At 72.7% G+C, this 56,366-nt stretch carries 50 protein-coding genes and 1 pseudogene (1 of these 51 cut by a window edge); 25 read left to right on the top strand and 26 right to left on the bottom strand.

The window, feature by feature from the left end:
* Positions 1–1,420, top strand: partial view of a discoidin domain-containing protein gene (locus ASE15_RS09770; RefSeq protein ID WP_056763082.1) — the 3' portion only. Its footprint begins 818 nt before the window's first position; 1,420 of the gene's 2,238 nt are visible here — the last part of the coding sequence; the start codon falls outside the window, past its left edge; it ends in the stop codon at positions 1,418–1,420.
* Between the two features lie 122 nt (positions 1,421–1,542).
* Entirely contained in the window at positions 1,543–2,973 is a 1,431-nt protein-coding gene (locus ASE15_RS09765; RefSeq protein WP_082618349.1) for a DUF1996 domain-containing protein, read from the top strand.
* 124 nt (positions 2,974–3,097) lie between these two features.
* On the opposite strand, the gene ASE15_RS09760 is transcribed toward ASE15_RS09765, so the two are convergent.
* Positions 3,098–5,374, bottom strand: coding sequence for an LLM class flavin-dependent oxidoreductase (locus ASE15_RS09760; protein ID WP_056763080.1), 2,277 nt, complete (start codon positions 5,372–5,374; stop codon positions 3,098–3,100).
* 116 nt (positions 5,375–5,490) lie between these two features.
* Here ASE15_RS09760 and ASE15_RS09755 point away from each other — a divergent pair, with 116 nt between their 5' ends.
* The gene (locus ASE15_RS09755; protein ID WP_056649560.1) at positions 5,491–6,009 is read left to right on the top strand and encodes a MarR family winged helix-turn-helix transcriptional regulator; all 519 of its coding nucleotides are present in this window, start codon (positions 5,491–5,493) and stop codon (positions 6,007–6,009) included.
* A 5-nt stretch (positions 6,010–6,014) separates the two neighbouring features.
* Here ASE15_RS09755 and ASE15_RS09750 read toward each other — a convergent pair whose 3' ends face one another.
* Positions 6,015–6,665 (bottom strand): YrhK family protein, encoded by a 651-nt coding sequence (locus ASE15_RS09750; RefSeq protein ID WP_056763078.1) that lies wholly within the window; start codon positions 6,663–6,665, stop codon positions 6,015–6,017.
* Positions 6,666–6,782: 117 nt separating this feature from the next.
* Entirely contained in the window at positions 6,783–7,805 is a 1,023-nt protein-coding gene (locus ASE15_RS09745; protein ID WP_056649554.1) for a beta-ketoacyl-ACP synthase III, read from the bottom strand.
* Positions 7,806–8,057: 252 nt separating this feature from the next.
* Here ASE15_RS09745 and bsh point away from each other — a divergent pair, with 252 nt between their 5' ends.
* Positions 8,058–9,005, top strand: a complete 948-nt coding sequence (gene bsh, locus ASE15_RS09740; RefSeq protein WP_056649551.1) for a choloylglycine hydrolase — start codon at positions 8,058–8,060, stop codon at positions 9,003–9,005.
* A gap of 98 nt (positions 9,006–9,103) precedes the next feature.
* On the opposite strand, the gene ASE15_RS09735 is transcribed toward bsh, so the two are convergent.
* A complete protein-coding gene (locus ASE15_RS09735; RefSeq protein ID WP_056763076.1) occupies positions 9,104–10,033 on the bottom strand; it encodes an alpha/beta fold hydrolase in 930 nt (309 codons plus the stop codon).
* Between the two features lie 38 nt (positions 10,034–10,071).
* Positions 10,072–11,541 carry a carboxylesterase/lipase family protein gene (locus ASE15_RS09730; RefSeq protein WP_056763074.1) on the bottom strand — a complete coding sequence of 490 codons (1,470 nt, stop codon included), beginning with the start codon at positions 11,539–11,541 and terminating at the stop codon, positions 10,072–10,074.
* Between the two features lie 142 nt (positions 11,542–11,683).
* On the opposite strand from ASE15_RS09730, the gene ASE15_RS09725 reads away from it, so the two are divergent.
* The 4 genes from ASE15_RS09725 to ASE15_RS09710 all read left to right on the top strand — a co-directional run bounded on the left by ASE15_RS09725 (position 11,684) and on the right by ASE15_RS09710 (position 16,269).
* Complete coding sequence (locus tag ASE15_RS09725; RefSeq protein WP_056763072.1) at positions 11,684–12,079, top strand: hypothetical protein; 396 nt, start codon at positions 11,684–11,686, stop codon at positions 12,077–12,079.
* Positions 12,080–12,137: 58 nt separating this feature from the next.
* Positions 12,138–12,809 carry an AIM24 family protein gene (locus tag ASE15_RS09720; protein WP_056649968.1) on the top strand — a complete coding sequence of 224 codons (672 nt, stop codon included), beginning with the start codon at positions 12,138–12,140 and terminating at the stop codon, positions 12,807–12,809.
* A gap of 94 nt (positions 12,810–12,903) precedes the next feature.
* The gene (locus ASE15_RS09715) at positions 12,904–14,496 is read left to right on the top strand and encodes a Na+/H+ antiporter (RefSeq protein ID WP_056763068.1); all 1,593 of its coding nucleotides are present in this window, start codon (positions 12,904–12,906) and stop codon (positions 14,494–14,496) included.
* Between the two features lie 135 nt (positions 14,497–14,631).
* Positions 14,632–16,269, top strand: a complete 1,638-nt coding sequence (locus ASE15_RS09710; RefSeq protein ID WP_056763067.1) for a peptide chain release factor 3 — start codon at positions 14,632–14,634, stop codon at positions 16,267–16,269.
* A 98-nt stretch (positions 16,270–16,367) separates the two neighbouring features.
* On the opposite strand, the gene ASE15_RS09705 is transcribed toward ASE15_RS09710, so the two are convergent.
* From ASE15_RS09705 to ASE15_RS09690, 4 genes are all read right to left on the bottom strand, one after another.
* A complete protein-coding gene (locus ASE15_RS09705; RefSeq protein ID WP_056763066.1) occupies positions 16,368–17,957 on the bottom strand; it encodes an MDR family MFS transporter in 1,590 nt (529 codons plus the stop codon).
* A gap of 313 nt (positions 17,958–18,270) precedes the next feature.
* On the bottom strand, positions 18,271–19,212 hold the full coding sequence (locus ASE15_RS09700) for a serine/threonine dehydratase (RefSeq protein ID WP_235534336.1): 942 nt from the start codon (positions 19,210–19,212) through the stop codon (positions 18,271–18,273).
* A 243-nt stretch (positions 19,213–19,455) separates the two neighbouring features.
* Positions 19,456–20,142, bottom strand: a complete 687-nt coding sequence (locus ASE15_RS09695) for a FadR/GntR family transcriptional regulator (RefSeq protein WP_056763063.1) — start codon at positions 20,140–20,142, stop codon at positions 19,456–19,458.
* Positions 20,143–20,237: 95 nt separating this feature from the next.
* Entirely contained in the window at positions 20,238–21,728 is a 1,491-nt protein-coding gene (locus tag ASE15_RS09690) for a hypothetical protein (protein ID WP_056763062.1), read from the bottom strand.
* Between the two features lie 364 nt (positions 21,729–22,092).
* On the opposite strand from ASE15_RS09690, the pseudogene ASE15_RS09685 reads away from it, so the two are divergent.
* From ASE15_RS09685 to ASE15_RS09675, 3 genes and pseudogenes are all read left to right on the top strand, one after another.
* Positions 22,093–22,842, top strand: a pseudogene (locus ASE15_RS09685) ((Fe-S)-binding protein); the annotation flags it as partial.
* Between the two features lie 212 nt (positions 22,843–23,054).
* Positions 23,055–24,659: a LutB/LldF family L-lactate oxidation iron-sulfur protein gene (locus ASE15_RS09680; RefSeq protein WP_082618347.1), complete on the top strand. Its 1,605-nt coding sequence runs from the start codon at positions 23,055–23,057 to the stop codon at positions 24,657–24,659.
* On the top strand, positions 24,656–25,321 hold the full coding sequence (locus tag ASE15_RS09675) for an LUD domain-containing protein (RefSeq protein ID WP_056763060.1): 666 nt from the start codon (positions 24,656–24,658) through the stop codon (positions 25,319–25,321). Before ASE15_RS09680 ends, ASE15_RS09675 begins: the two co-directional genes overlap by 4 nt.
* Positions 25,322–25,382: 61 nt before the next feature.
* Here ASE15_RS09675 and ASE15_RS09670 read toward each other — a convergent pair whose 3' ends face one another.
* The 4 genes from ASE15_RS09670 to ASE15_RS09655 form a co-directional block, all read right to left on the bottom strand.
* Positions 25,383–25,955, bottom strand: a complete 573-nt coding sequence (locus ASE15_RS09670; RefSeq protein WP_056763059.1) for a TetR/AcrR family transcriptional regulator — start codon at positions 25,953–25,955, stop codon at positions 25,383–25,385.
* A complete protein-coding gene (locus tag ASE15_RS09665; protein WP_200960539.1) occupies positions 25,952–26,611 on the bottom strand; it encodes a sugar O-acetyltransferase in 660 nt (219 codons plus the stop codon). The genes ASE15_RS09670 and ASE15_RS09665 overlap by 4 nt, the downstream gene beginning before the upstream one ends.
* 35 nt (positions 26,612–26,646) lie before the next feature.
* Complete coding sequence (locus tag ASE15_RS09660) at positions 26,647–27,231, bottom strand: NUDIX hydrolase (protein WP_056763057.1); 585 nt, start codon at positions 27,229–27,231, stop codon at positions 26,647–26,649.
* Between the two features lie 117 nt (positions 27,232–27,348).
* A complete protein-coding gene (locus tag ASE15_RS09655) occupies positions 27,349–29,886 on the bottom strand; it encodes a glycosyl hydrolase family 18 protein (RefSeq protein ID WP_200960538.1) in 2,538 nt (845 codons plus the stop codon).
* A 275-nt stretch (positions 29,887–30,161) separates the two neighbouring features.
* On the opposite strand from ASE15_RS09655, the gene ASE15_RS09650 reads away from it, so the two are divergent.
* Positions 30,162–30,788: a uridine kinase gene (locus ASE15_RS09650; RefSeq protein WP_056649507.1), complete on the top strand. Its 627-nt coding sequence runs from the start codon at positions 30,162–30,164 to the stop codon at positions 30,786–30,788.
* A 204-nt stretch (positions 30,789–30,992) separates the two neighbouring features.
* Here ASE15_RS09650 and ASE15_RS09645 read toward each other — a convergent pair whose 3' ends face one another.
* Complete coding sequence (locus ASE15_RS09645; protein WP_082618346.1) at positions 30,993–32,528, bottom strand: MFS transporter; 1,536 nt, start codon at positions 32,526–32,528, stop codon at positions 30,993–30,995.
* Between the two features lie 218 nt (positions 32,529–32,746).
* Positions 32,747–33,256 (bottom strand): hypothetical protein, encoded by a 510-nt coding sequence (locus tag ASE15_RS09640; protein ID WP_056763054.1) that lies wholly within the window; start codon positions 33,254–33,256, stop codon positions 32,747–32,749.
* A gap of 178 nt (positions 33,257–33,434) precedes the next feature.
* Between ASE15_RS09640 and ASE15_RS09635 the strand changes: the two genes are divergently transcribed.
* The 5 genes from ASE15_RS09635 to ASE15_RS09615 all read left to right on the top strand — a co-directional run bounded on the left by ASE15_RS09635 (position 33,435) and on the right by ASE15_RS09615 (position 38,577).
* Positions 33,435–34,130, top strand: a complete 696-nt coding sequence (locus tag ASE15_RS09635) for a DUF998 domain-containing protein (protein WP_082618345.1) — start codon at positions 33,435–33,437, stop codon at positions 34,128–34,130.
* A 45-nt stretch (positions 34,131–34,175) separates the two neighbouring features.
* Entirely contained in the window at positions 34,176–34,547 is a 372-nt protein-coding gene (locus ASE15_RS09630) for a YciI family protein (protein ID WP_056649501.1), read from the top strand.
* Positions 34,548–34,552: 5 nt separating this feature from the next.
* On the top strand, positions 34,553–35,836 hold the full coding sequence (locus ASE15_RS09625; protein WP_056763052.1) for an RNA polymerase sigma factor: 1,284 nt from the start codon (positions 34,553–34,555) through the stop codon (positions 35,834–35,836).
* Positions 35,837–36,068: 232 nt separating this feature from the next.
* The gene (locus tag ASE15_RS09620) at positions 36,069–37,256 is read left to right on the top strand and encodes an aminotransferase class I/II-fold pyridoxal phosphate-dependent enzyme (protein WP_056763049.1); all 1,188 of its coding nucleotides are present in this window, start codon (positions 36,069–36,071) and stop codon (positions 37,254–37,256) included.
* Between the two features lie 106 nt (positions 37,257–37,362).
* Positions 37,363–38,577, top strand: coding sequence for a glycosyltransferase (locus tag ASE15_RS09615; RefSeq protein ID WP_056763047.1), 1,215 nt, complete (start codon positions 37,363–37,365; stop codon positions 38,575–38,577).
* 13 nt (positions 38,578–38,590) lie between these two features.
* Here ASE15_RS09615 and ASE15_RS09610 read toward each other — a convergent pair whose 3' ends face one another.
* On the bottom strand, positions 38,591–39,085 hold the full coding sequence (locus tag ASE15_RS09610) for a nuclear transport factor 2 family protein (RefSeq protein ID WP_056763045.1): 495 nt from the start codon (positions 39,083–39,085) through the stop codon (positions 38,591–38,593).
* 113 nt (positions 39,086–39,198) lie between these two features.
* Here ASE15_RS09610 and ASE15_RS09605 point away from each other — a divergent pair, with 113 nt between their 5' ends.
* On the top strand, positions 39,199–39,645 hold the full coding sequence (locus ASE15_RS09605) for a MarR family winged helix-turn-helix transcriptional regulator (protein ID WP_056763043.1): 447 nt from the start codon (positions 39,199–39,201) through the stop codon (positions 39,643–39,645).
* A 130-nt stretch (positions 39,646–39,775) separates the two neighbouring features.
* On the top strand, positions 39,776–40,189 hold the full coding sequence (locus ASE15_RS09600) for an SRPBCC domain-containing protein (protein WP_056649485.1): 414 nt from the start codon (positions 39,776–39,778) through the stop codon (positions 40,187–40,189).
* A gap of 149 nt (positions 40,190–40,338) precedes the next feature.
* Here the strand turns inward: ASE15_RS09600 and ASE15_RS09595 are convergent, their stop codons facing one another.
* Both ASE15_RS09595 and ASE15_RS09590 read right to left on the bottom strand, forming a co-directional pair.
* On the bottom strand, positions 40,339–42,906 hold the full coding sequence (locus ASE15_RS09595) for an ATP-dependent Clp protease ATP-binding subunit (RefSeq protein WP_056649482.1): 2,568 nt from the start codon (positions 42,904–42,906) through the stop codon (positions 40,339–40,341).
* 245 nt (positions 42,907–43,151) lie between these two features.
* The gene (locus tag ASE15_RS09590; protein ID WP_082618344.1) at positions 43,152–44,027 is read right to left on the bottom strand and encodes a YwiC-like family protein; all 876 of its coding nucleotides are present in this window, start codon (positions 44,025–44,027) and stop codon (positions 43,152–43,154) included.
* 184 nt (positions 44,028–44,211) lie between these two features.
* Here ASE15_RS09590 and ASE15_RS09585 point away from each other — a divergent pair, with 184 nt between their 5' ends.
* Together ASE15_RS09585 and ASE15_RS09580 are read left to right on the top strand one after the other, a co-directional pair.
* The gene (locus tag ASE15_RS09585) at positions 44,212–44,835 is read left to right on the top strand and encodes a hypothetical protein (protein WP_056649477.1); all 624 of its coding nucleotides are present in this window, start codon (positions 44,212–44,214) and stop codon (positions 44,833–44,835) included.
* A gap of 153 nt (positions 44,836–44,988) precedes the next feature.
* Positions 44,989–45,888 carry a universal stress protein gene (locus tag ASE15_RS09580; protein WP_056763216.1) on the top strand — a complete coding sequence of 300 codons (900 nt, stop codon included), beginning with the start codon at positions 44,989–44,991 and terminating at the stop codon, positions 45,886–45,888.
* 6 nt (positions 45,889–45,894) lie between these two features.
* Here the strand turns inward: ASE15_RS09580 and ASE15_RS09575 are convergent, their stop codons facing one another.
* From ASE15_RS09575 to ASE15_RS09555, 5 genes are all read right to left on the bottom strand, one after another.
* Positions 45,895–47,829 (bottom strand): sigma-70 family RNA polymerase sigma factor, encoded by a 1,935-nt coding sequence (locus ASE15_RS09575; RefSeq protein ID WP_056763040.1) that lies wholly within the window; start codon positions 47,827–47,829, stop codon positions 45,895–45,897.
* Between the two features lie 164 nt (positions 47,830–47,993).
* Positions 47,994–48,614 (bottom strand): pentapeptide repeat-containing protein, encoded by a 621-nt coding sequence (locus ASE15_RS09570; protein ID WP_056649471.1) that lies wholly within the window; start codon positions 48,612–48,614, stop codon positions 47,994–47,996.
* Positions 48,615–48,766: 152 nt separating this feature from the next.
* Positions 48,767–49,027 carry a hypothetical protein gene (locus ASE15_RS09565; protein WP_139107801.1) on the bottom strand — a complete coding sequence of 87 codons (261 nt, stop codon included), beginning with the start codon at positions 49,025–49,027 and terminating at the stop codon, positions 48,767–48,769.
* A 151-nt stretch (positions 49,028–49,178) separates the two neighbouring features.
* Positions 49,179–50,108 (bottom strand): ribonuclease Z, encoded by a 930-nt coding sequence (locus ASE15_RS09560; RefSeq protein ID WP_056763038.1) that lies wholly within the window; start codon positions 50,106–50,108, stop codon positions 49,179–49,181.
* 77 nt (positions 50,109–50,185) lie between these two features.
* Entirely contained in the window at positions 50,186–52,282 is a 2,097-nt protein-coding gene (locus tag ASE15_RS09555) for an AarF/ABC1/UbiB kinase family protein (RefSeq protein ID WP_056763037.1), read from the bottom strand.
* Between ASE15_RS09555 and ASE15_RS20805 the strand changes: the two genes are divergently transcribed.
* Positions 52,281–52,631, top strand: coding sequence for a hypothetical protein (locus tag ASE15_RS20805; RefSeq protein WP_157277194.1), 351 nt, complete (start codon positions 52,281–52,283; stop codon positions 52,629–52,631). The two genes, ASE15_RS09555 and ASE15_RS20805, sit on opposite strands and share 2 nt — an antisense overlap.
* Positions 52,632–52,840: 209 nt before the next feature.
* Here the strand turns inward: ASE15_RS20805 and ASE15_RS09545 are convergent, their stop codons facing one another.
* Positions 52,841–53,080: a hypothetical protein gene (locus ASE15_RS09545; RefSeq protein WP_056649455.1), complete on the bottom strand. Its 240-nt coding sequence runs from the start codon at positions 53,078–53,080 to the stop codon at positions 52,841–52,843.
* Between the two features lie 230 nt (positions 53,081–53,310).
* Between ASE15_RS09545 and ASE15_RS09540 the strand changes: the two genes are divergently transcribed.
* Positions 53,311–53,643 carry a hypothetical protein gene (locus tag ASE15_RS09540; protein WP_056649451.1) on the top strand — a complete coding sequence of 111 codons (333 nt, stop codon included), beginning with the start codon at positions 53,311–53,313 and terminating at the stop codon, positions 53,641–53,643.
* Between the two features lie 89 nt (positions 53,644–53,732).
* Here the strand turns inward: ASE15_RS09540 and ASE15_RS09535 are convergent, their stop codons facing one another.
* Together ASE15_RS09535 and ASE15_RS09530 are read right to left on the bottom strand one after the other, a co-directional pair.
* Complete coding sequence (locus ASE15_RS09535; protein WP_200960537.1) at positions 53,733–54,092, bottom strand: BlaI/MecI/CopY family transcriptional regulator; 360 nt, start codon at positions 54,090–54,092, stop codon at positions 53,733–53,735.
* Positions 54,085–54,633, bottom strand: coding sequence for a hypothetical protein (locus ASE15_RS09530; RefSeq protein ID WP_056763211.1), 549 nt, complete (start codon positions 54,631–54,633; stop codon positions 54,085–54,087). Before ASE15_RS09530 ends, ASE15_RS09535 begins: the two co-directional genes overlap by 8 nt.
* A 99-nt stretch (positions 54,634–54,732) precedes the next feature.
* Between ASE15_RS09530 and ASE15_RS09525 the strand changes: the two genes are divergently transcribed.
* Positions 54,733–55,458 (top strand): thioredoxin domain-containing protein, encoded by a 726-nt coding sequence (locus ASE15_RS09525; protein ID WP_056763033.1) that lies wholly within the window; start codon positions 54,733–54,735, stop codon positions 55,456–55,458.
* Between the two features lie 3 nt (positions 55,459–55,461).
* The gene (locus ASE15_RS09520) at positions 55,462–56,349 is read left to right on the top strand and encodes a cytochrome c biogenesis CcdA family protein (RefSeq protein WP_056763031.1); all 888 of its coding nucleotides are present in this window, start codon (positions 55,462–55,464) and stop codon (positions 56,347–56,349) included.
* The last annotated feature ends 17 nt before the right edge of the window (positions 56,350–56,366 follow it).

Genomic DNA, 56,366 nt, shown 5'->3' with positions numbered 1-56,366 from the left:
CGTGGTCATGGGCTTCTGGCTCCTGCCGGGCGGCGGACCGGGCTCGGGCGGGTGCATCAGCTACACGACCGACGCCGGCTACAAGTCGACGACCAAGGCCGACATCCTCCGCTGGGTCGAGACCTACAAGAACCACCCGGGCGTCCTGATGTGGAACATCGGCAACGAGGCGATCCTGGGCCTGCAGAACTGCTTCTCGGGCGCGGTCCTCGAGGCCGAGCGCAACGCGTACGCCGCGTTCGTCAACGAGGTCAGCGTCGCGATCCACCAGATCGACCCGAACCACCCCACGACCAACACCGACGCCTGGGCCGGCGCCTGGCCGTACCTCAAGGCCAACGCCCCGGACCTCGACCTGCTCTCGATCAACGCCTACGGCGACGTGTGCAACATCCGCGAGAACTGGGAGGCTGGCGGCTACGACAAGCCCTACCTGCTGACCGAGGGCGGCGCGGCCGGCGAGTGGGAGGTGCCGGACGACGTCAACGGCGTGCCCGACGAGCCGACCGACATCGAGAAGGGCGCGGCGTACGTCTCGTCCTGGAAGTGCCTCATGGAGCACGAGGGCAAGGCGCTCGGCGCGACGTTCTTCCACTACGGCACCGAGGGCGACTTCGGCGGTGTCTGGTTCAACGTGATCCCGGGCGACAACAAGCGCCTCGGCTACTACTCGATCGCCAAGGCGTGGGGCGTCGACACGTCCGCCATGAACACCCCGCCCCGCATCCAGAGCATGGACGTGCCGGGCTCGACGAGCATCGTCGCCGGGTCCTCCGTGAACCTGAACCTGACCGCGACGGACCCCGACGGTGACCCGATCAACTACGTCGCCTTCTTCAACAGCAAGTACATCGACGGGGCGGGCGGGCTCGCCTGGACCGCGCTCACGCAGACCGCTCCCGGGAAGTTCACGGTCACCGCGCCCGAGCGCCTCGGCGTGTGGAAGGTCTACGTGTTCGCCGAGGACGGCCAGGGCAACGTGGGCGTCGAGACCAGGTCGCTGCGCGTGGTCCCGCCCCCGGTCCAGGGCACCAACCTCGCGCTGGGCAAGCCCGCCACCGCGTCGAGCTTCGACCCGTGGAACGGCGACTACTCGGCCGCCCGCGCGGTCGACGGCGACCTGGGGACGCGCTGGGCCAGCCAGTGGGGCCCGACGGCCTGGTTCCAGGTCGACCTGGGCTCGGTCCGGTCGTTCGACCACCTCCAGCTCGTGTGGGAGGCGGCCTACGGGAAGTCGTACGAGGTCCAGACCTCGGACGACGGCTCGACGTGGTCGACCCTCAAGACCGTCACGGGCGGCAACGGCGGCGTCGACGACATCGACGTCGCGGGGTCCGGGCGCTACGTGCGACTGAACCTCACGGAGCGCGGCACCGAGTGGGGCTACTCGCTCTTCGAGCTCGGCGTCTACGCGCGCTGACGAGACCCCGGGTGGGAGCGGCGCCCCGCTCCCACCCGGACCCGCGCCCGGGGGCCACCGCTCGGTGGTGGGCGCGTCGCGCTCCGGCGCGACCTCCCGACGACGACGTCACAGGAGGAAGCATGCACCGCACCACTCTCACGTCCCGCCGAGCGCCCGGGGACGCCCCGCAGCGCCACGGCAGGCCGCGTGCTCGACGACGGACCCGCGCCCTGGTGGGTTCGCTCTCGGTCGCAGCGTTGGTCACCTCGTCCGCGATCGCGATCGGCGCGGCCGGAGCAGCGAGCGCCGCACCGGGCACCCTGCTCTCGCAAGGAGCGCTGACCGAGGCCTCGAGCTCGGAGTCCGGCGGGCTCGGCCCGCGCTTCGCGGTCGACGGCGACCGGTCCACCCGGTGGGCCAGCTCCCCGGGCGACGACCAGTGGTTCCGCGTGGACCTGGGCGACTCGTTCGCGCTCGACACGGTGGTCCTCGACTGGGAGGCCGCGTACGGCAAGGCGTTCACGATCCAGGTGTCCGACGACGCCGCGACCTGGACCACCGCGGCGACCGTCACGGCCGGCACGGGCGGGCGCCAGACGCTCGACGTCGACGCGACGGGTCGCTACGTCCAGCTCGTCGGGACCCAGCGAGCCACGGGCTACGGCTACTCGTTGTACGAGCTCGAGGTCTTCGGGGACGGCACGCCCGTCGAGGTGCCCGAGACCCCGGGGTTCGACGACGAGGTCACGCACCACGAGTTCCAGGCGAACTGCTCGTTCTCGCACTTCGAGAAGGACGACCCGATCGTCTTCCCGGGCCAGCCCGGCGCCTCGCACCTGCACACGTTCGTCGGCAACCGGTCGACCGACACCTTCACGACGCCCGAGTCGCTCTTCGCGAGCACGGACTCGACGTGCACCGTGCCGCAGGACCACTCGTCGTACTGGTTCCCCGCGCTCTACCGCGGGGACACCCCGATCGCGCCGGACATCCCCATGACGATCTACTACAAGTCCGGGATCGACGACTACACCAAGGTCGTCCCGTTCCCCGCTGGCCTGGAGTTCGTGGCGGGCGACATGATGGCGACCGTCGACTCGTTCCGTACGGCTCCGGGAGCGGTCGAGGGCTGGGAGTGCGGCGAGATCTCCAAGAGCTGGTCGATCCCGGACAGCTGTGCCCCCGGCAGCCAGCTCAACCTGCGCTACCAGTCGCCGAGCTGCTGGGACGGCAAGCACCTGACGCCCGGTGCCGCCTCGCACATGGGGCACGGCACGCACATGGCCTACCCCGTCGCGGGGCAGTGCCCCATGACCCACCCGGTCGCGGTGCCCATGCTCGAGTTCAAGATCGCCTGGCCCGTGAGCGGTGACATGTCGGACGTGCGGCTGGCCAGCGGCTCGGACCAGTCGTGGCACTACGACTTCATCAACGCCTGGGAGCCGGACGTCCTGGCTGCGCTCGTCAAGCAGTGCATCAACGGCGGCCTGCAGTGCAACCCGCGCGGCTACGACCTCTACAAGCCGCACCGGGGGACGGTCCTCGACGAGGACTTCAACCTGGTCGGCTGACCCGAGCTCGACCCCGCGGCGTCCCACCAGGTCGGGGCGGGGTCGGGGACGTCGGCCGACGACGCAGGGCCCCGCGCCGTCAGGGGGCGGCTCGGGGCCCTGCGTCGTCCGCCGCGGGGAGCGGTCAGGCGTCGGCCGGCGGGATCGGGAAGTTCGCCGAGAACAGGTTGGTCGGGTCCACCTGGCGCTTGACCTGGCGCAGACGCGTCAGCGTGGGCTCGGGGAACGCCTCGAGCAGCCGCTCGGGGCGCGCGTCGGTCTCGAACGACAGGTAGAGCCCGTCGGTGTGCGGGTGCACCAGGTCGTCCCACACGCCGTCGATCCCCGCTGCGCCTCCCCGCGACCCGAACGCGGCGACCGAGAAGTTCTGGGTGCGGTGCGCATAGGCCGTCGCGTCGGCCGCGACGTCGTTGACCGCGCCGCCGACCGCGCGGAGCTGGAGGAGCTGCGCCGCGCCGCTCCCGAGGAAGCGGGCGAGGTCGCGGGCCGTGGCCTGGTCGACGTGCTCGAGCAGCCCCGAGCGCGATCCCGGTTCCCCGCCGCCCGAGTGCTGGGCGTCGGCCCGGCGCACGATCCCCGAGTACGGGGTGAGCACCGCCTGGTGGTCGAGCAGCGGCGCCGAGTCGGCGAGGCTCTCGAGCGCGCGGATCGCGGCGTCGGTGTCGTCGTCGGCCCACACGGTCATGAGCTGGGCCATGGGCCCGCGTCCGCCCCGGCCCGCGCTCATGTGCAGGAAGCTCGTGAGCTCGCGCGGCGCGGCCTCGACCGTCGCGGCCCAGCGCTCGAGCAGGCCGGCGGTGTCCGAGGCGTCGAGCACCATGATCGAGTAGACGAGGTCCGTCACGGGCGTCGCCTCGACGTCGACCCAGGTCACGACGCCCATGTTGCCGCCCGCCCCGCGCAGCGCCCAGAAGAGCTCGGGCTCGTTCCGGGCGTCCACGACGCGCACCCGCCCGTCCGCCGTGACGACCTCGGCCGCGACGACGTGGTCGATCGTCAGGCCGTGCTTGCGGCCCATGAGGCCGATCCCGCCCGTCGTGGCCAGCCCTCCGACCCCCACACCCCCGGAGTCCCCCGAGCTGATCGCGAGCCCGTGGGGCGAGAGGACCTCGGCGACCTGACCCCAGGTCCCACCGGCGCCCAGCCGCACGCGGCGCGACCCGTCGTCGGGCACGACGACCTGGTCCAGGGCGCCGACGTCGAGCAGGACCCCTCCGTCGTTGGTCGAGCGCCCGCTGATGCCGTGGCCGGCCGACCGCACCGCGAGCGGAACGTCCTGCTCACGTGCCCAGACGACGGCCTCGGCGACCTCCTCCGCGCTGCGCGGCCGGAGCACGACGCCCGGGGCCCCCGAGCGCATGTAGGTGTGCCGCACCGCGTCGTACGCACGGTCCCCGGGCTCGACCGCGCGCTCGCCCAGGGCGGCGGGGAGCGAGTCGTAGTCGATGCCCTCGCGTCGTGCGGCGAGGGCAGCGGCCCCGCGGCGACGTGCGGCGGGCGCCGTGCCGGCGGACCGGCGCGCGGTCGCGACGAGCTCGCGCAGCGCGGGCGCGACCTCCTCGCCGAAGACCTGGATCTCGCGCGGGTCGTCGGTCGCGAGGACGAACCCCGAGACGCCGTCCTCGAGCGCGAGCGCGCCGAGCTCCTCGACCCACTGCTCGGGCGGACCCTGGAGGTAGCCGAGCCGGCTCGTGGAGAACTTGCCGTTGACGTTGAGCATGCGGCGCACCGCGCTCGGGTCGCGGCCCGCGGCGAGCGCGGCCTCGTCGATCACGGCGTTGCCCTTGGCCAGGTCGCCGGGCTGGAGGTAGGACAGCGAGGGCAGCCAGCCGTCACCCTTGCGGCCGATGAGCCGCTGCATGCGGGGCTTGACCGCCCCGATCCACAGCGGGACGTCGTGCGCCGGGGCGGGGCCGCGCTTGGCGCCGTCGACCTGGTGGTGCGTGCCGTGCACGCGCAGGGGCGTGCGGTCGCTCGTGTCCCAGATGCCTCGGATGATGTCGATGGCCTCCTCGAGCGCCGTGACGGCCTCGCCCGGCGCGAGGCGCGGCGTGCCCATGGCCTCGATGGCGTCCCAGAACGCGCCGGCTCCCAGGCCCATGGCGAACCGGCCGCCCGAGAGCAGGTCGAGGCTCGCCCCGGCACGGGCCAGCACGGCCGGCGGGCGCAGCGGCAGGTTGAGGACGTTGCCCGCGACCTGCACGCGCTCGGTCGACGCGGCGACCCACGTCATGAGGGTCCAGGCGTCGAGGAAGGCCGGCTGGTAGGGGTGGTCCTGGAAGGTCACGAGGTCCAGGCCCGCGTTCTCGGCGAGCTGCGCGAGACGCACGGGCGCCTGCGGGTCGCGGTTCTGCGGGGTGTGGAAGGTACCGAGGATGAGGTCGTGGCCGTAGTCCGTCATGCGTGCGCGCTCCGTGTGCCGCGAGAGCGGCGGTCGTCTCCAAGATCGTCTGAGTTACAGACGATATCACCAGCAACTCATCTTCTCTCTAGATCATTCCGTTGTATCCTGGGGGCGTGACCCTCGCGACGCCGGACACCTCCCGCTCCCCCAGCCCTCTCGGCTGGTCGCTCACCGCGCTCCTGCGCGAGTGGAGCGCTCGCGTCGACGCGCTCGCCCAGGACCTGCCCGACGGGACGCGCGGCTACCAGGTGCTCTCCGCCGTCGTGCACGACACCCCGCCCAGCCAGGCCGCGCTCGCGGCGCGGCTCGGGATCGACCGGACCGTCATGACCTACCTGATCGACAAGTACGTCGACTGCGACCTCGTCGAGCGCCAGGCCGACCCCACCGACCGCCGGACCCGGCGCATCGTCGCGACCGGCAAGGGGCGCACGGTCCTCGCCGACCTCGACGCGCGCGTCGCGGCGGCCGAGGAGGACCTGCTCGCGGGGCTCGACCCCGCGGACCGCGCGACCCTGCGGCGCCTCCTCGAGCGCGCCGCCGACGGCGCGGCGCACGACGAGGACCGGTGCGCCGTCGTCGTGCAGGGCATGGACGCCGTGACCGCGCCGCGCGTCCGCACCGCGCGGTAGCCGGCTCACGACGCGGCGGGCGGCACGTCCTCGCCGATCGTGCGGCGCGACAGCAGCGCCGCGACCAGGAAGCACACCGCGCCGAGCAGCGTGCCGAGGTTGGCCCAGAACGCGCTCACGAGCGAGTCCGTCTGCGGCACCACGTACGCGCCCACGGCCGAGGCGCCGAACGCGACCGAGCCCACCAGGTTGAGCCACGTCCCGTGCCACGTGCGCGCGTCCGCGTCCCACAGGTGACCGCGGTCCCGGGTCGCGACGACCGCGAACGCGCTCGAGACCAGGAACGCGACCGACCCGTAGGCGTCGGGCCGCCAGCCCGCGCCCAGGCGCGTGGGGTCGGCGATCGCCGCGCCCAGCGCGGCCGCCGTGCTGATGTTGAAGAAGAGGGTCCCGGCGAGCTGGACGGCCGCGGCCCACCAGTCCCAGCGGTCGGCCGGGAGGGTCCCCCTGCGGGGCACCCGGCGTCCGCTCAGGCTCAGCTGGATCGCCGCGGCGAGCGTGAAGAAGACCGAGCCGACGCAGAACGTCACGCCCACCGCGACGGGTCCTACGGCCTGGGCGTAGAACGGCACCGCGCCGACCAGGAAGCACGCCGACCCGACGACGAACCCCCACGCCTCGCGGCGCAGGCGGCGCACGCGCACGTCACGAGCCATGCGCCCAGCGTGGCACGCCGTCGTCCGGTCGTCTCGGCGGGACCCGCCCCACGGGCCGGTCCGGCCGTCTCGGCGGGCAGCGGGCAGCCCGCGGTCCACCGGTCGACGGCGGGCGGATCAGCGCGAGGGCGTCTCCACGACCTGCCCGGCCCACGCGAAGCCTCCGCCGAAGCCGATGAGCAGCGCGGGCACGCCCGCGGGGATCTTGCCCGAGTGCCACCACTTCGACAGGCCCAGCGGGATGCTCGCGGCCGAGGTGTTGCCCGACTCGGTGATGTCCGTGACCACGACCTTGTCCTCGAGGCCCAGCGCCTTGGCGAGCGGCTCGATGATCCGCAGGTTCGCCTGGTGCGCGACGAGCACCTCGATGTCGTCGAGCGTCAGGCCAGACTTCTCGACCGCGGCACGCGCCCGGTCCGCCGCGCGCGTGATGGCCCAGCGGAAGACCGCGCGCCCGTCCTGCACGAACTTCTCGTCCGGGGCCTCGATGAGCACGGCCGGGGTCAGCTCGGGCTCCGAGCCCCACGCGACCGGCCCGATCCCCGGGGTGTCGGTGCCCTGCACCACGAACGCCCCCGCGCCGTCGGCCGTGAGGATGCACGTCACGCGGTCGGTCCAGTCGGTGAAGTCGGTCAGCTTCTCGGCGCCGATCACGAGGGCCGTGGTCGCGGCTCCCGTGCGGATCGCCTGGTCCGCGAGGCCCAGGGCGTGCGCGAAGCCCGAGCACGCGACGTTGACGTCCAGGATCACAGGCCCGACGACGCCGCGCAGGTCGGGTGCGTCCTCCTCCTCGGGCGTGGACTGGCCGGGCATGACACCCGTGCGCAGGTTGTACGCCACCCGGCCCGCGGTGTTGGGCGAGCGGTCGCGCGCCGTGGCCGTCGCGACGATGACCATGTCGACCGCGCTCGCCGCGATGCCGGCGTCCTCGAGCGCGTGGCGCGCCGCCGCGGTCGCCATGTCGGCCACGGTCTCGTCCTCGGCCGCGACGTGACGCGTCACGATCCCGGTGCGCGAACGGATCCACTCGTCGTTGGTCTCCACCAGCTGAGCGATGTCGTCGTTGGTGAGCGTCCGCTCGGGCTGGTGGTGGCCGATCCCGACGATGCGCGAGCCGGCGGCTCCGGTGAGGGTGAGCATGGGTCGATCATTCCCCCGGGTGGGCGGATCGACCAAGTCGCCGGTCCGTGCGCCCGACCTCTTGCGGGACCTGGACGACCTCGTGGGACGAGGCGCGCGGGGGCGTGGCCCCGGCCCTGGAGCGCTCGATGCTCGCGGTCTCGCTGAGCGCGACCGTCGATCAGAGACGACCATGGAAGGACGGGGGCACGACGCGGGGCACGGCGGACCGCGTCCGCCTCGCCTTGCATCGACGACGACAGGGGTACAGCTATGTGCACGGGAATCAGGTTCTCGGACGGGCAGGGAAACGTCTACCTCGCACGGAACCTCGACTGGACGAGCGGGTACGGGGAGCAGGTGGTGGTCACCCCCACGGGGTACGCACCGAGGTCACCGTTCGGCGCGGTGCCCAGCATCGAGCACGCTGTCATCGGCATGGGCATCGTCGAGGAGGACACCCCGCTCTACTTCGACTGCGGCAACGACGCGGGCCTGGCCGTCGCGGGGCTCAACTTCCCGGGGTACGCGGAGTACGCCACCGGCCCCGTCGACGGCGCGGTCAACGTCGCCGCCTACGAGTTCCCGCTGTGGGTGGCGTCGCAGTTCGCGAGCGTGGACGAGGTCGAGGCTGCGCTCAAGGACGTGGCGATCGTCGACAAGCCGATCAACGACAAGTACCCGAGCTCGCTGCTCCACTGGATCATCGCCGACGCGGAGCGCGCGATCGTCGTGGAGTACACGAGCGACGGCATGCAGGTCTTCCACGACGACGTCGACGTCCTGACGAACCAGCCCGGGTTCTCCTGGCACCACGAGAACCTGCGCAACTACCTCAACACCTCGCCCGAGTTCCCCCAGGACACCGTGCTCGGCAGCGCGCACCTCACTCCGTTCGGCTCGGGCTCGCACATGCGGGGGATCCCCGGGGACTACTACTCGCCCTCCCGGTTCGTCCGCGCCGCGTACGTCAACAACCACTACCGGGCCAAGGAGACCGAGGAGGAGAACGTCAGCCGAGCGTTCCACACGCTGCAGCAGGTCGCGATGGTCGACGGGTGCGCCGCGATGGGGTCGGGCGAGTTCGAGATCACGATCTACACCGGGCTCTTCTCCTCCCGGACCACGACCTACTACTGGAACACCTACGAGGACCCGGCGGTCCGCAGCGTCGCGCTCGCCGACCACCCGACGGACGGCGACAAGCTCGTCCTCGCGTAGACGTCCGCCGGCTGCGCCGGCGCGCGACCGGGCCCCGGAGGGTGTGCGGGGCCCGGTCGGTGCGGGGCCGGACGAGCACCGAGCGACCGAGGTCCCGCTCACCCCCCGATCATCGAGCCCTCGACCTCGGCCAGCAGCTCGTCGACCAGGCTCAGGAACACCGACGGGTCGTCGCGCCGCACGCAGTGCCCCGCCCCGGCGACCCGCACGACCCGGCCCCTGCCCGCGAGGACCTGCTCGGCTCGGCACGCGTCGTCGTCGGGCACGAGCGAGTAGCTCGACACCTCGCCCGCCGCGACCACGACCGGCACCCGCCCGCCGAACGCGACGGGCCAGTCGCGCGCGGTCCACTCGTGCGGGACCTCCAGCAGGCGCTGCGAGACCGCTCGCTGGGCGCGGGCCCAGGGCTCCGACTCCTCGGGCGACCACTGCGGGAAGCGCGCGCGGAAGTCCGCCGCGAGCTCCGCCGTCGGGCGTCCGCGGGCCGCCTCGATGCCCGGCGCGAGGAAGAGCGGCCGCCCGCCCTCGTCGTGCTCGGCGTCGAGCACGCCCCACGCCGGGTCCTCCAGGACCAGGCCCAGGACCAGGTCGGGGTGGCGCAGCGCGAGCTCCTGCGCCGTCAGGCCACCCATCGAGTGCCCGACGACGACCACCGGGCGCCCGAGCACGTCCCGGACCGCGCGGGCCGCGTCGTCCGCGAGCGCCGCGAGCGTGAACGGCTCGTCGGGCAGCTCGGAACCTCCGTGGCCGCGCGCGTCGAGCGTCAGGACGTCGCGCGTGCGGACGAGGTGTCGGACCGTGCCGGGCCAGCACTCCCCCGAGTCGGTCACGCCGTGCAGGAGCAGCACGGGCGGGGGCTGCGGGCCGGGCGCGGCGGCGCCGTCCCCGGTGGGACCCGTGGCCCGGTAGAGCCTCCAGGCGTTGGGGCCGGTCCGGCCGGTGAGCGGGTCCGCGGTGGAGGACGGTCGGGCGGGCGGTACGGAGGACGAGGCGTCGAGGACGTCGGTGTCGGGGCGGCTGCTGTGCACGGGAAGATCTTCGCCCCGCGCGACCTCTCCTGAAAATCTCAGGGCGCGTCGAGCGCGGCCCGTTCGTCGTCGCGCGGCGCGAGGACCACGGGGTCGCCCTCGCCGTCGAAGACCCGCACGGGCCGGGTCTCGTCCCAGCGCTGCCAGCCCGGGTCGCCCGAGGTCGCGAACGCGACCCACGCGCCGTGCATCGCGGTCGCGAGCGACTGCGGGGCGTCGGGGCCCGCGAGCGCGACGGAGTCGGGCGTCGCGAGACCGTCGAACACGAACCCGAGCTCGACCGCGTGCGCGGCACCGAGGTCCTGGACCGGGCTGCGCCACGCGAACTCGTACACGAACGTCTCCGCGCCGGCGGACCGGCGCGCGTCGGCGACCTGCTGGAGCGGGACGCGCAGCAGGACGTCGGTCGCGAGCGCCCCGAGGAGCTCCCCCGCGGTCGCCCCGGGGCGGTTGCGCCGGAACAGGCGAACGGCCCGGGCCGAGATGCCGACCTTGCGCCGCGCCACGGCCAGGTGCCACCACCGGAACCGGCTCAGCAGCCCCGTGGGCACGAACCAGAGGCGGTACTCCTCGGTCGTGGCCCCGATCAGCAGCGGGATCGTGCTCCCGGCGCCCGCGACGAGCGCGTCCTGGGGCGTGCGGGGCACCAGGTCGTCGTCGAGGACGAGCGCGAACCCGGGCCCTCCCGTGAGCGGCGTGGCCCCCGCGGTCACGCGGTCCTGCGAGGCGACGAGCGCCTCGGGCAGGACGGTCGCGAAGCCTGCACGCGTCGTCGGGACCCCCAGGTCCTTGCCCATGGCGCGCGTGATGCGCCCCGCCCTCGCGGACGGCTGGGCGGACAGGGGGCCGCTCTGGACGATCGCCCGGGCGACCAGGTCGGGGGCCGAGGGGTGCGCGAGGATCGCCGAGACCGTGTTGCCCCCGGCCGACTGGCCCGCGAGCGTCACCCGGCGCGGGTCGCCACCGAACGCCGCGACCTCGTCCTGGACCCAGCGCAGCGCGGCGAGCTGGTCGGCCAGGCCGAGGTTGCGGGGAGCGCCGTCGAGCACCGAGAACCCCTCGGCCCCGAGCCGGTAGTTGACGCCGACGAGCACGACGCCGTCCTGGGCGAACCGCGTGCCGTCGTAGCCCGCGAGCGCGTTGGACCCGTGCGCGAGCGAGCCGCCGTGCACCCACACCACGACGGGGAGCAGGTCGGCGCCTCGGTCTGCCGGGGTGAAGACGTTGACGTGGAGCACGTCGTCCCCCGCGACCGTCACGGTCGGCAGCAGGGCCCCGAGCGCCCCGGGGTAGGGCGACTGGGGCGCCGTGGCCCCGTGACGCGTCGCGTCCCGGACGCCGTCCCACGGCTCGACCGGACGGGGAGGCGCGAAGCGGCGCGCGCCGAACGGCGGAGCCGCGTACGGGACGCCGAGGAACCGCTCGACGCCGTAGGCGACGGTCCCCTCGACCGCGCCATGGCTCGTCTCGACCTGCACCCGACCGACGGTCTCGCTCTGCGCGCTCATCGGGCCATCGTCTCCCCGGGAACCTGTGGGCAGCGGCGGCGCGCCGGTGGGCGCGCTGCGAGCCGTGGTCGGGCGCGGCCGGGTCCGGGTCGGCGAGCCGGCGGGGCTGGCGGAAAGGCGCGGTAGTAGCCAGACTGCTGCGATGCCCGACGACGAGGTCGCGACGAGCCCCCACGAGGCCGGGCACCCGCGTGCTCCGGTCCACCCGGTCCGGCGTGCCGTGCTGCTGGCCGCCGCTGCGCTGGTGGTGCTCGTGTGGAGCGCGACGCTCGAGGTCGTGTGCGCCGCGGCGGGGAGCGGGACGGACGGCTCCTTGGACATGCTGCCCCCCTGCCCGGCGCAGAGCACCCGGACGGCGGCCGCCGTGGTCGCTGCGGCCGTCGTCCTCGCAGGGCTGGTCGGGCTGCTGGTCCTCCGGCGCAGGACGTGGGTCCGTCCGGCACGGGCGGAGCGAGCCCTGTTCGTGACCTTCGTGGTCCTGGCGGTCGTGGCCGTCGTCAGGGCGATGGGTGCGACCGGGTTCGACCCGACGATCTAGGTCGTGACCGGTGTCCTCGCGAGTGCAGCGGCTCCCCGTGTGCCGGATGATCGGTGCCATGCGCAGCACACTCATGAACCACACCGAACAGCCCGGCGAGCCGGGGAGCTTCCAGCTGCAGAACGACCGCATGCTCAAGGTCGACCTCGCGGGCACGGGCGGCTTCTTCTACGCCCGGCAGGGCTCCATGGTCGCGTACCAGGGCGACGTCGACTTCGCGTACGAGGGCTCGGGCGGTGTCGCCAAGATGTTCAAGAAGGCCTTCACGGGTGAGGGCATGTCCCTCATGAAGGTCTCGGGCAGCGGCGACGTGTTCCTCGCCCAGGACGCGGACCAGGTGTTCGTCCTGCACCTGGAGGGCGAGTCCGTCACGGTCAACGGCTCGAACGTCCTCGCGTTCGAGAGCACCCTGACGTGGGACATCAACCGCGTCGAGGGTGCGTCCATGATGAGCGGCGGACTCTTCAACACCACGTTCACGGGCACGGGTGCGCTCGCCGTGACGGCGTACGGGACGCCCGTGGTCCTCGACGTCGACGAGCCCACGTACGTCGACATGCAGGCCGCGGTCCTGTGGTCGAGCTCGCTCACGTCCACAATCCGCAAGACCGCGAAGCTCTCGGCCGCGATCGGCCGCGGGTCGGGCGAGGCGTACCAGCTCGGTCTCACGGGTCGCGGCATCGTCGTCGTGCAGGCCTCCGAGGGGCACCCGATCCCGACGGCGAAGTAGCTGCGAGCGGTGCTGGGCCCGCGCCACGGGCCCGGCACCCTGACCACCGGCCGCCCAGGCGTGCCGGGCGCACGAGACCCCCCAGGAGGCAGCGGTGATCGGCCTCGAGCTCGTCGTGGTCCTCGGCGTGGTCATCGTGGTGTGCGGGATCCTCGCTCGCCGCACGCGGGTCGCCGACCCGATCCTGCTGCTCGTCGCGGGGATCGTCCTCGGGTTCGTGCCCGCCCTGCGGCAGGTGCACCTGCCTCCCGAGCTCATGCTGCTCGTCTTCCTCCCCGTGCTCCTCTACTGGGAGGCCATCACCATCTCGTTGCGCGAGATCCGCGCGACCCTGCGCGGGATCGTCCTGACGAGCACGCTGCTCGTGGTCGTCACCGCGGCGGCCGTCGCGACCGCCGCCCACGCGCTGGGTCTGCCGTGGGGTCCCGCGTGGGTCCTGGGCGCGGCGGTCGCCCCGACCGACGCGACCGCCGTCGGCGTCCTCGCACGCGCCCTGCCCCGGCGCACGGTCACGGTCCTGCGGGCCGAGAGCCTCGTCAACGACGGCACCGCGCTCGTCCTCTACGGCGTCGCGGTGGGCGTGACCGTGGGCGAGGAGACGCTCGGCGCCGGGCACGTGACGTGGCTGTTCGTGCTCGCGTACGGCGGAGGGATCGCGGTGGGCCTGCTCGTCGCGTGGCTCGCGGTCCTCGCCCGGCGCCGCATCGACGACCCGCTGCTCGGCAACGTGGTCGTCCTGCTCATCCCGTTCACGGCGTTCCTGCTCGCCGAGCTGATCGAGGCGTCCGGCGTGCTGGCCGTGGTCGTGTGCGGTCTCGTCATGAGCCAGGTCGGGCCGCGCATCGGGCGCGCGGCCACGCGGCAGCAGACCGTCGCGTTCTGGTCGGTCTCGACCTACCTCATCAACGCGTCGCTGTTCGTGCTCGTAGGGCTCGAGGCACAGTCCGCGGTGCGCAACCTGGTGTCCGAGGACCTCGTCACGGCGATCGTCGGCGTCGCGGTCGTGTGCGTGGTCATCCTCGTGGTGCGGTTCGCGTTCCTCGTGCTCTCGGCCTACACGATCCGGCTCGTCGACCGGCGGCCGTCCCAGCGCGGGCGGCGCGTCACGAACCGGGCGCGCGCGGTCAGCACGGTCGCGGGCTTCCGGGGCGCGGTGTCGTTGGCCGCGGCGCTCGCGGTGCCCACGCACCTGAGCTCGGGCGCGCCCTTCCCCGACCGCGACCTCATCGTCTTCATCACGTGCGGCGTGGTCGCGACGACTCTCGTCGTCCAGGGGCTCCTGCTGGCCCCGACGATCCGGTGGGCGCGCCTGCCCGACGACGACGGGCTGGCTCGCGAACGTCGGCTCGCCGACGAGACCGCCGCGCAGGAGGCCCTCGACGCGCTCCCGGACGTCGCAGCGGCGCTCGGCACCGACCCGTCGGTCGTCGACCGGCTGCGTGGCGAGTACGAGGAGCACCTCACGCTGCTCCGCGCCCGGGACGGCGAGGGGGACGACCCCGACCCCGCGGTGCTCCTCGACGACGAGTACACCGAGCTGCGCCTCGCGCTGCTCGCTCGCAAGCGCGAGACGGTCGTGCGCCTGCGCGACCAGCGGGCGATCGACGACACCGTCCTGCGGCAGGTGCAGGCCCGGCTCGACCTCGAGGAGATCCGGCTGAGCCGCGGTGATCCCGCCCCGGAGTGAGCCGTCGCCGCCGTGGTCACGGCCGGCTCGATCTCGCGGGAGAATGGAGAGCTGGGTGCTGCGTCCCGCGCGGATGCGCCCCGCCCCCTTGCCCTCGATCGCGCAGGAAACTGCAGGAAGCCACAGGACGTTCCAGTGCCCTCAGCGGACCAGCCCACCACGCCCTCCAGCACCACCACCCCGGCCAGCCCGGCGAAGGAGCAGGCGACCGTCCTCGCGGAGGCCTCGCGCCGCCGCTCGTTCGCGGTCATCAGCCACCCCGACGCCGGCAAGTCGACGCTCACCGAGGCGCTCGCGCTGCACGCCAACGCGATCCGCGAGGCGGGCCGCGCCGACGGCAAGGCGGGCCGGCGCACGGTGTCCGACTGGATGGACATGGAGCAGGACCGTGGCATCTCGATCACGTCCGCGGCCCTCCAGTTCACCTACCGCGACGCGATGATCAACCTGGTCGACACCCCGGGGCACGCGGACTTCTCCGAGGACACGTACCGCGTGCTGTCCGCGGTCGACGCCGCGGTCATGCTGGTCGACGCCGCCAAGGGCCTCGAGGTCCAGACCATGAAGCTCTTCGCGGTCTGCAAGCACCGCGGCATCCCGCTCATCACGGTCATCAACAAGTGGGACCGTCCGGGCAAGGACGCGCTCGAGCTCATGGACGAGATCCAGGAGCGCACGGGTCTGGTCCCCACGCCCCTCACGTGGCCCGTGGGCGTCGGCGGCGACTTCCGGGGCGTGCTGGACCGCCGCACGGGTCAGTACGTGCACTACACGCGCACGGCCGGCGGCACCACGATCGCGCCCGAGGAGGTCATGGACCCGGACGCGGCCGTGGCGCGCGAGGGCGATGCCTGGACCACCGCGGTCGAGGAGGCCGAGCTGCTCGCCGACTCCAACGGCGACCACGACCAGGAGACGTTCCTGGCCGGGCAGACGACGCCCGTCCTGTTCGGGTCCGCCGTGCAGAACTTCGGCGTCCACGCGCTGCTCGACGTCCTGGTCGACGTCGCGCCCTCGCCGTCGCCCCGCGTCACGGTCACCGAGGACACCCGCCCGGTCGAGGCGCCCTTCAGCGCGTTCGTCTTCAAGATGCAGGCCGGCATGGACACCGCGCACCGCGACCGGCTCGCGTTCGCGCGCATCTGCTCGGGCGTGTTCGAGCGCGGCATGGTCGTGAGCTCGGCCCGCACGGGCAAGCCGTTCGCGACCAAGTACGCGCAGCAGGTCTTCGGTCGCGAGCGCACCATCGTCGACACGGCCTACCCGGGCGACGTCGTGGGGCTGGTCAACGCGGCGGGCCTGCGCGTGGGCGACACGCTCTACCTGGACAAGAAGGTCGAGTTCCCGCCCCTGCCGACGTTCGCCCCCGAGCACTTCGCGGTCATGCGCGCCAAGGACGTCTCGCGCTACAAGCAGTTCCAGCGCGGCGTCATGCAGCTCGGCGCCGAGGGCGTGGTCCAGGTCCTGCGCTCCGACCTGCGCGGTGACCAGGCCCCGGTCCTGGCCGTGGTGGGCCCCATGCAGTTCGAGGTCGCCGAGCACCGCATGGCGACGGAGTTCAACGCGCCCGTGTCGCTCGACCGCCTGGGCTACTCCATGGCGCTGCGGACCACGAAGGACTGGGTCGCGCAGCTCAACGAGCAGCCCGGCGTCGAGGTCCTCCAGCGCGAGGACGGCGAGTACCTGGCGCTCTTCCCGGACCGCTGGCGTGTGACGTCGGTGCGCAACCGCCTCGAGGGCGTGGTCCTGCTCGAGGACGAGATCTTCGGCTGACCCTCCTGCCCTGATGCCCGACGGCGGAGCGCACCCACGTACCTGGGTGCGCTCCGCCGTCGGGCATCAGGGGGTGCCGGACCGGTGACCGGCGGGCCTCACTTCGCGACCGCTGCGCCCCTCGCGACCAGACCCGCCTGGTCGGAGAGCTTGAGCTCCTTCATGAAGAACGCGATGACGAAGCCCAGCACCCCGAGCGGGACCAGGTACCAGAAGGCCGGCGCGAGCGCGTCGGTGTAGGCGTTGACGACGAGGTCGTGCAGCGCCGCCGGCAGCTCCTTGACGGCATCCGGCGTGAGAGCGTCCGGACCGAAGTCCTTGGGCATCTCGCTCGCCGGCAGCTCCTTGGTCGCGTCGGCCAGGTTGGACGTCAGCTTCGAGGTGAACACGGTCGAGAACACGCTGGTGCCGACCGCGGCCCCGATCTCGCGCAGGAAGTTGTTGGTGGACGTCGCCACTCCCACCATCTCGGGGGCGACCGAGTTCTGCACCGCGATCACGATGGTCTGCAGCACGAGGCCCAGCCCGAACCCGAGCACGAAGATCATCGCGCCGAACGTCAGCATCGAGATGTCGGCCGTGAGCTGCGTGAGCAGGACCAGCCCCACCGTCGCGATCCCCATCCCGAGGATCGGGTAGATCTTGTACCTCCCGCTGCGCGCGATGAGCAGACCCGAGCCGATCGCCGTGATCATCAGGCCCACCGTCATGGGCAGCATGAGCAGCCCCGACTCGGTCGCGCCGTAGCCGTGGGCCATCTGCAGGAAGGTCGGCAGGAACGACAGCGCCGCGAACATCGTCATCCCGAGGATCAGGGCGATCGAGACCGAGACCGAGAACGTCCGGCTCCGGAACAGGTGGAGCGGGATGAGGGGGTCGGCCACGCGGGTCTCGACGACCAGGAAGGCGATCAGCGTGAGCACCGTCACGACCAGCACCGTGAGCAGGGCCGGGCTGCTCCAGTCGTACTTCTTCGCGCTCGTGATCGAGCTCCAGCTCGTGAGGAGCACGATGCCCGCGGTCGTGACTGCCATCAGGAGCGCGCCCCCGACGTCGAACCGCTTGCTCGGCGTGCGCGACGGGAGCCGGAGCTTGAACCAGGCGATCCCGAACGCGATCAGGCCGATCGGGACGTTGAGCCAGAAGCACCAGCGCCACCCCGGCCCGTCCGTGAACCAGCCGCCCAGCAGCGGTCCCGCGACCGTGGCGATCCCGAACACCGCCCCCATGGGACCCATGTACCGGCCGCGGTCCCGGGCCGAGACGATGTCGGCGATGATCGCCTGGCTCAGGATGACCAGGCCCCCGGCCCCGAGCCCCTGGACCGAGCGCCACACCACGAGGTCCACGAACGACGACGACAGCGCCGAACCCGTCGAGCCGACCACGAAGATCGCGATCGCGACGAGGAACGGCAGACGACGCCCCCGCAGGTCGCCGATCTTGCCGTAGATCGGCATCACGATCGCGATCGCGAGGAGGTAGGCCGTGATGATCCACCCCTCGTCCTGGGCCGCACCGAGGTCCCCCACGATCGTGGGCAGCGCCGTGCCCACCACGGACTGGTCCAGCGCGGACAGGAACATCGCAGCCAGCAGGGCGCTGAAGATCACGTAGACCGTGCCCTTGGACAGCACCAGCTCGGGTTCGCCCGGGGCCTGGGTCGTGGGTCGCGCGGTGTCGCTCATCGCAGGGTCCTTCCTGGCGGCCGGTGGGCGCTGGGGACCGTCGGGCGCTGGCGTCCGACGATCGGCGGGACGTGACCTGAACGCGCGAGAACCGCCCCGGTTCCTGGGGGAACGTCGGCGGGCGGCCGCCCGGACGGGGTGCGTCCGGGCGGCACCTCGCGCCCCTCCAGGGTGGGACGGGGCCCCTCGGGGCGCAACAGGGGCGCCGCGGTCGGGCGCGCTCGCCAGGGGCGCGTGAGCGAGGGGGCACGCCCGGAACGGAACAGGGCGGGCCTGCGGACGGCGGCCCGACGGAAGGCAGGCCGGGCAGCGATCAGCGCACGAGGTCCGAGGGGTCCGTGTTCGCCCCGCACAGCACGACCGCGACGGTCTCGCCCGGCTCGGGCACGTAGGCGCGCGACTCGAGCGCGGCGAGCGCCGCAGCGGCACCGTGCTCGACGACGAGCCGCCGCTCGTCCCACAGGTGCCGGCGCGCGGCGACGATCGCCTCGTCGGTGACCAGGACCGAGCGCACGCCGTCGCTCTGCGCGAGCGACAGTGCCATCTCGGAGGTGCGGCGGGCGCCGAGCGAGTCGGCCGCGACCGACGCGACGGGGACGTCGACGACCTCGCCCGCCGCGAGCGCGGCGTGCAGGGCCTGGGCCCCGCGGGGTTCGACCGCCACGACCCTGATCCCGTGCGGGTGCGCCGCAGCGGCCACGCCGCTGAACAACCCGCCGCCTCCGACCGCGACGACCACGGTGTCGACATCGATCCGCGCCGCGACGATCTCCTCGATCAGCGTGCCCGCCCCCGCCGCGATCAGCGGGTTGTCGTAGGCGTGCGACGCCAGGGCTCCCGTCTCGGCCGCGAAGCGCTGCGCGGCGTCGAGCGCCTCGGCGTACTCGGACCCCACCTGGTGGACCTCGGCGCCGAGCGTGCGCAGGCGCGCGACCTTGACCGCCGGCGCGGACTCGGGCACGAACACGGTCGCCCGGACCCCGTGGGCCCGCGCTGCCCACGCGTTCGCCATGCCAGCGTTCCCGCCCGACGCGATCACGATCCCGGCCTCGGGCAGCGTGCCCGCATCCAGGTGCGCACCCACGAAGTTCAGGGCACCCCGGGCCTTGAACGAGCCCGTGTGCTGCATGAGCTCGAGCGCGAAGACGCCCGTCGCGGCACCGAGGGCACCAGGGTCCATGGGCGCGAGCGCGACCGGCCGCACCTGCCCCGCGATGCGCTGGGCCGCGGCGAGGACGTCCAGGTGGTCGATGATCATGGGTCCTCCAGGACTGGTGGTGCGGCAAGAGGTCGAGCGCCGTCCACCGGGCAGGGCGAGCGAGCGCAGCCGGTGGGCTCAGGGGAACCCTACGTCGGGGGCTCCCCGGGCGGGGCGTCGTCGAGGTGGAGGGTCGTCACCGAGGTAGAGGGTCGGCGTCGAGACAGAGGGCCCCAGCCCTCTACCTCGACGGCAACCCTCTACCTCGCTGCCTGTGGGCCGCGGGCCGTGGGGCGCAGCTCACAACCCCGCCTCGCGGTAGAAGCCCTCGATGTGCTCGCGCACCGCGTCCGCAGCCCCGGCACCGTCGCCGCGCGCGACCGCGTCGAGGACCGCGCGGTGCTCGGCGCGCAGGCGCACCGCGGTGCGTGGCCAGTCCTCCAACCGCTCCGTGCCAGCCTCGACGTAGGACTCGATCGCGCCGCGCAGGCCCGTCATGACGGCCTCCACCAGGACGTTGCCCGCGAGCCGGACGAGGGCCACGTGGAACGCAGCGTCGAGCTCGCGGAAGCGGGCCGGGTCGAGCGAGGGATCGTCCATGGTGTCGAGCAGCGCGACGGCCTCGGACAGTCCCGCGCCGCCGGCGGTCGTGGCGGCCTGCCCGACCGCCCAGGTCTCCAGGAGCACCCGGGTCTCCACGACGTCGCGGACCACGAGCGTCCCGGACGCGACGTGCAGACGCACGGCCGCCCCCAGGCCCGCGGCGGGCCGGTCGATGACGGTGGCTCCGGCGTCGGGCCCTGAACCGACCGCGGTGCGGACGATGCCCATGGCCTCCAGGACGCGCAGCGCCTCACGGACCGAGGGGCGCGAGACGCCGAGCTCCTCGGCGAGCGCACGCTCGGCCGGGAGCCGTTCGCCGAGGCCCCAGCGGCCTGCGGCCAGGTCGGCCTCGATGCGGGCGAGGACGATCTCGTGGGTGCGCACGAGGTCAGCGTAGTGCCGTGGGGCGTCGGCAGGACGAGCACGGCAGCTCGGTCACGCTCGTCCTGACGACGCCCTGCGGGAGACCGGCTGGGGCGTCAGTTGGCGTCAGTCGGTGTCAGGCGCCCGCGCCGCAGGAGCAGGACGACCGTTCCGCCGACGACGAGCAGCGCCGCCGCGCCGACCGCCGTTCCGAGCGCGGTTCCCGTCGTGGCGAGCCGGTCGGGCTTCTGCGACTTCCGGGCCCCGTCGGTGGACGACGGGACCGACGCCGTGGAGGGCGCGCCGTCCGTCGTCGCGCCGGACGTCGAGGTGCCCGTCGACGAGCCAGTGCTCGACCCGTCGCCCGGTGCGTCGGCGGTCGGCTCGTCAGTCGGCTCGTCAGTCGGCTCGTCAGTCGGCTCGTCGGCCGGAGGCTCCGACGGCTCCGACGGCTCCGACGGCTCCGACGAGACCGTGACCGTCTCGCTGTCCTTGAACGGCGCCAGCTCCCACGTCGCGTAGATCTGGCAGTCCTCGCCGAGGGGAGTGCTCGTGACGTCGCTCTGATGGTAGGACGTGCCGTCCCCACCGCCGCGCGCCGTCAGCATGACGGATCCCTCGTCAGCGACGGCGTCGGCACACAGCCTGACCTCTGCGGGGTAGGTGGGGGCGTCGTGAATGACGAGGACGCCGTCCGTCGTGAGCTCCGCGTGCCCGGCGGACTCCTCGCACACCCGGACGGGCACGTCCGAGCTGATGGCGATGGGGCTCCCGAAGGCAGTGGTCCTGAGGTCCCACGAGATCTCCTGCCCGGCCAAGACCGTCGGGTTCGTCGCGGTCACGTCGACCCACTCGCGGCCCATGTCCGCGAGCCAGGCGATCTCCGCGTGGTCCAGTCCGAACATGTCGCAGTTGATCCCGTCGGTGACGCACCAGATCATCGACTGGAGCACGAGCCGCTCCGACACCGCCCCGTCAGCTCGGCCGACGAGGCCCAGGGGGGACGTGTAGCCGTCGCGGATCATCGTGTCGACAGCGGCGAGCTGCTGCTCGTTCAGACGTTGCGGTCTGGCCAGGGTGGGGAACGGGATCGGGACGTCCCCTTCCGCGAGCACACCACCCGGCAGCAGGTTGTTGCACGTGTTCAGCAGGGCGTCGGTGCAGAACGCCCACTCGGAGACCGGGCCGCCGGTCGCGGCGTCGTACCGGACGGCGCACAGCGGCGGGTGCGAGTCGGCGTCGGCCGTCCCGTCGACGTCGTAGAGCGGGACGAGCTGTCCCGCGTTGTACGCCTCCAGCCGCTCGCCGGAGACGAGCGTGAGGTCGGTGTAGTAGTCGGGCCCGGACCACCTCGGGTCGTGGTGCGTGGCGCCAGGGCACATGGCGGCAGAGAACTCGCCCACGGGGGACGCCGGAGCGTCGACCGTGGCGACCGGTGCGGTCGCCGCGAGCCCGTCGTCGGTAGTGGTGGCAGTGGTGGATGCCGCGGTGGCGACCGGTGCGGTCGCCGCGAGCCCTCCGGTCGCGGCGACGAGTGCGGTCAGTGCAGCGACGGCGCCGACGACGAGCCTCCGAGAACGCGGGGGTGTCGGTGTCGGGACAGGCATGACGAGATGAACCTCCAGCAACGAGAAGAGCGCGAGCCCGAGGATGGCGGGCTCGTCGACTCAGCCCACGGCGGGCCGGCAGTCCGCAGGATAAGAGGCCTTCCTGTGTGACGGAGGCCACGTGGCAGCATGCTCGGCTCCGCCCCGGCGTTCGGGGGGCCAGCCGCGTTCTGACACGCCGTCCGCATGTGGTCTGACCACATGCCCGCGATGGTCTACAGTGGCTCGGACATCGTGTGGTCAGACCACAGCCTGCTCGGCGCCGAGCAGGGGCCGGGAGGGCCGCGCGGTACCTCCGACGGGCACTCGCCGCCCGCCGGGACCAGACTGAATCCCACCGCCCCCTGCCCGGCTGGAGTCCCCAGTGCGCATCGCCCTCGCCGCCACCTGCATCGCCGACGCGATGTTCCCCCAGGCCCCCCGGGCCACCGTCCAGCTCCTCGAACGCCTCGGCCACGAGGTGTACTTCCCCGAGCAGCAGACGTGCTGCGGACAGATGCACGTCAACACGGGCTACTTCGACGAGGCGGTGCCCGTCATCAGGAACCACGTCGAGACCTTCGCTCCCGCGCTCGACGGCGAGTGGGACGCGATCGTCGTGCCGTCGGGCTCGTGCACCGGCTCGATCCGCCACCAGCAGGCCATGGTGTGCCGCCGCGCGGGGCAGGAGAAGCTGGGCGCGACTGCCGAGGCCCTCGCCGCCAAGACCTACGAGCTGTCCGAGCTGCTGGTCGACGTGCTCGGCGTGACCGACGTCGGCGCACACTTCCCGCACCGCGTCACCTACCACCCCACGTGCCACTCACTGCGCATGATCCGCGTGGGCGACAAGCCGCTCCAGCTCCTGCGGGCGGTCGACGGGATCGACCTCGTCGAGCTGCCCGGTGCCGAGAGCTGCTGCGGGTTCGGGGGGACGTTCGCGCTCAAGAACTCCGAGACGTCGACCGCGATGCTCAGCGACAAGATGTCGAACGTGAAGTCGACGGGCGCGGAGGTCGTCACGGCGGGCGACTACTCGTGCCTCATGCACATCGGCGGCGGGCTCTCGAAGCTGCGCTCCGGGGTCCGCACCATGCACCTCGCGGAGATCCTCGCCTCGACGCAGTCGGCTCCCACGCTCGTGGACCCCGATGCCGCGACGCCCGCGTCCTCGTCGCGGGGCGCCTCCGCCGAGGCCCCTGATCGGGGCGTGGATCCGTTGTCAGAAGCACACCGGGGTATCCCCCGGCCCAGCTCTGACAACTCGTCAGAGACAGATCCGTTGTCAGAAGCACACCGGGATATCCATCGCCCCAGCTCTGACAACTCGTCGGCGGGGGCCGCGCGATGAGCACCTTCCTCGGCTTCCCCACCCGGCGCGGCGCCAAGGCCCTGCCCGACGGCGGCACGCACCACGGCGCGCCCGGCACCAGCGCGGAGCCCGGCTGGGCCGACGACGTGCCCCACCCCGACGCCCCGCTGCGCTGGGGCGCGACGTTCCCCGAGGCCGCCAAGCAGGCGCTGGGCAACACTCAGTTGCGGCGCAACCTGGCCCACGCGACCTCGACCATCCGTGCCAAGCGAGCGGCGGTCGTCGGCGAGGTGCCCGACTGGGAGGAGCTGCGCGACGCGGGCTCGACCATCAAGGCCCACGTCATGAGCGACCTCCCGCACCTCCTCGAAGAGCTCGAGCGCAACGTGACCGCGCGCGGGGGCGTCGTGCACTGGGCCCGGGACGCCGCCGAGGCCAACCGGATCGTGACGGACCTGGTCAAGGCCACGGGCGAGACCGAGGTCGTCAAGGTCAAGTCGATGGTCACGCAGGAGATCGGCCTCAACGAGGCGCTCGCCGAGGAGGGCATCGCGGCGTTCGAGACCGACCTCGCCGAGCTCATCGTGCAGCTCGCGGACGACATGCCGTCCCACATCCTGGTGCCCGCGATCCACCGCAACCGCTCGGAGATCCGCGAGATCTTCCTCGAGCGCATGGGCGACGCACCGCCCGACCTGACCGACGCGCCGCGCGAGCTCGCCATGGCGGCCCGCGCGCACCTGCGCCGCAAGTTCCTCTCCGCGAAGGTCGCGATCAGCGGCGCGAACTTCGCCGTCGCGGACACGGGCACCCTCGCGGTCGTCGAGTCCGAGGGCAACGGCCGCATGTGCCTCACGCTCCCCGAGACCCTCATCACCGTCATGGGCATCGAGAAGCTCATCCCCACGTACCAGGACCTCGAGGTCTTCATGGCGCTCCTGCCCCGGTCCTCGACGGGCGAGCGCATGAACCCGTACACGTCGCTGTGGACGGGCGTCACACCGGGCGACGGCCCGCAGGAGTTCCACCTGGTCCTGCTCGACAACGGTCGCAGCAAGGCCCTGGCCGACGACGTGGGCCGCGCTGCCCTGCACTGCATCCGCTGCTCGGCGTGCCTCAACGTGTGCCCGGTCTACGAGCGCGTGGGCGGGCACGCGTACGGCTCGGTCTACCCGGGCCCGATCGGCGCGGTCCTCACGCCCCAGCTCACAGGGTCGACGGGGAGGTCCGACCCCAACAACTCGCTGCCGTACGCCTCGACGCTGTGCGGCGCGTGCTACGACGTGTGCCCCGTGAAGATCGACATCCCGTCGCTGCTCGTGCACCTGCGGGCGCGCGAGGTCGACCAGGACCGGGGCCGACCCACGGCCTGGGGCGCCGCCATGAAGGCCGCGTCGTTCGTCATGGCCACGCCCGGGCGGTTCGAGCTCGCCGAGAAGGCCGGCGGCGTGACCCGCGTCCTGGGCGGCAGCAAGGGCCGCATCACGTCGCTGCCGTTCCCGGGCTCGAAGTGGACCGACGCGCGCGACCTGCCCGTGCTCCCCCGGCAGAGCTTCCGCGAGTGGTGGGCTGACGAGCACGTCACCCCGGAGGCGCCGCCCTCCCCCGCTTCCCCCGAGACCACCGGAGACGTCCGATGAGCGCTCGCGACGACATCCTCGCCCGCGTGCGCGCGGCCGTCATCAACGACGGCGCGCACCTCGGTGACGCCGTGGCCGAGCAGGCGCCCGTCTCGCGCGGGTACCGGACCACGGGCGAGCACTCCCCCGGGTCCCCCGCAGCCATCGAGGTCCTCGTCGACCGGCTCGTCGACTACCGGGCGATCGTGCACCGGGCCGCGACCGAGGGGGACCTGGCCCGCACCGTGGGCGAGCTGCTCGCGGACGCTCGCTCCGTCGTCGTGCCCCCCGCGCTGCCCCCGGGCTGGACCGGCGGGCTCGGGGACGCGACCGCCGTCGTGCAGGACTCGCGCGAGGACCGCCGGACCGCGGCCGAGCTCGACCAGGTCGACGCCGTCCTGACCGCGTCCCGGCTGGCCGTCGCGGACACCGGGACGATCGTCCTGGACGGCGAGGACGACCAGGGGCGCCGGGCGATCACCCTGGTCCCCGACCTGCACGTGTGCGTGGTGCGGACCGAGCACGTCGTGCACTCGCTGCCCGAGGCCGTGACGATCCTCGCCGCGCACCCCACGCGCCCGCAGACGTGGATCTCGGGGCCGAGCGCCACGAGCGACATCGAGCTCTCGCGCGTCGAGGGCGTGCACGGGCCGCGCACGCTGCACGTGATCCTGCTGGGCTGAGCACACGCTCGCTACCGAGCATGCGGTCGGCCACCGCATGCTCGGCACCAGCGGCCGGCGCTCAGCCCACCTGGCGCCGCACCGCGCGGAGCACGCGCTCGGGGTCGAGCGGCCGGTCGAGCGGTCGGCCGTCGGGCCCCGTCGAGAGCGCCGCATGCAGCACGAGCCCTTCGAGGAGCGCGTCGACGTCGGGCGCGACCTCCGCGTCGACATGCCGCCGCAGGGCGGCCCGGCTCGCGGCCATCCACCGCTGGGTGACGGTGCGGAAGGCGGGCTTGCGTGCCGCGAGCACGTAGAGCTCGAGCGCGACGAGCAGGTCCCGTCGGTAGTTCCCCGACTCGTCGCACACGAGCCCGACGATCGCCTCGACCGGGTCCCCGCCCTCGGGGACGGTCGCCATGGCGGCCTCGAAGCGCGCAGCCGCCTGGACCGCGTGCCGTTCGAACGCGAGCCGCAGCAGCTCGTCGAGGTTCTCGAAGTGGTACGTCATGGATCCGAGCGGCACGTCGGCGGCCGCCGCGACCACGCGGTGCGTGGTGCCCGCGACACCGTGCTCGGCGATGACGTCGAGGGCCGCGTCGACGATCCGGGCCTTGCGGTCTGGATCGACGCGGCGCGGCGACGTCGAGGTCACGCGGGGTCGCGGCCGGAAGCGGCACCGGCGGTGCCGTCGGCCCCCTGGGTGCTCGCGGCGCTCTCGGCACCCTCGGCGTCGATGTGCCGCAGGACCCGCGCGGGGTTACCCACGGCCACGACGTTCGCGGGCAGGTCGCGCGTCACGACGGACCCGGCGCCCACCACGGTGTTCTCGCCGATCGTCACGCCCGGGCACACGGTCACGCCGCCGCCGAGCCACACGTTGTCGCCGATCGTGATGGGCTGGGCCCCTTCCCACTTGTCGCGGCGCGGGCCCGGCTCGATCGGGTGCGTGGGCGTCAGGAGCTGGACGCCCGGGCCGATCAGCACGTCGTCACCGATCGTGACGGGCGCGACGTCGAGGCACACGAGCCCGAAGTTCACGAACGTCCGCGCGCCGATCGTCGTCTGGTAGCCCAGGTCGCAGCGGAAGGGCGGGCGGATGTCGCTGTCCTCGCCGAACGCGCCGAGCAGCTCGGTCAGGACCTCGCGACGGGCTGCGCCCTCGGTGGGGTCCAGGGAGTTGAAACGGTGGCTGAGTGACATGGCGCGCTCGGAGTCGGCGGCGATCTGCGGGTCGTCGGCGAGGTAGAGGTCGCCGGCGAGCATGCGCTCGCGCATGGGGCGCTGGTCGGAAGGGTCCGGGAAGGTCATGTGTACAAGCGTACACATGGGCGCGGGGCGCCCCGTCAGGCGGAGGCCCGACGGCGGTGCGTCATCTCCTCGAGGACCGTCCGGAGCCGCACGGGGAAGTCCTCGGGCGTGTCGGGCGGGAGCCGGTCCACCCGGAACCACGCGACAGCCTCGCTCTCGTCGCTCACGACGGGCAGCGCCTCGAGGTCCGCGAACGCGACGTAGCCCACGTCCCAGTGGACCAGGCACGTACCGAAGCGGGAGGACAGCGCGTGCCGGTGCAGGTCCACGGGGGCGCCGTCGGGCTCGAAGGGCTCGAGGGACTCGATGCCGCTCTCCTCACGGGCCTCACGGAACGCCCCTGCCGCGAGGCTCCCGTCACCTGGCTCGACGTGCCCACCGACCTGGACCCAGAACTGCCCCTTGCGGTGGAAGCACAGCAGCACGTGCAGCAGGTCCGGGGTCAGCACGAAGCAGCTCCCGGTCAGGTGCTCGGCGCCACCGCGGAAGATCACGTCCCCCTGGCCCTGCTCGACGAACGCCACGTACTCCTCGCGCAGCGCGGCCTGCGCAGGGCTGAGCGGCGCCCAGGACCGGATCGAGTCGAGGGCGGTGGCGGCGAGGGCTTCGGCGGAGGTCACCCCGGAAGCCTACGACCGCCGGGACGCGCCGCGAGGTAGAGGGGTGCCGTCGAGGTAGAGGGCTCCAGCCCTCTACCTCGACGCAAACCCTCTACCTTCGACGCAGGCGTCAGGGGGTCAGCAGGCCCCCTCGTCCTTCCACGGGCCCCAGTCGCTGACCACGGGAGCGTTGCCCTGCGTCCAGTACCGGGCAGACCACCTGTGGCCCGCGTGCGTGACCTGCGCGCCACCGTTGTAGGCCGTCCCGGCGAGCCACGCGGCGGCCGAGCAACCTGCGCCACCGGTCGTCCCTCCCGTGCTCCCCCCGGGCGTCCCACCCGTCGTCCCGCCAGAGACCACGGGGTTCACGACCATGACGCCGCGCGGGTGGTCGTAGGTCGTGGCGTACGTGGTGGCCCCGATCGTCACGCGGACGTTCGAGATCTGCGCCATGGGCAGGCGCCACGACAGCTTGGTGGACGCCGAGCCGCCCGCCGGGATGCCCCCGGACGGGACCTTGAGCGTCGCCGAGTGCAGGTCCCCCTCGAGCCCGCCCACGTTGTTGCCGGTGTGGCCCGCGACCGTCGTGATGCCCCAGCCGTTCTGCTCGCCGATCGTCGCGGACGTGGTCGTCGCGAAGTCGAACGAGATCGTGGCTCCGGCCGGGATCGCGACCGAGGACCTGTTGGCGAACGTCACCCGCGGGTTGATCGGGTAGTTGTTGTCGCCGAGCGCGAACTCCGAGAACGACACCCCCAGGTCGATCGCCTCGGCGGGCGTCGCGGTCTTCGACTTGGCGGCGCCGTACGGTGCCGCGGTCGCGAACGTCGAGTGCATCCGCGTCACGAGGCTGTCACCCATGCCGTACTCGCCGCTCGCCGCGTCCAGGCCGTAGTCCCCGGCCAGCTCCCAGATCATCAGGCCGCCGTAGCCGCCCGCGACCACGTAGTCGGCCTTGGCCTGGATCGCCTGGTCGGAGTCTCCCGAGATGAACGACTTCGTCTGCGCGTTCCACCACCACTCGGTCTTGGTGACCGGGTCGAAGTGATGCTGGTAGGTCCCGGTCAGCGGACCGGTCGGCGCGCCGTACGCAGCCGCGTACGATCCCACCTTGCCGTTCTGCAGGTTGAGCATGTGCCAGATCGGGTTCCCTCCTGCGGGGATCTTCGCCCCGGCCTTGTCGACGTCGTACCAGACGTTGTCGATCCCGCCCGCCCCGTTGCCGCACTTGGACGTGCCGCCCAGCGAGGGCCCGGTGCCGGGCGGGCACTTGGTCTGGTCGGGCAGCGCGGCTTTGCCCCACAGTCCGTTGGTCCCACCCTGCACGTTGGTCCAGCCGCGCGTGTAGAACGGGACGCCGATGTTGATGCGCCCGGCCTGCACGGCTCCGCGGAAGTAGTGCGCGGCCCAGTCGGCGTTGAGGTACCCGATCCCGTCGTAGGCCCCGTACACCCCGGCGGCCGCGAGCTCGCCGTCCTTGCCGTCGTCGAACAGGGCACCGTTGCCGCCCACGAAGTCGTTCCACGTCCCGTGCAGGTCGTACGACATCACGTTGACGTAGTCGAGGTACGGCATGATCTGGAAGACCTCCATGCCCCGCAGGAGCCACCCCGAGGCGGGGGCCGCGATCGTCAGCATGTAGTACTCGCCGTCCTGCGCCGCGGCCTTGTCGAGGGCCTCGCGCGTGGTCTTCATGAGCTGCTCGTAGTTCTTCCAGAGCTGTCCGCGTCGGGCGTCGGCGATCGCGAAGTCGTCCGGGTTCCCGGCCTTGACGTTCGAGGTCGGGTACTCGTAGTCGATGTCGATCCCGTCGAACCCGTAGGTCCGCACCATCGCGACCGCGGAGGCCGCGAACGCGTCGTACTCGGCTTGGGTGTCCAGGGTGTAGAAGCCGCCCGAGGCGACCCTGTTCCCGTCGGCCCCGAGGTAGCCGCCCGTCTCGGCCCAGCCGCCGACCGACACGAGCGTCCGCACGCCGGGGTGCTGCTTCTTGAACTTGGTCAGCTGGTTGAAGTGCCCCTTGTAGGGGACGGTCGGGTCGAGCGCGTTCTCCGCCCCCGCGAACGTCAGGCCCGTCGCCTCGCTCGTCGCGGACTCGGCGTTCACCGAGATCTTCGAGTCCGGGCCGACGTGCGCGAACGCGTAGTTGATGTGCGACAGCTTGGTCCACGGGATGTCGCTCGCGAGGTAGGCCGGCGTCCCTCCCTCGCCCGTGCGCCACGAGGTGAAGTAGCCGATCACGCGCCGGTCCAGGCCGTTCGGCAGCTTCTCGCGGCCGGCCTCGTCGTACACGTCGCAGTAGGGCACGTCGACGGTCTTGTTGACGGCCAGCCCGTCAGGACGGCACTTCTCCTGGGGGTTCGTCGAGATGGGCGTGCCCGGGTCCCCGCCGGTGGGGTCCGTCCCGGTGGGGTCCGTCCCGGTGGGGTCCGTCCCGGTGGGGTCCGTCCCCGTCGGGTCGGTCCCCGTCGGGTCGACCGTCCCGCACGGCCCGACGACCTTCCAGGCCCCCCACTGCTGCGTCCCGGGGACCTCGCCCTGAGTCCACCACGACGCCTTGTAGTTCGAGCCGGCGTACGACGCGGTCGCGCCGCCCGTGTACACCGACGAGGCCGCCCAGGCGGGCGCGCACGCCTCGGCCGCGAGCGCTGCGGGCACCGGCACCGTCAGGGGCACTGCCACTGCTGCCGTGGCGGCGGCTGCTGCAAGCCATCGCCTCACGGACCGTCTGCTTCGTTGCATGATCGACCCTCCCCAGCACGGCTGCGGCACCGTTGCCGCAGCATCGTGTGCGGCCACGCTAGGGCGCGGGCCCGAGGCCTCACATCAGGGTCTGCCACACGATCGCTACGTACGTGGTTCCCGCACGAACCCAGGCGCCCGGGCGTACGTCTCACCGGCCCGACGGCGCCACGCACCAGGGTGCGTCCGCGGGCTGGGAGAATGGTCGGGTGACGAACGGCCTCTTCGACCTGCCCGAGGGCACGCGTGTCCCACCCCGACGGATCGTCCTGCTGACGGGTCCGTCGGGCTCGGGCAAGACGTCGTTGACCCGACGACTGGGGCTCCCGGTCGTCGCGCTCGACGACTTCTACCACGACGTCGACCACCCGGACATGCCGCACCGGTTCGGCATCGTCGACTGGGACTCGCCCGGGAGCTGGGACGCGGCCGGTGCGCTCGACGCGCTGCTCTCGCTCGCCACGACGGGCCACTCGGACGTCCCGGTCTACGACATCCCGACCTCGCGCCGCACGGGCACGACCCACCTCGACGTCACGGGCTCGCGCATCGTCATCGCCGAGGGGATCTTCGCGGCCGAGCTCGTCGAGGCCTGCCGGGCCGAGGGCATCCTGGCCGACGCGATCTGCCTGCGACGCCCACGCGTCATGACGTTCTGGTTCCGGCTCCTGCGCGACCTCGGGGAGTCGCGCAAGCCCCCGCTCACGCTGCTGCGCCGCGGCTGGGGGCTGCTGCGCGACGAGCCGCGGCTCGTCCAGGGCTGGGTCGACAAGGGCTGCCGGACCGCGTCGCCCGGGCAGGCCGAGAGGGACGTCCGCGCGCTCCTCGCGGGCTGACCCGAGCTCCGCGAGAGGCGCCACGACCGCCCGGGGGCGCGCGACGCCGTCGGGCACCGGACGCCCCGTACGACGCGACCGCACGGGGCGCGTGCTGCCGGAAGGGGACGGAGACCCGACACGAAGGCCGCCCGACGACGCGCGTGGCGTCAGCGGGCGGCCTGGACGTGCTCCGGAACCGCGTCCCCGGCTCCGGGGACGCGGTCAGCCCAGGTGCACGGCGACCTGGTCGCCCTGCGGCAGGAGCTGTTCCTTGGGACCGCGGATCAGCACCGCGGCGATGACGGCGCCCACGACCAGGGTGACGGCCGTCGCGACGAACGCCGCCGAGTAGCCGTCGACGAACGCGGCGAGCTGCGACGCCTCGTCCGTCACGACCGCCCCCGCGACGACGCCCGCGTAGATGGTCGTGAAGACCGAGAGGCCGATCGAGCCGCCGATCTGCATCGAGGCGTTGACGGTCGCGCTCGCGGCGCCCGCGTCGTGCGCCTCGACGCCCGAGAGGGCCACGTTCTGGAGCGGGACCAGGACCATCGCCATGCCCACGCCCAGCACGATCAGGGCGGGCAGGATCTCGACCGCGTACGACCCGCCGACCGTGATGCGGCTCAGGTAGAGCAGCGCAGCGGCCGCGACCAGGGGCCCGCCGATCATGAGCGGACGGGGGCCGAAGCGCGGGAGGAGCTGGGTGATCACGGGGGCCAGGACGAGCGTCATGATCGTCATGGGCAGGGTGCCCAGGCCCGCGTGCAGGGGCGAGAGGCCCAGCACGATCTGCAGGTGGAGGGCGAGGTACAGCAGCGCACCGATCATGAGCGCACCGAAGATGGCCTGCAGCAGGAACGCGCCAGCCCGGACCTTGTTCGTGAGCACACGCAGCGGGAGGAGCGGCTGCGCGACGCGGGACTCGATCCAGACGAACAGCGCGATGAGCACGACGCCGGCGGCCAGGCACCCGATGGTCTCGGGCGCGACCCAGCTGTGCTCGGCGAGCGTGAAGCCGTAGACGAGCGAACCGAGCCCGAGGACCACCACGACCGTGCCCAGCACGTCGTACTTGTTGTCCCCCTCGGCCTTGCTCTCACGGATCAGGAGCGCCCCCGCGACGAGCGCGACCACGACGACCGGGACGTTGACCCACAGGCACCAGCGCCAGTCCGCGAACTCGGTGAGCGCGCCACCGAGGACCAGGCCGACCGCGGCCCCGACACCCGCGACCGAACCGAACACGGCGAACGCCGTGTTGCGGTCCTTGCCGCGTGGGAAGGACACCGTGAGCAGCGCGAGGGCCGCGGGGGCGAGCAGCGCTGCGAAGACCCCCTGGAGACCACGCATCGCGATGAGCTCGGTGCCGTTGCGCGCGAGGCCCGCGAGCAACGACGCGACGCCGAAGCCGACCATCCCCAGCAGGTAGGTGCGCTTGCGCCCCCAGTAGTCCGCGATGCGCCCGCCGAGCAGCAGGAGAGCCCCGAACGCGAGCGCGTAGGCCGTGACGACCCACTGGCGCTGGGTGTCCGTGAGGCCGAGCTCGAGCTGGGCCTGCGGGAGGGCGATGTTCACGATCGTCCCGTCGAGCACCACGAGCAGCTGCGTGAGCGCGAGGATGAGCAGGATCCACCAGCGACGAGGCCCCGACGCGCCGGGCGCGTCGTGCTCGGCCGACGCCGAACCATGGGGCTCGGCCGAGGGAGGGACCACCTGGGCCGAGGGCGCAGTGGTGGAGGGAGGAGAAGCGGGCATGACCGACCTTCGGGGACGCAGCGGGGATCGTGGGGTTTCCAGCCCGGATCGAGACGTGTCCGCGAGGTACCTGCAGACCGTTCGACCGCCCCAACTTCGAAGTCGGACAGACGGACCATCTTAACGTGTCAGCACGTCAGGAAGCGGTGTGAGTTCCCCCACGAGGATTCGCCGCCGACGTCCGCGCGACCACCACCGCGGCCGCGCGGACGCGGATGTCAGCGCCGGGTCATCGTCGACGGATAGCCGCCTCCGTCCGGATAGACCCACTCGCCGACGACCACCCGGTCGGCGGCGTCGAAGGTCCCCTCGAAGAACGCGGGGCTGCCCTTGACCCCTGCCCAGATGGTCAGGGTGTCGCCGGTGATGTCGTACACGTAGTCGAGCGTGTTGCCGAGGGAGTCGTAGAAGCGGGACACGACGTCCTCACCGACGGGCTCGCCGAACGGGTGGAGGTTGCCGATCACCTCGAGTCCCTTGATCTCCTGCCCGAACTGGTCGAGCCGCACGCGCTGGAGGAGGAAGTACCCACCCTCCATCCACTCGTACGTGACCTCGCCCTCGGCGCCGCCGGTCACACGCCAGGTCCCGACGAGTCGTTCCAGGGCGCGGAGCCCTGCGCTGGGCGGCGCCTGGCCGTCGAGCCCGTAGGCGTCGACTTCCGCTGATCCGGTCGGGACGGTCGCGCTCGCGCCCGTCGTCTCGGCGGGGGTGCTCGTGCTGTCCATGGTCGTTCTCCTTCGTCTCGGCGCCACGTCCGGTCGGCCGCAGTCGTGGAGACCTCGTCACGCCTCCGTACGCCTCGACATCCAGAGACTGTGATGCACGTCACACTCCAGGGGTGTCAAGGCCCGGGCTGCGGTCACGAGGTAGCCGTGAACCGCCCCGCCACCGAAGGAGAACGTCATGTCACGGCAGATCCCGCTCCCACCGTCCCCGAAGCCACCGACGCTCGGCGCCGACCGCACGCAGACGGCGGCGGCGGTCCGTTCGAGCACCCGACGCCTGCTGGTCGCGGCCGCGGCCGCGGGTCCGCTCTTCGTCGTCTCCGCGGGCGTGCAGTCCGTCGCCCGGGAGGGCTTCGACCTGCGGGTCCACCCGCTCAGCCAGCTCTCCACCGGAGACCTCGGCTGGGTCCAGATCCTCACCTTCGCCCTGACCGGCCTCGGGCTCCTCGCCCTGGCGGTGACGCACCGACGGATCGTCACCGAAGGAGTCGGACGGCGCGCCGTCCCCGTGCTGCTGGGGATCGCCGGGGTCGGCTTCGTGCTCGCGGGGGTCTTCGTCATGGACCCGGAGAACGGCTTTCCCGTCGGTACGCCCGACGGACCGGCGGACTCGATGTCGTGGCACGGCGTCGCCCACTCGGTGGCCGCCGCCGTCGCCTTCACCGCGCTCGCCGCTGCGGCCGTGGTCCTCACGGTCCGTGCGGTGCGTGCCCGTCAGGTGTCGGCTGCGATCGGCCACGGGATCGTGGGCCTCGCGCTGCTCGTACCCGTCTCGCCCGAGACCGCGAGCCTCCAGGTCGCGGCCAACGGGCTGATCGCCTTCACCTGGACCACGGCCCTCGCCCTGCGGCTGCGGACCCGTGCCCTCGGCTGAGAGTCTGGTCTCGAGCCGACCAGCGAACCTTCGAAGGAGAACCACGTGAAGTACCTGTTGCTCGGATACACCCCGACCGCCGCATGGGACGCCGGCTCCGCCGACACGCCGTCCGACGAGGCCCTCGCGGCCTTCGCGGCCTACCAGGAGTTCGAGGCGGAGCTTCGCCGGACCGGAGAGTTCGTGTCGAGCGAGGGCCTGGGCCATCCCGCGATGAGCACGACGGTGCGCCGCACCGACTCCGGCGTCGTCGCGACCGACGGCCCGTTCGCCGAGCTCAAAGAGGTCCTCGCAAGCTTTGCCGTCATCGACTGCGCGAGCCACGAGCGGGCCGTCGAGGTCGTCAGCCGCATGGTCGCGGTCCTGGGCGAGCCCATGGAGATCCGACCGATCATGGGCGACGACTTCGCGGCCTGACGCCCATGACGCCCTCACCAGAGGTGGACCCGCGGGTGGACCCGAGCATCGAGGGCCTGCTGCGCTCCGAGGCACCTCAGGTCCTCGGTGCGCTCGTGCGCCGGTTCAGCCGGTTCGACGTCGCCGAGGACGCCGTCCAGGAAGCGCTGCTCGTCGCGAGCACCCGGTGGCCCGTCGAGGGCGTTCCGGTCGAGCCCAGGTCCTGGCTCGTGCGGGTGGCGTACCGCAGGATGATCGACCTCCTGCGTTCCGAGCAGGCGCGCCATCGCCGCGAGCGGACGGTCGGGGAAGCAGCGCTCGCGGAGCAGGCGTCGGGCCGCGAGGTGATCGACGACGACGACAGCCTCACCCTGCTGCTCCTGTGCGCCCACCCGTCCCTCAGCCCGACCTCGCAGGTCGCGCTGACGCTCCGCGCCGTGGGTGGCCTGACGACGGCGGAGGTCGCCCATGCCTACGGCGTGAGCGAGGCGACCATGGGGACGCGGGTCAGTCGTGCGAAGCAGCAGCTCCGCCGGGAAGGGACCCGCTTCGTCCCCACCACCTCGGCCGACCGCGACGCACGCCTCGCCTCCGTGCTGCGGGTGCTGTATCTCGTGTTCAACGAGGGCTACACGGCCTCCTCCGGGACGAGCCTCGGCCGTGTCGACCTCTCCCACGAGGCCATCCGGCTCACCCGGCTCGCCCGGTCCCACAGCACCCAGGACCCCGAGGTCGCCGGGCTCCTCGCCCTCATGCTCCTCACCGAGGCGCGACGTGACGCCCGGACCGACGCCTACGACCACCTGGTGCCCCTCGAGGACCAGGACCGGTCGCGCTGGGACCAGCGGATGATCGAGGAGGGCCGCGCGATCATCGATGCCGTGTGGCCGCTCCGGACCGTCGGGCCGTACCAGGTGCAAGCCGCGATCGCCGCCGTCCACGCCACGTCGACGAGCGACGCCGACACCGACTGGCCGCAGATCGCCGCGCTCTACCTCTGGCTCGAGCGCCTCGCACCGACCGGCCCGGTCCGCCTGTCGCGCGTCGTGGCCGTCGCGCGGGCATTCGGCCCGCAGCGCGGGCTCGACCTGCTCGGCGCGCTCGACCGCGAGCACGGGCTCGCCGACGACCCCCTCGCAGGCGCGCGAGAGCCCGCGGTACGCGCCCACCTGCTCGACGACCTGGGCCGCCATGCCGACGCGGCCGTCGCCTTCCGCTCGGCAGTGGCCCGCACGCAGAACACGGTGGAACAGGACTACCTGCTCGACCGGGCGCGCACCAGCACGGCGCGAGAGTCCAGCACGCGCTGACGGCACGCGTGCCCGTGATCGACCTCCTGCCCGAGCGCGGTCCCCGCGAGGGACGCTGCCTGCCGCAGGGTGAGCGGCGCCGTCGGGCCTCCCCGTCCCCCGGCCGGTCCGCCGGCCCGGTGCTAGCGTGGAATCGCCTGTCCCGCGTGGCCCCCGGCCACCCTGTCGCCAGCCGACCACCGCCCTGGCGACCCACCTTCCGGCACTGCCGTCGCCCGAGCGAGGAGCTCCCATGGCCGACGAGACGATCTCCCGACGCGCTGCGGACCTCGCTCGGTCCACCCCGTTCGACCACCTGCTCGGGTTCTTCGCGCACGTCTACCCCGAGCGGCGCGCCCGGCCCGGCGTCCTCGACCTCACGTTCGGGAACCCGCACGACCCCGCCCCGGCCGAGTATGTCGAGGCGCTGCGCGCGAGCGCCGTCCCGCGCGACGAGCACTGGTTCGGCTACAAGGTCAGCGAGCCCGCTGCCCGCGCGGCGGCGGCCGACGCGCTGCGCGGCGTCGTCGGCGTGGCGTTCGAGCCCGACGACGTCCACCTGACCACGGGTGGCTTCACGGCTCTCGCGCTCGCGCTCAAGCTCGTCGCCGACCCCGGCGACGAGGTGGTCTTCAGCATCCCGCCGTGGTTCGCGTACGAGGTGATCGTGCGCGAGGCCGGGCTGGTCCCCGTCAAGGTCCCGATCGTCCCCGAGACGTTCGACCTGGACCTCGACGCGATCGCGGGTGCGATCACCCCACGGACCAGGGTCGTCCTGGTCAACACGCCCAACAACCCGACGGGTCGCGTCTACCCGGTCGAGCAGCTGCGGCGCCTGGCGGCGCTGCTCGACGAGGCGTCGGCACGCACCGGGCGCCGCATCTTCGTGGTCTCGGACGAGCCGTACCACCGCATCGTCTACGACGGCACCACGTTCCACAGCCCCACCGAGGTGTACCCCTGGTCGCTGCTCGCGTACAGCTACGGGAAGACGTTGCTCGCGCCGGGCCAGCGCATCGGGTACCTCGCCGTCCCCCCGACCCTGCCCGGCCGTGAGGAGCTGCGGCCTGCGATCGAGGCGCTCCAGATCGCGATCGGTTACGCGTTCCCCAACGCGGTGCTGCAGCACGCGCTGCCCCTGCTCGAGCGGATCCCGTTCGACGTCGCGCTCTACGAGTGCAAGCGGGACCTCATGGTGTCCGGGCTGCGCGAGATCGGCTACGACGTGCACTCGCCCGAGGGCACGTTCTACCTCTTCCCCCGCTCGCCCGTGCCCGACGACCGCGCGTTCGAGTCCCTCCTGGCCGAGCACGACGTCCTGGTCCTGGGCGGCAAGTACTTCGAGACGCCCGGCCGCTTCCGCATCTCGCTCACGGCGAGCCTGGAGACCCTCGAGGCCAGCCTGCCGCGGTTCGCGGCAGCGTGGGCGAGCGTCCGCTGACCCCTCACCTCGTCCCCGGAGCCGCCCGGCACACGTCATGCCGATGTCACAGGATCGCCACGCGTCGGACATCGTGGTGCCCGATCCTGGCGACGGAGGTGACGCCATGTCAGCAGGAGACGGACTGCGGGTCCAGTCGATCTACGAGGGCTTCTTCAGCGGCGGGGCACGAGTGCTGCACAGCGCGGTCATCACCGGGCTGCACGGCGGGGGCCGGCAGACGCACTCCGTCCTGAGCATCCACCATGCGGTCCTGCGCGAGGGCCTGCTTCAACCCATGACCGAGGACCCGAGGTACCAGGCGCTCCGCGCAGCAGGCATCCAGGTCGCCTCGCTGGGCCGGCGCCCGGGGGCTCCCGCTGGCCCGGCCGCGCCGCGAGGATTTACCGAGGCGGAGCTGTCCACGGCGGCGGAGCTCGCCGCGCAGTCCGACGTGGTCCTCTCGCTCAAGGAGCAACCGCTGCGGCTCGTGAACCAGGACGGCTTCCCGGAGCGGCCCGTGATCGCGTGCCTGCACCGGTCCGACCCCGAGCACCAGGGACCTGCCCTCGACGACCTGCTCGCGACCGTCGAGAACGGACGGCTCGTCGGCGCGGTCTGCTGTGCCGAGTCGACCCGGGACGCCTACCGTGCCGCCGGGGTGCCCGCCTCGCTCCTCCACGTGATCTCCAACGGGGTGGACCTCGCACGGTTCCGTCCCCTGGCCCCGCGCCGTCGCGCCGCCCGGCGCGGGATGCTCGGCGTGCCGCTCGACGCGACCGTCGTGGCGTTCGCGGCGCGCTACGACGGGATGAAGGACGTGGCCCTGTTCGTGCGAGCGGCCCGGGCGTTCCTCGCGCGGGCGACGACACGGCACGTGCTGATGTGCGGCGCGGGGATGAGCCCGGCGAACCCGGCCCTGCTCGAGGACCTGCGGGCCTCGTTCGCGGATCGCCCGGACCTGCTCGCGCGGGTCCACCTCCTGGGCGTGCGCCGCGACATGGAGTCGGTCTACGCGGCGGCCGACGTCGTCGCGCTCACCTCGTCGTTCGGCGAGGCGGCCCCGCTGTGCCTCATCGAGGGCGCGATGTGCGGGGCCGTGCCCGTCACGACCGACGTGGGCGACGCCGCGTCGATCGTCGACGGGATCGGCCTGGTCACGTCCAGGGACCCCGCCGCGATCTGCGCGGCGTGGGAGGAGGCGGCCCGACGGCGGGACGAGCTGGGCCTCGCGCTCCTGCGCAGCCGACCGCGGTTCAGCCACACCCGGATGATCGCGGCCTACTCGACCGTGATCGAGCGCCTCCACCGGGGGCAGCGGGCCGCGCTCGGGGTGCGCTAGACCTGTGCTCGGCTCACCCGGCACGCAGGAGCGTGACCGGAGAGCGCGAGGCCCACACCGGTTCGACGACGACGCTCGCCAAGCGCCACCCGTCGACGGTCCGGCGAACCTCGAAGCTGTAGACCTCCCCCAGGGTGACGGGCTTGTCGGCGACGGGCTCCCGCCGGGCGAACGTCACGAGCAGGTTCGAGCGCACCGTGGCCTGGTCACCGTCGAGGTCGACCAGCACGTTGCTCACGTGATGCTGGATGCCGTCCTCCGGACGATGGTTGCGTGCGGCCTGCCTCACCACTGCCTCGACCCCCTCGGCAGTCCCACCAGGGGTGCGCGCGGTCGCGTCCTCGACGAACAGGTCGCGAAGCTGCTCGGCGTCTCCGGCGTCCAGGGCGTACCCGAGGCGGAAGACGAGGCGGATGATCTCGTCACGGTCGACCAGGGCCCGGAGCGAACGAGCGAGCTCGTCCAGCGGAGCGGCTCCGGTGGCTGCGGCAGGGCGGGGCGTGGACATGTGGACCTCCGGGGGAAGTTGGCCTCGTCGACGATTTTCGTTGGCAATACCAACGATACAGATTGTTGGCGCCACCCACAATAGGACGGACCTACGAACGATAGGATCGGGCGATGGAGACCGAGACCGCCCCCACGCGCCTTCGCACCCTGCCGAGCTGGCTCCTCGCCCAGGCCACGCTCGAAGCGTCCCGGCGGGTGGCCGAGAGGCTCGCCGAGGTCGGCGCCCACCGGTCCCACTTCGCGGTGCTCACGACTCTCGAGGAGTTCGGGCCCGCGAGCCAGGCCGCGCTCGGCCGCCGGTGCGGGATCGACCGGAGCGACATGGTCGCGCTGGTCGACCGCCTGGTCGCCGACGGCCACGTCGAACGGAACCCCGACCCCTCGGACCGTCGCCGCAACATCATCACCCTGACCGCCACGGGAGCGAAGCGTCTCGACGAGCTCGGAGCGGTGCTCGCCGCAGCCCAGGAGGACCTCCTGGCTCCGCTCGACGACCGCGACCGCCGCCGTCTCGTCGACCTCCTCGACAGGCTCGTCGTGCAGCGCGGCCAGGGCTGACCGGCGTCCGCTGACGGGCGGCGCACCGACCCCGGGCGGCCTGCCGCGATCTCGGAGCGCTGCGCGCCACCATGCCGTACCTGACCCCAGGCGCTACGGTCGAGGAAACCGCTCAAGGAGGAGAGGTCCCATGACCGGACTCGTCGCCACCGCCTCGATCCACATCGCCGCCCGCCCCGAGAGGGTGTGGGCCGAGCTCGTCCACCCGTCCGCGACCTGGATGCTGGGCGCGAACGTGGAGACGGACTACCAGCCGGGCAGCACCATCACGTTCGAGGGCCAGTACCAGGGAAAGCACTTCGAGGACCACGGCACGGTCCTCGAGGTCGACCGGCCGAAGACACTGCGCTTCACGCACTACTCCCCCGCGAGCGGCGTGCCCGACGTCCCGGAGAACCACCACGAGGTCGCGATCACGCTCGCCCCCGACCCCAAGGGCACGCGCGTGACGATCCGGCAGGACAACAACGACACCCCCGAGGCGGTCGAGCACTCCGAGGAGCTCTGGCGCACCGCGCTCGCCTCGCTCGCCGGGCACGACTAGGTCTCCTCGGTCCGGTCGCCTCCGGTCCCGGCGCCCCCGGCCCGACCGACCTCGGAGACGACGAAGGGCCCCGATCCGTGAGGATCGGGGCCCTTCGTCCGGTCGGCGTCAGACGACCGGGGATCGACAGCCGGTGGCTGCCGTAAGGATCACTCGGCTCCGGCTCGCAGCTCGCCGGTCGGCGGGAGGTCGGCCGTGGAGATGCCCGTCGGCGCGTTGAGCGCCGCGGTCGCGGCCACGCTCACCGGGCCACGCTCGTGGTCGTCCTTGGAGACACCGCGGAACGTGAACTCGCCCAGCAGGCCTTCGCCCTCGGCGTCGACCAGGACGACCTGGCCGGCCTTGAGCTCGCCGAACAGGATCTTCTCGGAGAGCACGTCCTCGATGTCGCGCTGGATCGCGCGGCGCAGCGGACGAGCACCGAGGACCGGGTCGTAGCCCTTCTCGGAGAGGAGCGTCTTGGCCGCGTCCGTGAGCTCGATGCCCATGTCCTTGTCCTGCAGACGCTTGTCCAGCTTGGCGACCATGAGGTCGACGATCTGGACGATCTCCTTCTGCGAGAGCTGCGGGAAGACCACCACGTCGTCGACGCGGTTGAGGAACTCCGGGCGGAAGTGCTGCTTCAGCTCGTCGTTGACCTTGGCCTTCATGCGGTCGTAGCTCGTCACCAGGTCGCCACCGGCGTTGAAGCCGGTCTGGAGGCCCTTGGCGATGTCCCGCGTACCGAGGTTCGTGGTCATGATGATGACGGTGTTCTTGAAGTCGACCACGCGTCCCTGCGAGTCGGTCAGGCGACCGTCCTCGAGGATCTGCAGGAGCGAGTTGAAGATGTCGGCGTGCGCCTTCTCCACCTCGTCGAACAGGACCACGGAGAACGGACGGCGACGGACCTTCTCCGTGAGCTGGCCACCCTCGTCGTAACCGACGTAGCCGGGAGGCGAGCCGAAGAGACGCGAGACCGTGTGCTTCTCCGAGAACTCGGACATGTCGAGCTGGATGAGCGCGTCCTCGTCCCCGAAGAGGAACTCGGCGAGCGCCTTGGCCAGCTCGGTCTTACCGACACCCGTGGGGCCGGCGAAGATGAACGAACCACCCGGACGCTTGGGGTCCTTGAGGCCTGCCCGCGTGCGACGGATCGCCTGGGAGAGCGCCTTGATGGCCGTCTCCTGGCCGACGACGCGCTTGTGCAGCTCGTCCTCCATCTTCAGCAGGCGTGCAGACTCCTGCTCGGTCAGCTTGAGCACCGGGATGCCGGTCGACATGGCCAGGACCTCGGCGATAAGGTCCTCGTCCACCTCGGCGACGGTGTCCAGGTCTCCGGCCTTCCAGGCCTTCTCCTTGTCGGCGCGCTGCTGCGTGAGCTGCTTCTCGGTGTCGCGCAGGCGCGCGGCCTTCTCGAAGTCCTGCTCGTCGATCGCGGACTCCTTGTCGCGACGCGCCTCGCCGATCTGCTCGTCGAGCTCCTTGAGCTCCGGCGGTGCGGTCATGCGACGGATGCGCAGACGCGCACCGGCCTCGTCCACCAGGTCGATCGCCTTGTCCGGCAGGTACCGGTCGTTGATGTAGCGGTCGGCCAGCGTCGCGGCGGCCACCAGTGCGGCGTCCGTGATGGACACGCGGTGGTGCGCCTCGTAGCGGTCGCGCAGACCCTTGAGGATCTCGATCGCGTGCGGCAGGCTCGGCTCCGAGACGAGGATCGGCTGGAAGCGACGCTCCAGAGCCGGGTCCTTCTCGATGTGCTTGCGGTACTCGTCGAGCGTGGTCGCACCGATGGTCTGGAGCTCACCACGGGCCAGCATCGGCTTGAGGATGCTCGCCGCGTCGATCGCGCCCTCGGCGGCACCCGCACCGACGAGCGTGTGGATCTCGTCGATGAAGAGGATGATGTCGCCGCGCGTGCGGATCTCCTTGAGGACCTTCTTGAGGCGCTCCTCGAAGTCACCGCGGTAGCGGGAACCGGCGACCAGGGCGCCGAGGTCCAGCGTGTAGAGCTGCTTGTCCTTGAGCGTCTCCGGCACGTCGCCTCGGACGATGTCCTGGGCGAGGCCCTCGACGACGGCCGTCTTGCCGACACCGGGCTCGCCGATGAGGACGGGGTTGTTCTTGGTGCGGCGCGACAGGACCTGCATGACGCGCTCGATCTCCGAGGTGCGTCCGATGACCGGGTCGAGCTTGCCCTCGCGTGCGGCCTGCGTGAGGTTGCGGCCGAACTGGTCGAGCACGGCCGAGCCGGACGGCTGGCCCTCGGCGGGGCCGCCCGCAGCGACGGGCTCCTTGCCCTGGTACCCGGACAGCAGCTGGATGACCTGCTGGCGCACGCGGTTGAGGTCGGCGCCCATCTTGGTGAGGACCTGGGCTGCGACACCCTCTCCCTCACGGATGAGCCCGAGCAGGATGTGCTCGGTGCCGATGTAGTTGTGGCCGAGCTGAAGGGCCTCGCGGAGCGAGAGCTCCAGGACCTTCTTGGCGCGCGGCGTGAACGGGATGTGCCCGCTGGGGGCCTGCTGGCCCTCGCCGATGATCTCGGTGACCTGCGAGCGCACACCGTCGAGGGAGATGTTCAGGGACTCCAGCGCCTTGGCTGCGACTCCCTCTCCCTCGTGGATGAGGCCGAGCAGGATGTGCTCGGTGCCGATGTAGTTGTGGTTGAGCATCCGTGCCTCTTCTTGGGCAAGGACGACGACCCGACGGGCTCGGTCGGTAAATCTCTCGAACATGTGCTGCTCCTCACGAGCGGCGTACACCCGCACCGGTGGTGCTCAGGCCTGACCGCAACGACTCTATCCGTGACCAACGGGGCCGACCCCACGGATATGCCCTTGTTCGCCAGGGGCGTGACGAGGGGGTCGCTCCGTGACCTTCGGCCGAGCGTCGACGGGGAGCCTGGACAGACCCCCGCGGGGCGTCCGGTCCGACGGCGCCACGCCCCTCGGGCCCTCGTCTCCAGGGGCGTCGGGCCAGGTCAGGCGGCGCCCGCGACCGCCAGGGTCGAGGGCAGCCAGAGCGCGACCACCAGGACGAGAACGCTCGCGGCGACCTCTCCCATCCCGAACTGCAGGGGCTTCACCCCGGTCCTCGGTACCCACACCGCCCGGGCGGTCAGGCCGGCGAACAGCAGCACCGCGGGCCACCACGCGAGCCCGGCCGCTGCGAGCGCCACGCTCACGGCGAACCCTGCGGCCACGTGGTAGACGACCGACGCGACCAGGTAGGAGCGCTCGCCGCGCTCCCGGACGAGCGTCTTGACGTAGAGGATCGTCCCCGCGAAGTAGGCCAGCACGAGCACGAAGACGGCCCACACCTGGGGCCAGCCGATCCCCGCGAGGCCCGTGACGCCGTCGGGCAGCGAGACACCCGGCCACAGGTCCGGCGCCGGACCCGTCCCGGCCACGAACGCGACCGGCAGCATGAGGCACGCCGCGAGCACCGTGGCCCCGTCGTTGAGCAGCGAGCGCTCGCGCCGCCGGTACGAGCTCCACAGGCTCACCCCGAGCAGCGGCAGGAACAGCGGGACCCAGACCAGGAGGTCGGGCCGCAGGGCCAGGACCGAGACGGCTGGGACGACCGTCGCGATCCCGTACGCCCGCACGGCCGGCAGGTACCGCGCCCTGAAGCGGGACTTGAGCCACAGGCCCGCGGCGAAGAACGCGAAGTACCCCACGAACCACAGGACCGCGAGCGGCACGTGCACCCAGGCCGGACCGCCGAGGACGACGCCGACCAGCAGCGGCACCGCGAGCATCGCCCACGCGCCGTGCTGGTCGGGGACCCAGCCCGGGCCGCGGCGTCGTCGACGTCCTGCCGGACGCCGCTCAGGTCGCGTGCTCCCCTGGGTCATGCCCAGAGACTGGCACGCGTCCGTGCAGCCCAGGGGGACGTCCCGGCGGGCGGACCAGGCGTCCCGGCCGGTGGACTCACCCGGTCCCCGACGTGCGTTCCCGGCGCGCCGCCAGCATCGTTGACCCGGGAGCACCGCGAGGGCAGGCTCGTGGCAGGGGCACCCGCCAGTCCGAGGGAGGACGATGCACAAGCCGGACGAACCAGCAGGCGCCCATGAGTCGTGGGAGCAGATCGTCGCCCGTTTCGCACGCTTCAGCGGCGTGGTGGGCGAGATCACCGACCCGCTCACGTGGGGGCTGGACCTCGAGGAGGAGACCGTCACCGGGACGGGTGACGACCGCGACCCCACCGAGGAGCGGTTCCTGCGCGCCTACGTGTCGTTCGTGGGCGAGGCGGTCGACGTCGAGACGCTCCGCGTCGGCACCGACGACCCCGAGCAGATCGACGACATCGTGCGCGCCGCGCTCAGCGGGGCGCTGGCCTCGCCCCTGCACAGCGACGTCCCCGAGGGGGCCGAGGGCCCGACGGGGGCGGACTTCGCCGACGCGTACCAGGACTACCGCTCGGCGATGCGGGCGATCGTCGAGGAGGTCGACCTCGCGGCGCTGCAGCGCACGGCCTTCGTGCTCGACGACGTCTCGCACCCGTGCGTGCGCGTAGCGGTCCGGGGGACGGTCGCGGTGTACGTCCCGGTCGGCGACCGGGCCGTGATCGTCTCCGGCCCGACCGACCTCGTGGACCGTCTGGACATCTCCACGGCCCCGATCCGCAACCTCCTGCACGGCGACGACGGGCCTCGGTTCTGACCCGTCCGCGCCCGTCGTCCGGTGCTGACGCCGAGGCGTGATCAAGCAGACACGCCCAGGCGTGACGTGGCCGTCGGGAACGACCAAGATGGGTGGTGCGGACGGTGCACAGTCGCACTGGACGGTCGTCGAGCAAGAGAGCAGGTGACGTCGATGCGTGACGTGGTCGTCGGTGTGGACGGGTCGGTCCAGTCGCAGGAGGCCCTCGACTGGGCCCTGGTCGAGGCTGGCTCACGAGGGGTGCCGCTCACCGCGGTCCTCGCGTGGGAGCCCTCGTGGCAGGACGGTCCGCGCCCGTCGGAGCCCTCCGACTTCAGCCACCTCGCGGACCTCAAGCAGGAGCAGGTCCTGACCCTCCTGGACGAGGCCAGGCACCGGACCGGGGTCGAGACGATCACGCACGCCGAGCAGGTCCAGGGGTCGCCCGCTGCCGCGCTGCTGGCTCGGGCCGAGCACGCCGAGATGCTCGTGGTCGGGCGTCGCGGGCTGGGACGCCTGGGGCGGCTGGTGCTGGGGTCGGTGTCCTCGGCCGTCGTGCAGGGGGCCGTTCAGGTCCCGGTCACGGTCGTCCGGTCGAACGAGGAGGACGAGGACCCCGAGACGGACGGCAGCGTGCCGCGCGTCGTCGTGGGCGTGGACGGTTCGCGCACCTCGGTGCACGCGCTGCGTCACGGCCTCGAGGTCGCCCGCCGCACGGGCGCCGTGCTCGACGCCGTGTTCTGCTGGCAGATCGTCACGCTCGCCCCGCTGCCGGACTCGTGGGGCTGGACTCCTCCGATCGACGACTACGAGAAGTTCGCGGGCGAGCAGCTCGACCGCGCGCTCGAGGCCGCGGGCGCGGACCTCTCCGAGGACCGGCTGCAGCGCAGCGTCGTGCACGCGCAGCCCGCCAAGGGCCTGATCGACGCGGCCCGCGGCGCCGAGCGGCTGGTCGTGGGCAACCGTGGCACAGGCGGGTTCGACCGGCTGCTGCTCGGCTCGGTCAGCCGGCAGGCCGTCGAGTACGCGTCGTGCCCGGTGACGGTCGTGCGTCGCCCCGCCGAGGAGTCCTGAGGCGGGTCAGCCCGCGATCGTGAAGGTCGAGGTCACGGTCGGCCCTGCCTCGACCACGCTGCCGCCGGTCGCCCGGACGTAGCGCAGCCCGATCGAGTGCTCGCCGGGCGCGAGCCCCGACACGACGCGGTCGAGCGGGCGGCCGTTCGCGCCGTGCAGGTTGCCCGTGGCGACTCCGTCCACGAAGACCTGCAGGGTCATCCCGGCACGTCCCTCGATCCGGACGTCGATCGACGGCGCCCAGCCCAGGACGGACCCGTCGGCGGGCGTGAGGATCGTGGGCAGCGCGAACGTGAACGGCCCCTGGACGGTGGTCGGCTCGGAGGTCAGCCCGCCGCGCTCCTGGGTCACGATGAGGCTGTCCCAGCCTCCCCCGCTGCCCGACGGCGTCGCGCGCCACGTTCCGGCCGGCGAGACCTCCGCGGTGGCCAGGACGGACGACGTCCCCGTCGGGTCGGTGCCGGTCAGGGTGACTGTCGCACCGGCCTCCCCGGTGCCCGAGAGCTCGGGCAGGAAGACCAGCTCGCCCGGCGCCGGGGCGACGAGGGTCGGCGCGACGGGCGGGACGTCGACGGGGTCGACGGGGTCGACGGGATCCACCGGGTCGACCGTGTCCGGGGGCACGGGCCCGACGGGGTCCACCGGATCGACGGGCGGCTCGGTGACGACAGGCGCCTCGGGTCCGGCGCCGGTGCCCTGAGGTCGCTGCGAGGAGCCCGTCCCCGGGGAACCTGACGAGCCGGTCCCACCCGAGGGCCCCTGGCCCGGGGCCTCGGGCCGGCCCGCCTCGGGGGGCTCGGCCGCCCCGCCGTCCGGGATGCCCGCGGGGTCGGTCGTCCCGGGGGCCAGGGGGTCGTTGGTCGCCCCGTCGGCAGATCCTGGCGAGTCGCTCTCCGCGGTGAGCTGTTCGGCGACCGCCGGCGGCGCTGCGGCCCAGGGCTGCGCGACGACCAGCACACCGGCCGCGACGCCCGCACCGACCAGGGCGAGCACGAGCCCGCCCGAGAAGCCACCCGCGGTCGCCCCGGCCCCCGAGGTCGCCGCGCCCAGCGGGCCGGACCCACCCGACGCTCCGCCCGAGCCCGCGGGCCCTGAGGAGGCGAGCTCCGCCGTCGGGCCGACGAACGTCCCCACCGGTGCCGCGCCCGCCGCGCCGCCCAGCGCGAACGAGCCTCCGCCCAGGACCGCCGGGACCCCCAGGACCAGCGGGACCAGGAGCAGACCCAGGCGGGAGGCGACCTGGTCGACCTCCTCGACGAGGATCGAGCACGACAGGCACCCCGTGAGGTGCTCCTCGAACCGGTCCTTCTGACGCGCGCTCAGGGCACCGCGGTTGTAGTCGCCCATCAGCTCGACGGCCCAGCGACACTCCTCGGGCACCGCGGCGGCGTTGACGTGCGCCTGGAGCCACGACCGACGCAGGCCCTCGCGCGCCCGGTACGCGAGCGCCGAGACGGACCCCGCGCTCAGCCCGAGCAGCGGGGCGACCTCCCGGGGATCCATGCCCTCGACCTCGGTGTACCAGAGCACCGCCTGCCACCGCTCGGGGAGCGCCTTGAACGCCGTGACGGTGACCGAGCCCTCGACCACGCCGTCGGCCATGTCGACCGGGTCGGCGACCTCCGGGACCTCCTCCACGGCGATCGGGAGCGGCGCGTGCGACCAGGAGATCGCGACGCTGCGGACCGTCTGGTAGAGGTAGGGCCGGAACGGACCTGTCGGCCCGTGCCCGCCCTGGATCGCGTTCAGGATGCGCGCGAACGACTCCTGGACCAGGTCGTCCGGGTCGAACGACGACGTGACCCGGCGGGCCGCGCCGCGACCGGCGCCCGCGTGCCGGGTCCACAGGACCCCGTAGGCGTCCCGCGAGCCCTGCCGCACGGCGTCGACGAGCTCCTCGTCGGCCAGTGCCTCGAGGTTCTGCTCGCTCGTCGTCGCCATGGGCGTCCTTCCGGGGTCCCGGCGATGACGCCGGGCGCACGATCGGGGGCGCCCCGTGCCTGCCACGAGGTGCCCGTCATGAAGAGAGACACGCCCCGGACGCGATCATGACGCGACGGTGACGTGTCTCTCAGCGGGGCCCCGGTGCTGCGGCTGGCGACCGGTCAGTGGGTCCGGACGTCCAGCCCCAGGGACTCGGCGAGGACGAGCGCCTGAGCAGGATCGACGATCGCCCCCTGCACGGTGCTCGACAGCGGGTCGAGCGAACGGAGGTCGCTGCCCCGCAGGTCTGTCCCCGTGAAGTCGGCCTTGTGCAGCCACGCACCCGACAGGTCGAGGTCTCGCAGCACCGCGCCCTGGCAGCGCGCACCCGTCAGGTCCGCTTCGCGGAACCGCGCGCCGGTCAGCGTCGCACTGCGCAGGTCGGCTGCCGGGAGACCCACGAACGACCAGTTGCCGCCCACGACCTTCAGGAGGTCGAAGCTGCACTCGGTGAACACCGAGCCGACGGCCTTGCAGCGCGTGAACGTGGTGTCGAAGAACGAGCAGCGCGAGAACGTGCAGTTCGCGAAGGCCGAGTCCGTGTGGGTCGACGCGTTGAAGCGCACGTTGCGGAACGTGCACCCGGTGAACGTGGCACCCGTGGTCGTGATCTCCGAGAAGTCGCAGTCGCCGAACGCCACGTGCTCGAACGTCTCGCCATCGAGGTCGCGGCCGTACCAGTCCTCGCGGTCGACCGACGAGTCGGTGGGCGGGGTGGGGTCTCCGTGCGCGCGATCAGCCATGCGAGCGACGGTAGCGGGAGGCACTGACGGGTCGCTGGGACCGGGTGCCGAGCACGAGGTTCCGCGCGGTCGAGCACGAGGTTGCGGTCGTGAGAACGGCCGGGGCGACCGCAACCTCGTGCTCGACGCACGACAGGCAGGGGTGCTCGGGGCTACCGGCGGGCGAACGCTCGGCGGAACGAGTAGACCGCCAGGCACGCCCCCGCGAGACCGACCATCCAGCCGCCGGTCCCGAGCGCCGGGCCCGTCGTGCAGAGGGCCTCGCCACCGGACGGGTCCTCGACGCACCGCCGCACCTGGACCGCGACAGCCAGGAAGGCCACGACCGCCGCCAGCACCGACAGCGCCAACCAGCCCCAGCCGATGCGGCGGGGCGTGCGGTCGTCGTCGGGCACTCCAGGCAGGTCGGGCACCGTCCGAGGGTAGCGGTCGCGGGCACCCGCCAGGGACACCGACGACCCGGAGAGCGGGCGCTTCCCCGGGGCCCGCCGGGGCCTGCTCCCCGCATGCCTGCACCCACCTCGGTCGACCGGCTCCGGGACCAGGTGCGCACCGCGCCACCGTTCAGTGCACGCGCGGCGGGACCTGCACCCGGTCGAGGTCCTCGGCGACCGTGAGCTCGCCGTCGAACACGGTCCTGGCCTCGGCCCAGAACTCCCCCGCGTCCTGGTAGCGCTGCGAGAAGTGCGTGAGGACGAGCGACCGGACGCCGCACTCCGCCGCGACCGTGGCCGCCTGCAGCGCGGTGAGGTGACCGAACGCGTGCGCGAGCTCGCGGTCCCGGTCGAGGAAGGTCGACTCGATCACGAGCAGGTCGACCCCGCGCGCGAGCGAGAACACCGCGTCGCACAGGCGCGTGTCCATGACGAACGCGAACGACTGCCCCGGGCGCCGGGCGCTCACGTCCTCGAGCCGGACGGTCCGCCCGTCGCCCGTGACCACCCTCCCCTCGCGCTGGAGCACCCCGATCGCGGGGCCCGCGACGCCGGCCGCGGCGAGGAGCGCGGGCACCATGCGCAGGCCGTCGGGCTCGTCGAGCCGGTAGCCGAACGCCTCGACACCGTGCTCGAGCCGCTCGGCGCGCAGCGTGAAGCCCTGTTCCGGGCGCACGGGCCAGACGACCCCGTCGTCGGCCAGCGGCTGGAGCTCCAGGCCCGCGCGGTGGTGGTACGACGTGGCGTCGATCAGGTGGTCGACCCACGCCGCGCCCGACGCCGGGAACGACACCGGGATCGTGTGCGGCACGCCGTCCAGGCTGATCCGCTGTACGACGCCGGCCAGCCCCAGGCTGTGGTCACCGTGCAGGTGCGTGATCGCGATCCGCGTCAGGTCCGTCGCCGACACGCCCGCCCGAAGCATCTGCCGCTGCGTCCCCTCGCCCGGGTCGAACAGGACGGCCTCGTCGTCCCAGAACAGGACGTAGCCGTTGTGGTTGCGCGTCCGGGTGGGCACCTGGCTGGCGGTGCCGAGGACGACGAGCTCGCGGCGGGACATGAGCGCACGCTAGCGGCCCGGGGACGCATCAGCACGACGTCTCCCGCTCACGGAGACCCGGGCCCCCGTCCCGCGACCTACCACTCCCTGGCGCCCCGGTCCCCCGGCGCGCCGCGGAACGCGTAGATCAGCACGCGGATGCTGAGCACCGCACCGACGAACAGCATCACGGCGCCGAAGACCGAGTACCAGCTCAGGTCGTTCGTGAGCTGCGGGCCGTTCTCCGCGATCAGGAGGAACACCCCGCCCACGACGCTCGCCGCGGCGATGATCGTCGAGATGACCTGCTGCACCAGGCTCGTGACGAACTTCCGGTCACCGGGGTCGGAGAACGCCCGGACGTTGACCGTGAACTTCCCGGCCTCGAGGTCGGACGTGATCTTGTTGAGGCGCCGCGGCAGGCGCTCGATCGACGGGGCGAACGCCAGGAGCTGGGACCCGGCCTTGGCACGGATCTTGCGCAGGCTCACCATGTTGCGCAGCAGCTCCTCGCCCTCGTCGCGGGCCGAGGACACCAGCTCGAACGACGGGGACAGGACGTGCAGCGTCCCGTCGAGCGACGCGATGGTGCGGAACGCCGCGGCGACCTGCGGCGGCACGCCCATGCCCGCGTCGTTCACGAGCCGGACCATCGAGGCGAACAGCGACCCGCTGTTGGCGGCCCCTCCGCCCCGGAACCGCAGGATGAGCTGGCCGACCGAGCGCTCGAACCGGCGTTCGTCGAAGCTCTCGGGCTGGTCGAGGAGCTCGATGAGCGCGTCGGTCGCCGCGATCGAGTCGTCGGCCTCGACCGCGAGCAGCACGGCGGCGAGCGCGACCCGCTCGGCCTCGTCGAGCCGGCCCACCGACCCGAAGTCGAGCAGCCCGAGCGAGCCGTCGTCGCGCAGCAGGACGTTGCCCGGGTGCAGGTCGGCGTGGAAGACCCCGGTCACGACGATCTGGTCGAGCGTGACGCGCAGCAGGCGGGCCGCGATGTCGTGGCGCGCGTCGTCGTCGAACGTCGTGAGCAGCTCGGCCGCGTCCCCGACGGGCGTCCCGTCGAGGCGGTCCATGACCAGGAGCGTCGAGCTCGACAGCTCCGGGTAGACGCGCGGGATCTCGACGAGGGGCACGTTCGCGTCGGGGTCCTCGCCCTGGTGCAGGCCGGGCAGCGGGTGCCGCCGCGAGCGCCTGATGGTCGCGAGCGCCCCTTGCACGTTGAGCGTGTTCTCGAGCTCGGTCGTGTAGTCGAGCTCCTCCCGCAAGGAGGCCGCGAATCCCTCGGCGAGGTCCATGATGCCCAGCGACGGACCCCAGGACGTGTCGCGCTGGAGCCGGCGCGCGATCCGCAGCACGATCCGCAGGTCGCCCAGGACCTGGGTGCGGGCCCCGGGCCGCTGGACCTTGACGACCACCTCGCGGCCGTCGAGGAGCGTCGCGCAGTGCACCTGGCCGACCGACGCCGACGCGATCGGGTCCGGGTCGAAGTGCGCGAACACCGTGTCCACAGGGGCGCCGATCGACCGCGTGACCATGCCCTCGATCTGCGCCCAGGGGGCGGGCGGAACCTGGCTCTGGAGCCGGGACAGCTCCTCGACGTACACCGCGGGCAGGAGGTCCGCGCGCGTCGAGAGCATCTGGCCGAGCTTCACGAACGTCACGCCCGCGTCGCTCAGCGCGGCCCGCAGCTCGCGGGCCACGGCCCGCTCCTCGGTGTCCGTGGTCCGCTGGTGGCTGCGCCGGCGCGCCCCGCGGCCGAAGAACCCGCCCAGCCCGTGCCGCAGCATGATCCCCATGATCTGCGCGTAGCGCCACATGTCCTTGGACCCGCTGCGGAGCTCGACGACAGCGCGCCAGGGCGTCGGGATGCTGCCCGTCGGCACCAGGAGCTCCAGGACGAGCAGCAGCCCGAGGCCGATCACGAACGACCACGCCCACGCGAGGACGATGATCACGAGCACGACCCCGGGATGGACCGTGAGCGACCCGTCGGCCTCCTGCACGCCGAGCTGCTGGAACCCCTCGGTGAGCCCCCACGACCCGATCGAGACCACGAAGACCGTCATGAGGATCGAGCGGATCCACCCGACCGGGACCCCCAGGACCCTGCGGGCCGTCGCCGCGAGCAGGAGGACCATGACGATCGTCGCGACGGCCGTGAACAGCGCCGTCGCGATCGAGGAGAGGATCTGCATGCCCCCTACTCTCCCGCGCACCGGGAGCGGGCGCAGGCGGACACGCTCGCCGCGGGCGGGGGCGCTCGCCCCATGGGCCCGGCGCCTCGACCGCCTGACCGAGCCGGCCCTCACGCAGTCGTCGGGGACCGCGCCCTACGATGCTCAGGTGTCCCGGACCAAGGCCGTCGTCGTCGCGTGCGTCACGCTCGTGGGCCTCGCGCTGACCTACGAGGCAGGGGCGATCCTCCTGGCCGAGTCCGACGAGGGAGGGATCCCGCCCGCTCCGCGGTCCCCGCGCTCCCGCAGGGTGTCACGATCACGACCGACGGGATGGGGTGCGGTTCGGGTGGCTGCTGGCGCGAGCTGACCCTGTCCGGCCCGCCGGGGCAGTCACCCGCCGACCTCGCCGCGAGTGCAGCCCCCGCGGGCCAGACGTGCACCGGACGAAGCTGGATCACCGCGCGCCGCGTCTGCTCCAACGTCACCGTGGCGGGGGACGAGGTGCGGTTGAACGTGTACTACGACCGACCGCTCGGGCTCTGACCGCAGTCAACGGGGTCGCCGGTTCGCGGTCGGCTAGGCCGACGCAGCGTCCTCGGTGTCCTCCTCCGCGGCTCCCGAGCGCTCGAGCGCGCCCCGGTAGACCCGCAGCCGCTCGACCTGGAGCTCGGAGAACATGGGCGCGTCGACGTCCTCGATGGGCGTCGTCCGCAGGAAGGTCAGGATCTCGCTCTGCGTCTCGTCGATCTCGGCCAGTCGTGCTCGGTCGGCGTCGTCGAGGAGCTGCCAGACGTCGACGAAGGTGGGAGCGTGCATCCACCCAGTTTCAGGTACCCGCCGCCCGAGCGCACGCCGGTCGGGCATCGAGTGACGGCCGTCACAGGCAGGTGCCGGCGCGGAGCACGGCACGGTGGGACGCCCGAGCACGACGCCAGCGCGGGGCGCGCGACGCCGTCGGGCACTCACGCACACCGGGCGAACCGGACGCCCTGCGGCCATGATGGGAGGGCCCCGACACCCGTCCCCCACCCGAACGGAAGCCCCTCATGACGAACCTCGAGCTGCTCACGGACGCGCACCTCACCCGCGCCCGGGACGGCGACAACGGCCGCAGCGCGGAGGTCGTGCTGCACGACGGCGTCCTGCGCCAGACCATCATCGCGATCCTCGCGGGCATCGAGCTGGGCGAGCACAACGCTCCCCCGGCCGCGAGCATCCAGGTCCTGCGCGGGCGCGTGCGGGTCACCGCGCTGGGTGGCGACGAGGAGGTCGGGACGGGCGAGCTGCGCGTGCTCACGCACGAGCGGCACGCCGTCACGGCGCTCGAGGACTCGGCGTTCCTCCTGACCACCGTGACGAGCGTGCCTGCGGCGCAGTGACGAGCGTGCCTGCGGCGCAGTAGCAGCCGGCGCAAGACCAACCGCGCCCGCGGCCACCGACGAGCGTGGGCCGCGGAGACGCACCGCCCTCAGCCGTCGGCGAGCAGCGCGCGGAGCGTGTCGCGATCCGCTGCGGGCAGGGCTGCGACGAGGTGCGCGAGCGGCGCGCCGTGGTCCTCGCTCGTGCGCAGCGCCTGGGTCATGAGCGCGCCCACGTACTCGCCGCGCGAGCGCAACGCCCGGTAGGCCCAGGTGCGCCCGGACAGGACCTTCTCGACCATGCCCTTGCGCGCCAGGTTCGTCAGGACGGTGGCGATCGTCGTGTAGGCGAGCTCGGTCTCGGTCTGCTCGAGGACCTCGCGCGTGCACAGCTCGTGCGGGCAGTCCCAGAGGATGTCCATGACCCGGCGCTCCAGGCCGCCGAGGTGAGGCGCGACGGTCTCAGCCACGGGCCACCGCCGAGCGCACCGGGCACGCGACCTGGTTGCTGAGGCGCACGAACAACGCGACGCCGGTGAGCGCCAGCGCCAGGATCGCGAGGTACGGCTGGACGGGCGCGAACCACGTGATGGCGCCCGAGTAGCCGAGCGCGAGGAGCGCGAGCTTGTTGCACACGGGACACCCCACGGCGAACCACGCGAGCACGCCGCCCGCCATGCCGAGCTTGCCCGACCGGTCGGGCGCCCCGCTCGTCCCGGGCTGCGCGTCGTCACCGGTGGGGGCCGTGGGCGCTGCGGGGCTCTGGCGCACGTAGGTGCCGACGAGCATCCCCGAGAGGACCGACGTCACGATCCAGACGGGGTAGTTCCACGCGACGACCGCGATCTCGCGGCTGAAGACCGGGTTGGGGATGAGCACGGTCGAGACGCCCAGCAGGAGGGCGACCGCGAGCGCGGCGGCCGCGGCGATGCCCCACTGCCGGGGCCCCCAGGCGCTGAGGGCGAGGAGCGCCCGGCGCGGGGCAGACAGTGGCCGGACGGTCGTGATCATGCTGGTCACCCGTCTACTATGACACGTAGAAGAACTCTATGCCGCATAGAGGAACTCGGTTCCGCCGCCGCATGGAGGCCCCCTCGACCGAAGGAAGTCATGACCTCCGCAACCGCTCGGCGCCCCCGCTGGCTCGTCCCGTCCCTCGTCGTCGCGATCGCGGCTCTGCTGGCGATCCTCTCCCTGAGCCTGCAGGGCACCGGCGCAGCCCCAGCAGCCGAAGGCCCGACGACGGAAGGCGCCACCGCGTCCGGCGAACCTGAGGAGCAGGTCTCCCTCGACCTGGCGCGCCGGACCGACGGCGACCCGCGCGCCGTCGGTCCGGCGGACGCCCCGGTCACGCTCGTCATGTACTCGGACTTCCAGTGCGGCTACTGCGCGTCATGGACGGCGACGACCCAGCCCGCGATGCTCGAGCGGGTCGAAGAGGGCGACCTGCGGATCGAGTTCCGAGACCTGGCGATCTTCGGCGAGGACTCCTTGCGCGCCTCGCGCGCGGCGGCCGCCGCCGGGCAGCAGGACCGCTACCTCGACTACCACGAGGCCCTGTTCGCAGACGGCGAGAAGCGGTCGGGGGCCGAGCTCGGCGAGGAGGCGCTGATCGCCCTGGCAGCCGAGCTGGGCCTGGACGCCGAGCGCTTCGCCACCGACCTCCGCTCCCCCGAGGTCGCAGCCCTGGTGCAGGCGGACCTCGACGAGGCCGGGAGCATCGGTGTGTACTCCACACCGACGTTCCTCATGTCCGGGGAGCCCCTCGTGGGCGCCATGCCCACCGAGGTGTTCGTCGAGGCCTTCGACCGCGCCCTCTCCCGGGCCGGGGCCTGAGCCGTGGAGCTCGGCCTCCTGGCCGCGTTCCTCGGCGGCACCCTGGCCCTGCTGAGCCCGTGCGGCGCCCTGCTGCTGCCCGCGTTCTTCGCCGCCACGACCGGCAGCCGCACCCGGCTCCTGCTGAGCGGCGGCGTGTTCTTCGTGGGACTCTCCCTCACCCTGGTGCCGCTGGGCCTGGGGGTGTCCGCCGTCGGCGCGCTCGTCACGACGCACCGCGACGTCCTCATCCTGGTCGCCGGGTGGATGGTCATCGTGTTCGGTGCGCTCCAGGTCCTCGGCATCGGGTTCGACGCCGCGCGGCTGATGCCTGGGGTCGACGCCGTCCGGGGCGCGGCCGGCCGGCGTACCGGCCTGGTGCGCGCCCTGCTGCTCGGCACGGTCTCGGGGGTCGCGGGCTTCTGCTCAGGCCCCATCCTGGGCGCCGTCCTGACCCTGGCCGCGACGCAGCAGTCGCCCGTGCTGGCCGGGTCGATGCTCGCGGTGTACGGCGCGGGCATGGTCGTCCCGTTGCTCGCGATCGCCGCGTCCTGGGAGCGCCTCGGGCCGCGCGGCCGGGCCCGGCTGCGTGGGCGCGCATGGCAGATGGGGCCGCTGCGCCTGCACAGCACGTCGGTGGCGACCGGGCTCCTGCTGATCACGGTGGGCGTGCTGTTCCTGACCACCAACGGGCTCGCCTCGCTGCCGGGGCTGCTGCCCACGTCGGTGACCACGGAGGCGCAGTCCAGCCTGCTGGCCTTCTCGCGCTCCGTGTCGGAGCCCCTGCTGATCATCGCGCTCGCCGTGGTGGCACTGGGCGTGTGGTTCGCGCTCGACCGCCGCGCGGCCCGCGCGCGCCCGACGCCGGAGCCCGCCTCCGAGGAGGAGTCACCGGGCGACGAGTCGGCCTGAGCGGAGTCGGTCCGCGT

Origin of the sequence: Oerskovia sp. Root22, assembly GCF_001429135.1 — a bacterium.
Lineage (GTDB): Bacteria > Actinomycetota > Actinomycetes > Actinomycetales > Cellulomonadaceae > Oerskovia > Oerskovia enterophila.
This window is presented reverse-complemented; position numbering and strand designations above follow the sequence as displayed.

What these genes read in the sequence shown, in the direction of transcription:
- ASE15_RS09765 (WP_082618349.1), top strand. Translation starts at nt 1,543, where the DNA reads ATGCACCGCACCACTCTCACGTCCCGCCGAGCGCCCGGGGACGCCCCG.
- ASE15_RS09760 (WP_056763080.1), bottom strand. Translation starts at nt 5,374, where the DNA reads ATGACGGACTACGGCCACGACCTCATCCTCGGTACCTTCCACACCCCG.
- ASE15_RS09750 (WP_056763078.1), bottom strand. Translation starts at nt 6,665, where the DNA reads ATGGCTCGTGACGTGCGCGTGCGCCGCCTGCGCCGCGAGGCGTGGGGG.
- ASE15_RS09745 (WP_056649554.1), bottom strand. Translation starts at nt 7,805, where the DNA reads ATGCTCACCCTCACCGGAGCCGCCGGCTCGCGCATCGTCGGGATCGGC.
- bsh (WP_056649551.1), top strand. Translation starts at nt 8,058, where the DNA reads ATGTGCACGGGAATCAGGTTCTCGGACGGGCAGGGAAACGTCTACCTC.
- ASE15_RS09730 (WP_056763074.1), bottom strand. Translation starts at nt 11,541, where the DNA reads ATGAGCGCGCAGAGCGAGACCGTCGGTCGGGTGCAGGTCGAGACGAGC.
- ASE15_RS09725 (WP_056763072.1), top strand. Translation starts at nt 11,684, where the DNA reads ATGCCCGACGACGAGGTCGCGACGAGCCCCCACGAGGCCGGGCACCCG.
- ASE15_RS09720 (WP_056649968.1), top strand. Translation starts at nt 12,138, where the DNA reads ATGCGCAGCACACTCATGAACCACACCGAACAGCCCGGCGAGCCGGGG.
- ASE15_RS09705 (WP_056763066.1), bottom strand. Translation starts at nt 17,957, where the DNA reads ATGAGCGACACCGCGCGACCCACGACCCAGGCCCCGGGCGAACCCGAG.
- ASE15_RS09690 (WP_056763062.1), bottom strand. Translation starts at nt 21,728, where the DNA reads ATGCCTGTCCCGACACCGACACCCCCGCGTTCTCGGAGGCTCGTCGTC.
- ASE15_RS09680 (WP_082618347.1), top strand. Translation starts at nt 23,055, where the DNA reads ATGAGCACCTTCCTCGGCTTCCCCACCCGGCGCGGCGCCAAGGCCCTG.
- ASE15_RS09675 (WP_056763060.1), top strand. Translation starts at nt 24,656, where the DNA reads ATGAGCGCTCGCGACGACATCCTCGCCCGCGTGCGCGCGGCCGTCATC.
- ASE15_RS09665 (WP_200960539.1), bottom strand. Translation starts at nt 26,611, where the DNA reads ATGACCTTCCCGGACCCTTCCGACCAGCGCCCCATGCGCGAGCGCATG.
- ASE15_RS09645 (WP_082618346.1), bottom strand. Translation starts at nt 32,528, where the DNA reads ATGCCCGCTTCTCCTCCCTCCACCACTGCGCCCTCGGCCCAGGTGGTC.
- ASE15_RS09640 (WP_056763054.1), bottom strand. Translation starts at nt 33,256, where the DNA reads ATGGACAGCACGAGCACCCCCGCCGAGACGACGGGCGCGAGCGCGACC.
- ASE15_RS09635 (WP_082618345.1), top strand. Translation starts at nt 33,435, where the DNA reads ATGTCACGGCAGATCCCGCTCCCACCGTCCCCGAAGCCACCGACGCTC.
- ASE15_RS09625 (WP_056763052.1), top strand. Translation starts at nt 34,553, where the DNA reads ATGACGCCCTCACCAGAGGTGGACCCGCGGGTGGACCCGAGCATCGAG.
- ASE15_RS09620 (WP_056763049.1), top strand. Translation starts at nt 36,069, where the DNA reads ATGGCCGACGAGACGATCTCCCGACGCGCTGCGGACCTCGCTCGGTCC.
- ASE15_RS09615 (WP_056763047.1), top strand. Translation starts at nt 37,363, where the DNA reads ATGTCAGCAGGAGACGGACTGCGGGTCCAGTCGATCTACGAGGGCTTC.
- ASE15_RS09610 (WP_056763045.1), bottom strand. Translation starts at nt 39,085, where the DNA reads ATGTCCACGCCCCGCCCTGCCGCAGCCACCGGAGCCGCTCCGCTGGAC.
- ASE15_RS09605 (WP_056763043.1), top strand. Translation starts at nt 39,199, where the DNA reads ATGGAGACCGAGACCGCCCCCACGCGCCTTCGCACCCTGCCGAGCTGG.
- ASE15_RS09600 (WP_056649485.1), top strand. Translation starts at nt 39,776, where the DNA reads ATGACCGGACTCGTCGCCACCGCCTCGATCCACATCGCCGCCCGCCCC.
- ASE15_RS09595 (WP_056649482.1), bottom strand. Translation starts at nt 42,906, where the DNA reads ATGTTCGAGAGATTTACCGACCGAGCCCGTCGGGTCGTCGTCCTTGCC.
- ASE15_RS09590 (WP_082618344.1), bottom strand. Translation starts at nt 44,027, where the DNA reads ATGACCCAGGGGAGCACGCGACCTGAGCGGCGTCCGGCAGGACGTCGA.
- ASE15_RS09585 (WP_056649477.1), top strand. Translation starts at nt 44,212, where the DNA reads ATGCACAAGCCGGACGAACCAGCAGGCGCCCATGAGTCGTGGGAGCAG.
- ASE15_RS09580 (WP_056763216.1), top strand. Translation starts at nt 44,989, where the DNA reads ATGCGTGACGTGGTCGTCGGTGTGGACGGGTCGGTCCAGTCGCAGGAG.
- ASE15_RS09575 (WP_056763040.1), bottom strand. Translation starts at nt 47,829, where the DNA reads ATGGCGACGACGAGCGAGCAGAACCTCGAGGCACTGGCCGACGAGGAG.
- ASE15_RS09570 (WP_056649471.1), bottom strand. Translation starts at nt 48,614, where the DNA reads ATGGCTGATCGCGCGCACGGAGACCCCACCCCGCCCACCGACTCGTCG.
- ASE15_RS09560 (WP_056763038.1), bottom strand. Translation starts at nt 50,108, where the DNA reads ATGTCCCGCCGCGAGCTCGTCGTCCTCGGCACCGCCAGCCAGGTGCCC.
- ASE15_RS20805 (WP_157277194.1), top strand. Translation starts at nt 52,281, where the DNA reads ATGCCCCCTACTCTCCCGCGCACCGGGAGCGGGCGCAGGCGGACACGC.
- ASE15_RS09555 (WP_056763037.1), bottom strand. Translation starts at nt 52,282, where the DNA reads ATGCAGATCCTCTCCTCGATCGCGACGGCGCTGTTCACGGCCGTCGCG.
- ASE15_RS09545 (WP_056649455.1), bottom strand. Translation starts at nt 53,080, where the DNA reads ATGCACGCTCCCACCTTCGTCGACGTCTGGCAGCTCCTCGACGACGCC.
- ASE15_RS09540 (WP_056649451.1), top strand. Translation starts at nt 53,311, where the DNA reads ATGACGAACCTCGAGCTGCTCACGGACGCGCACCTCACCCGCGCCCGG.
- ASE15_RS09530 (WP_056763211.1), bottom strand. Translation starts at nt 54,633, where the DNA reads ATGATCACGACCGTCCGGCCACTGTCTGCCCCGCGCCGGGCGCTCCTC.
- ASE15_RS09525 (WP_056763033.1), top strand. Translation starts at nt 54,733, where the DNA reads ATGACCTCCGCAACCGCTCGGCGCCCCCGCTGGCTCGTCCCGTCCCTC.